Consider the following 54287-nt stretch of genomic DNA (forward strand, 5'->3'; position numbering starts at 1 on the left):
TATCAAGAGAATATGTACAAGGAAATTACTCTAGTGCTTTATCTAAATCTAATACTGCTAAAGTTTTAACCTATATTAATATAGGGATAACTGCATTATTTACAATAATTTATATTATTTATATAGTAGTATTAATTATTGAAGGTTTGAATAGGAGGTAATAGCTGGTATAAATGCTATTAAAAATTAGTATGTTTAACGAAATATTTTATAGAATTGTGTTTACAAAAATTCTGATTAATAAATATTTAATTTTATTTTTAACAGTGCTACTATTAGCATTTCAATATTATCTTATAAAGTAAGACTTGCTACTGAAAAAAGCAAATTATCATTTCCGTATTTATGTTCTTTTAGTACATAATCAAGGTAAAACTCAAAGCCAAGATTTGACAATCCATAGAATTTATACTTTCTAGTTGTAGATCTACATATCTTGGAGTTGAGTTACCTTCAGAGATATTATATATCTTTTAGCTATCCATATTCCTGATTAGAAATTTTTCTTATTTAATAATTCTTTTAAAATCATACATTCAATCCCGGAAGAATTCAATAAACAATAACTAAATTTTTTAGTTTCTAAAGATATCATTAATTTATTTTGCAAATATCTAAATATATAAGATGACAATAAAAAGGTAATTATTGTTTAGTATGAAAAAAAATGATGAATGTAATAAATCAACTTATGTTAAAGAAAAGTTGAAAATAGGATAAATTAAATTGGAGTTAATTTGACATTTAATTTTTTCTCTAAAATAAATTTTTAATTAAAATATAATATTTTCTTAAACAAGAATATTTGCGATACTTTTGTCACAGTAAAGATAATATTATGAATAAAGCGATTCTTTATATTTTTAATTTAAATTATTTAAAGTGTAATAAAATGTTAAATTTATATAAATAATTATTAATCAAATAAATTTTATGGCAGAACATGAAACTAACCAAATCTATGAAAATTTAGGTTATACTAATGAAAAAAACGATGTAAAACAAAATAATGTACTACCCAAAGATTATATGACATTAGCTATCATAACTACAATTCTTAGTTTTTTTTGCTGCAACCCGGTAGGATTGATTGTTGGTGGTATTGCCATTAATTTCGGCAATCAAGTATTTAGAGAATATGTACAAGGAAATTACTCTAGTGCTTTATCTAAATCTAATAAAGCTAAAATTTTAACCTATATTAATATAGGAATAGTTGCATTATTTTTAGTATGTTATATTATTTATATAGTAGTAATAATTATTAAAATTTTATCAACTCCGCTTTATAGTTCGCATGGTTTCTGGTTCCTTGATTAATGTTATTAAAAATTAGTATGTTTAAAGGAGTATTTTATAAATATTTTATAAAATTGTGTTTACTAAAATTCTAATTAATAAATATTTAATTTTATTTTTAACAGTGCTGATATTAGTATTTCAATATTATCTTCTAAAGTAAGAACTGTTACTGAAAAAAAATAAATTATCATTTTCGGATTTATGTTCTTTTAGTACATAATCAAGATAAAACTCAAAGTCAAGGTTGAGCAATTCCATAGAAAATTTATACATCCTGTTTATAAATCTACATATCTTGGAGATGAGTTACCTTCTCGAGGAGATATTGTACAACTTTTAGTTATCAATGCTTCAGATTAGGAATTTTTCATATTTAATAATTCTTTTAAAGTCATACATTCAACTCCGGAAGAATTCATCAAACAATTACTAAAATGTTTTATTGGAAATGATATCATTAATTTCTTTTTTGCAAATATCCAGATGATAATAAAAAGATATTTATCGTTTAGAAAAATAATGATGAATATGAAAAATCTACTTAGATGAAAGAGTCGCGGGAAATAGGATAAATTAAATGAGAGTTAATTTGAAGTTTAATTTTTTTTCTAAAATAAAATATAATATTTGATTAAACATAATATTATATTTGCAATGCTTTTGTTACAGTAAAGATAATGTTATGAATAAGCGATTGCTTTATAGATTTAATATAATTTACTTAAATTATTTAAAGTGTGATAAAATGTTAAATTTATATAAGTAATTAATAATCAAATAAATTTTATGGAAGAACAAACTAACCAAATATACGAAAATTCAGGTTATACTAATGAAAAAAATGATGTACAACAAAACAATGTACTACCCAAAGATTATAAGACATTAGCTATCATAACCACAATTCTTAGTTTTTTTTGCTTCAACCCGGTAGGATTCATTGTTGGTGGTATTGCCATTAATTTCGGCAATCAAGTATTTAGAGAATATGTACATGGAAATTACTCTAGAGCTTTATCTAAATCTAATAAAGCTAAAATTTTAACGTATATTAATTTAAGTATTAATTTAGGATTAGCAGTATTAATTTTATTATGTTATTGTCTGTTTATGGTATATTTAATTGTCTTTTTATGGTATATCGGTGCTTAATATTATTAAAAATTAGTATGTTTAACGAAGTATTTTATAAATATTTTATAGAATTGTGTTTACTAAAATTCTAATTGATAAATTTTATTTTTAACAGTGCTGTTATTAACATTTCAATATTATCTTCTAAAGTGAGAACTGTTACTGAAAAAAATAAATTATCATTTCCGGATTTATGTTCTTTTAGTGCATAATCAAGGTAAAACTCAAAGTCAAGGTTGGGCAATCCCATAGAAAATTTATACTTTCTGTTTATAAATCTACATATCTTAGAGTTGAGTTACCTTCTCAAGGAGATATTGAACAACTTTTAGTTATCAATGCTTCTGATTATGAATTTTTCATATTGATAATTCTTCTAAACTCATACATTGAACCCCGGAAGCATTCATTAAACAATTACAAAATGTTTTAGTTTCTAAAGATATCATTAATTTATTTTTTGCAAATATCTAAATATATAAGAAGACAATAAAAAGATATTTATTGTTTCGTATGAATAATAATGGTGAATATGAAAAATCTACTTAGATGAAAGAGTGGTAGAAAATAGGATAAATTAAATTGGAGTTAATTTGATGTTTAATTTTTTATCTAAAATAAAATTTTAATAAAAGTTTAATAAAGCTTTAATGTTTGTTTATAAATAATATTTATTTTACTTTTGCCACAGTAAAGATAATGTTATTAATAAGCGATTCTTTACAATTTTAATTTAAATATAAATAATTTACTTAAATTATTTAAAGTGTAATAAAATGTTAAATTTATATAAATTATTAATAATAAAATAAATTTTATGGAAGAACAAACTAACAAAATCTACGAAAATTCAGGTTATGCTAATGAAAAAAATGATGTACAACAAAACAATGAACCACCCAAAAATCATATGACATTAGCTATCATAACAACAGTCCTTAATTTTTTTGTCTGCAACCCGTTAGGATTGATTCTTGGTGGTGTAGCCATTTATTTTGCCAATCAAGTATCTAAAGAATATGTACAAGGAAATTACTCTAGTGCTTTATCTAAATCTAAAATGGCTAAAAATTTTTCCAATTTTAGTTTAGGATTATTTGGACTTACTGTAGGATTAACTATTTCATATCTTATAAAAGGTAAATAAAGATAATGGCTGGTACAAGATGTTATTAAAATTAGTATGTTTAACTAAATATTTTATAAAAATTTTATAAAATTGTGTTTACTAAAATTCTAATTAATAAATATTTAATTTTATTTTTAACGCTGTTGCTAATTGCACTTGTTTGTATCTATTATTATTATTATGATCCGGGTAAATCAAATTATGGACTACCTTGTTTTTTTAAATTAGTTACTGGCTTAAATTGTGCTGGATGTGGTGGACAAAGAGCTTTACATAATTTACTTCATGGCAACTTTTTATTAGCATTACGGTATAATTTTTTTATTTATTTAATACCTTTTTTTTTATATTTATTTTATGTTAACATTGAAGTATATATTTTTCGAGGGAAAAAATTTGTTTTAGATTTTATGTTTTCAAATAAATTGGGTATAATTGGTATTTTAATTATTCTTGTTTATATGGTTTTAAGAAATATACCCTATGTCCCATTTATTTACTTATCACCTCCTAACTAATATTAATAACTTTAGATAATTTGTTTCAACAAAATATAAAAATAATGTAATTCTTTTTTCATATATACTTACTTTGTACCTTTGTTAAATATTGCTACATAAAGCAGTTGTTTAAAAAAATAAATTATAAATGAGTAGATATACTATAACTACAGCACTACCTTATGCAAATGGACCTTTACATATCGGTCATTTAGCAGGAGTATATATACCTGCAGACGTATATGCCCGATTTTTACGAAGAAATAAGCATGATGTACTATTAATAGGTGGTTCAGATGAACATGGAATTCCGATAACTATAAGAGCAAAAAAAGAAGGAATTACCCCACAGGGTGTTGTGGATAGGTATCATGAATTAATGAAACAAACATTTATTGAATTAGGAATATCTTATGACAATTATTCTAGAACAACAGCTCCTATTCATATAAAAACAGCGCAAGACTTTTTTTTAAAATTATATCATGATGGAAAATTCATTGAGAAAGAAACTGAACAATATTTTGATGAAAAAGCAAAAGAATTCTTAGCAGATCGTTATATTGTAGGTATATGTCCAAAGTGTGGTAATAATAATGCCTATGGAGACCAATGCGAAAAATGTGGAACCACTTTAAGTCCTGATGAATTAATTAATCCACATTCTATGTTAAGCGGCGAAAAGCCAATTTTAAAAAAGACAAAGCATTGGTACTTATCCCTTAATGAATATCAAGATTTTATTTCAGAATGGATTTTAAAGGGACATAAAAAGGATTGGAAACCTAACGTTTATGGTCAGGTTAAATCTTGGTTAGAGGAGGGGTTAAAACCTCGAGCTATGACACGCGATTTAGATTGGGGGGTTCCGGTTCCTTTAAAAGATGAAAAAGGTAAAGTTTTATATGTATGGTTTGATGCTCCTATCGGATATATTTCATCTACAAAAGAATGGGCAGAACGAGAAGGAAAAGACTGGAAACCTTATTGGCAAGATAGTTCAACTAAGCTTGTTCACTTTATTGCAAAGGATAATATAGTTTTTCATTGTATAATTTTTCCTGCTATGTTAAAAGCTCATGGTGATTATATATTACCCGATAATGTTCCTGCAAACGAATTTTTAAATTTAGAAAATGAAAAAATTTCAACTTCAAGAAATTGGGCTGTTTGGGCACATGAATATCTTCATGATTTTCCCGGGAAGCAAGATTCATTGCGCTATACTTTATTAGCTAATGCACCTGAGTCTAAAGATAATAATTTTACATGGAAAGACTTTCAAACTAAAAATAATTCAGAGTTAGTAGGCATATTCGGCAATTTTATTAATAGAGTTTCCGTACTAATTAATAAGTATTATGAAGGAATAATTCCTGAAGTAAGTGAAAATTTTCATTCTCATGAATTGGATAGCTTATCTAAGATATCAGCTGAAATATCTCTTTATTTATCAAAATATGAATTTAGAAACGGTTTAAGTTCTTTAATGAATTTAGCACGTTTAGGTAATAAATTTTTACAAGAACAAGAACCTTGGAAAAAAGTAAAAGAAGATCCCGAAAAAGTAAAAGAAACTTTATACGTATCAGCTCAAATAGCAGCTTATCTTGGAGAATTATCAGAGCCATTCCTTCCTTTTACTTCAAAAAAAATTATGGAAGGTTTAAATTTAACATATAATTCTTGGAAAGAACTGGAAGCAAATAAAATATTATTACCTTCAGGATCTAAAATAAATCTTATTCCATTACTATTTGACAAAATTGATGATAAGGAAATTGATTATCAAATAGAGAAACTTGAAAATTCTAAAAAACAGAATGAAAATATAAATAATAATTATGAAGCGCCGAAAGAGAGTATCAATTTTGATGAATTTGAAAAAATTGATTTAAGAATCGGTACAATTTTAGAAGCTAAAAAAGTTGAAAAAGCGGATAAGTTATTACAATTCAAAGTGGATACCGGAGTAGACATACGAACTATAGTCTCAGGCATTGCGGAAAGTTTTTCTCCCGAAGAATTAGTAGGTAAACAAGTAACCGTACTTCTTAATCTTGCCCCAAGAAAAATTCGAGGTATTGAAAGTCAAGGTATGTTACTCTTAACCCAAAGAAAAGATGGAAAATTTTCTTTTATAACGCCCGATGATGACAAAATAGATAACGGATCAACAGTTAAATAAAAATTTTATAAACAAAAAATCCCTTTTAATTAAGGGATTTTTTGTTCATAAAAAATAATTGTAATATTTTATTATAAAAAATAAATTTATTTTATATTATAGCGCAAATGGTATATTTTTTGAAATTATATATAAAACATTAACGCTAAAGATTATTTATGGAATATTTATTTAATTCTATTTCAGAATTTATAACTCCTGAAATTGTAAAAAACACATCTAAAATTTTAAAAGAAGAAAACTCTAAAGTTTCCCAAGCATTTCAAACAACGATTGCTAGTATATTAGAATTGATTGTAGAAAAAGGAGAAAATAAAAAATTTGAATCCATTTTAAAGGGTATAGGGAATATGCATATATTATTTAGTGTTTCAAATCTATTTTTAGATAAAATGAATAGTAAAATGCAAAATGCCTGTACCAAATTTTTAAAATATATCCTTAATGATCGTTTAAAAGAATATTATTCCTTAATATCTGATATTTCACATATATCATTATTTAATTCAACCTATATTGTTAATAAAATAGCTTTATTGGTTTCTGCATTTCTCGGGGAAAAATTAATTTCGAATATAAGTTTTTCGGCTTTATTAGATCAACTAGAAGATGAGAAAAACGATTTTCAAATTTATATACCCTTTGAATTATCAAAATTATTAGAACAATCTCATTTAAAAAGTTTTCTTGCTCAGAAATTTTGGGTTTCATTCTTTTAAATTATAAATTGTTAATATTAATATTATCTAATGTATATACATGCAATTAAACTTACTTTAGCGTTATAATTTGTTAATGTTTTTTAGTTTTTGATCTTTATATATTTAAGGAATAATAATTAAAATTTACTTTTTATTACAATATGTGAATTATATAATTTTAAATTTAAAAAACTTTATTTTAAATAATAAAAACATAGGTATAAATGTTGTAATTTATTTGGGCTTAAAAAAATAATAACTGATTATAAAATTTCACTCTTTTACTTATAATTTTAATAATTTAGTTTTATAAATAATATATATGCATCACACTATTGCATTTTATAATGTAGAAAATCTGTATCAATCGCGAAATAATAGAAATTCATCTATACTTAAATTACCATTTCAGGGACATAGAACTTGGAGCTTTTCAAGATATAAAAATAAATTAGCAAAGATTGCAAAAGTTATTAGTAATATAGGAAAAGAAGAAACTCAGAAACTACCAACATTTTTTGGATTATGTGAGATTGAAAATAAAAATGTTATAGATGATTTGCTTGAAGAATTTCCATTTAAAGCAAATTATGGATATATACATAAAGATTCTTTAGATGAAAGAGGAATTGATACTGCTTTTTTTTATGATAAGGAATTTTTTACGGTTCATGACTCAGAATTTATTCGTATTCCAATTTTTAATAGTGATGGAAGCAGAGATTTTACTAGAGATATTACTTATGCGAAAGGTAATCTTGAAAGCAATCCAATTCATTTTTTTGTTTTGCATTTACCATCTCAAAGAGAGAATAATATAAATTTATCAAAGAGAATTTACATACTACATGCATTAAGAAAAAAGATAAATGAAGTTTTTGACAAAGATGAGAAAGCTAATATAGTGATTTTGGGAGATTTTAATGAGAATCCTGTCACTAACTATTTGTATCAAGAGCTTTGGTGTAAAAAAACAATCCAAGAATTAAAAACAAGAGAACTATATAATCCTTTTGAAGAATTATATAGGAATAATCAATACAGTACTTTCCATGAAGGAAAAGGAATGCTATTTGATCAAATTATTTTTTCTAAAACTTTTTATGATGAAAATAATTCATTGCGATTTAATCAATCCAAAATATTCAATATTCCAGTTCTACAAAATAAAGATAGGGGAAAATTAGGCACTCCTTGGCGAACCTATTCAGGAAGTAGATATTTGGGAGGATATAGCGATCATTTTCCCGTTTATGCAATTATTGAAGCCATACAATGAAGTCGCAATATTTATTTAAGAACCCTCAATTTTAAAATATTTTTTCTTTAGCATATATATAATATCTTTCTGAGTGGTAAATATTTCATCTATAAAAGTATCAGAATTTTTAATTAGTGGTATACTTTTGGGGATAACATTATCCTCTGTAGATAAAAGCATAGAACCATTTCCGGTTAATAGCCAAGTAGGATTTAATTCGGGAAAAGTATGTAATATTTTTTCAATAGTGTCGGTATGTAAGCCAGATTTATTTCTTCTTGCTCTTCCAATTAATCCGACTGATAAGTTAGCTAATTTAGTTAGCTTATTATCATTAAGGTTTTTATAATCCATAAAATCTATTAATCTATCAATAGTGGTTTTATGCTTATTTTCCATAATAATTAAATTATAATGATGAATATATAAAAAAATATGTATGATTATTAATAGTACAAAATTAAAAAAAAAGTTTTATATTGATAATTTTCAAGATTAAATATTTATATTTACGAACTAATTATTTATCTAACTGCTTTAGAATATGATACAAAAAGAATTTTTAGAGAATATTATTGAAATATTTAAACAGAACGATAAATTTGAATATATTGACTTTAAAGTTGATATAAATCAAAATTCGATAAAACTTCTATATTTAATAGAACCCAAATATTTTATAATATTTAAAGATGAAAATCATTTTATCGAGAAAAATAATAATGAAAAATTTAATATATCTGGAGAATCTGTACCTGGTAAATTTTCAATGTATGAAAATTTTATTTTAGATAATATAAATGATGTATATTCTAAAATAGAGCAATGGCTTGACATAATATGGAATGAGATATCTTTAGCTTCTCCCTTGGGACTATTAGTAGATGAACAGGAGCAGATTGATAAATTCTGTGAAAAGTTTGATGAATATGATGATTATTTCAATACTGAAGAAATTATAAAAGTTAAGCAAAAATTAAAGCTACTAAGAATAAAACTTGAGGAAGAAATTATTTCAATTGTAGATGATGATAAACTTAGTAAAATAGAAATTCAAAAAATGCATAAAAGCTTTGATACGCTTGAGCAAATATTACCATCTTTAAAAAAGAAAGGATGGGTAAGGAGTCTTACAGGAAGAGTTTTCCATAATATGAAAAGATTACTCAATCTTAGGCAGAAATTGATATTGGATTCATTTAATAAAAATAAAGAGGAGTGAACTTTTATAATTTGGCTATATTTCTTGATAATATATCAAAAAAAATCTATTATTTACAGTTTTTAGATATGTATTTAAAGTTAAAATTTGTCAATATAATTTTATAAAAAATTTAACATTTGTCAATATATATCTCATATTGATTTGTATCATATTTAATATCAGGTAAATATTTTTTTTGTAAACAGTTTGGAATATTGTTTTTTATCTATGATTATAGAAATAAATAATATCGTTTTTGGTTGTTAGAAAAAAATCTATAAATTTGCATTCAAATAAATGAGGCTAATTAAAATAAAGGATCTAAAAACGAAAATAAATATTGAAAATAAAACTCAAAAAAATATTAATTATTAATTTAATAAGAAAGCTTAAAATTCATTAACATTAAAAACTACTTTAAAAAGAATAATAATTATTAATTAACACTAAGGCTTAAAAACACACACACTTTAACACTAAAAGCTTAGAAGAATTATTAATTAATGTACTAGTAACTCAATTTCTTAATTGAAAGATCATAATTGATTGAGTATTTATTAGAAAAAGTCATCTTTTGCACTAAAGATGACTTTTTGCTTTGCAATATACATATAAATATTTTAATAGAGATTATATTTTATATAAAAAAAACAGACTATTTTTTAATAGCCTGTTTTTTAATATTTTATTGATAAAAATAAATAATTTATTATTTATCCTTTTTTTCTTCAGATTCTTTTTTTAATATTTCATCAAATTTTTCTAATGTTAAAGTCTTTTCTTTTTTCTGAATTTTAGTATCGAAAATTTTAAATAATTCTTGTTGTAATAAGTTTCCGGATGACTGGCGTACATGTTCTTCATTCTTCATAGCATTGGCAACGTATTTGTCTAATTCAGTGTCAGGAATATCTACGTAACCATACATTGCAAATTGTTGTTTCATTTGATTTTTTGTGAATTCTACTAAATCATTATATTGCACGCTCACATTATTATCAGATAAAATTTGGCCTTCAATTAATTGATAACGCAAAGCTTTAGCAGATTTTTCATATTCAGTAGTGGCTTTTTCATCACTAATCGGTTCTTTAGCTTTGCTTTTAATGAATTTTGTCAAAAATTCTGAAGGTAAATCAAACTTAATGTTATCCAGCAACCACTCTACAGAATCATTCATAAATTTAGTATCTGATTCTTTCTTATAGTAGTTTTCGATTTCTTCTTTAATTTTTGACCGTAACTCTTCTTCACTAGTTACTTTATCTTTACCATAAACTTTATCGAAAATATCTTGATTTAATTCGGCCTTAGTTTTTATAGATGTTTTTTCAATGGTTATTTTTAATTCAGCATTAAATTGGTGAGCTTCTTCATGTGATAATCCTAAGAAATGTTGAAGTTGATGAACATCATTAAATAAATCTTGAGCATTTATTTTTACGATATCACCAATTTTTTTACCTAAAAAATCTTCTTTATTTTTTAAATCGTCAACTAAAAAAGTAAAAGTAGTATTTTTTCCTCCTTCAACAATATTCCCTTCCATATCAATTTCATTAACTTCTCCAACAAAATTACCACCTTCTTCTATTTGATCCGCATCTTTAATCTCGCCGAATTGGGTTTGAATTCTGGCTACTGTATCATCAATCTCTTTGTTTGTAGCCTCAATTTTATAATAAGGTATTTTAGCTTTCGAAAGATCAACTTTAAATTCAGGTGCTAAGCCTAATTCAAATTCAAAAGTCATTTCTTTTGCATTTGCATCAAAATCATTATTCGTTTTAGGTAAAGGTTGCCCTAATATAGATAATTTATTTTCTGAAATGAAGTTACTTAAAGCATCATTTAAAACTTTGTTGATTTCTTCAAAAGTTACTGCACCTTCATATTGTTTTTTTACAATACTCATAGGTGCTTTTCCTTTTCTGAAGCCAGGCATATTAAGCTTTTTACGATAATCATTAAGTGACTTTTCAACATTTGGTTTATAGTCTTCTGGCTTAATGGTGATTTTAACAATAGTATTTAAATCATCTATTTTGTTTTGTGTAACGTTCATTTATATTCAAATTTATAAGCCGGCAAATTTACAAAAAGTATTTAAAAAAAGGAAATTTTTAACACTAAGGATAAAATCAAAAATACTTTTAAATAACAATAAATCTGTGAATTATCAAATTAAAAACCTCATTTTGCAAAGCAAAATAAAATTACTTATATATAAAAGCAATTGTATGGCTTTTTAAAGATAACCTCAATGAATAAATTATTGATTAACAAAATTAAATAATAGTTATAAAAATAGTTTTAAACTAAATTATATACAAAAATATAGAATATTAAATAGATACTATTCAATATATTAAATAGTTAGAAAGAAATATTGGTTCATATTTAAAATTGTGTATGATAATGATATGATTTATATTTGTCTTTTATAATAATCAAGCTTTGAAAAAAAGTAAAGGATTACATATCATTAATTATGCTTTATCTACCACAATAAATTTTTTATTTGAAGATAATAAAGCTTCGTATATTGAAAATAATGAAAAAAAAATTATTCATTATGAAAGCTTACTAACACCAGCAGATAAGGAAATAATTACTAATAAACTTAAAAAAAATAGTTTTTTTAATAAAGAATGTAATTTTTTAGATATAACTATTTTAAATGATAAGTTTACACTTATCCCGGCTGAATTTTTTGATGAAAAAACTGCTGAAAAGTTTTTAAATCTTAATGTACCTCAATTTGAAAACATGGGATTACGTTTTAATTTAATTCCCAATTTTAATTTAGTGTTGGTTTTTTATTACCCGGAAATAATTGAAGAAATTTTTACAGGATATTCTGATAAAATCAGAATATCTCATACGGGATTTAAATTTTTATCTAAAATAAAAAATGACCAGCATAAAAATGGTTTTTTTTTATATATTTATGATAATTATTTTGAGATATCAGTAGTAGAAGAAGAGAAATTAATTTTATATAATATATATCCCTATAAAATTGAAGAAGATATCGAATATTTTTTGAAAGTAATTTCAAAAACTTTATTCAAAGAACTATCCACATATCATTTATATTATTATAATAAACCTCATAGGTTAAAAGCAATAAAAAATATTGATAAACTTTTCCAAAAAGTTATTCCTGGTGAAGAAAATGAGTTTGAGAGAGAAAATTATACAATTTTAGATATATGATACGAATAATAGCAGGAAAATATAAAGGGAAAAAAATAACTGCACCTAAAAATTTTGAGGTTAGGCCCACTACTGATTTTGCCAAGGAAGCATTATTTAGTATTATTACTAACCGGTATAATATATCGGAAATATCGGTATTAGATTTATTTGCCGGAATTGGATCTATAGATTATGAATTTGCTTCGCGTGGTTGTAAAGATATTACTTCAGTTGAATTAAATGGAAAACACGTTAAATTTATTCAAGATACAAATAAATTACTAGGAATAAACGAGATACATATTATCAAACAAAATGTTTTCAATTTCATTGAAAAAGAAAGTTATAAAAGTTATGATATAATTTTTGCAGATCCACCTTTCGATATGGAGGATAAAGAATATGAAAATTTAATTCATTGTGTTTTAAATCATAATTTTTTATCAAAAAACGGAGAGTTTATTTTAGAGCATAATACAAGAAAAGATTTATCCGAACATCCTAATTTTCTAGAAACAAGAAAATATGGAAATGTACGTTTTTCTTTTTTTGGTTTAAATTCAGAAAAATAATTAGGTTTATATAAATTAGTTATCCTTTTTCGTCTTATCAATCTATTTTCAAACTAAAAGGTTTAGACATTTTTTAAATTTATTTTAAAAAGCTTTATTTTATATAAAATAACTTTGAGGATAAAGAATAAATTGAATTTATATAACCCGGAAGTTAACTACATAAAAAATAAATAGGTATTTAGTTGTATATAGGTAAACTTCCGGATTATTCATTTCTTAATTAAATTATTTTATATACCTTACTTAATTGGTATGACTAAATCTACAATGAATTTTTTTTCTGGATGTGTTTTATTATCATTATAATAAACTTCAAAAGATTCTTGAGTTCCGAATTCATAATTATTATCACGGATCCAATCCACAACTTTATTCCAGGATTGTTGAAATAAATCTTCAGTAATTTCAAAATGACCTACAGCATATTTCCCTTTTTGGATGAAAAGTGTTTTGATATATCCTTGTGGATCATAATTATTATCAATTGGAGTGCAAACGCTCCATCTTACTTCCGAGGGGGCAGTCATTTGGACATTATCATGATAAATTGTAATCAGTTTGAAGTTAGGTGATTGAGTGAGGTTATTTTCTTTAGCCCAATTAAGTAGTTTTTCATAATATGAATCACAATTTCCTAATTCACCTTTACAAGTAATACCCGCAAGTTTAATTTCCTCTAATTCCTTTACTGTAATTAATTCTTTAGTCATAGTATTATATTTATTGATTTAATTTTACAAATGTATTTTTCAGTTACGTAAACTTATAATATCAATCTTGCTAATTTCATATTTCAATTTTAAGATAATATCTTTCAACTTTATTTGATTTTGAAAATTGTAAAAAACAAGGTGTGTTTTAACTGTTTCTGAGTTAAAGATTTAACACAATATGTTTATTTTGATTTTAATTATATTAAAACAATATTTAAATAAATGTTAAGATAAAAAAGTATAAGTGTAAGAGACAAGATATATAATCTAATCATTTATCTTATAAATAGAAAGTTAATCTTATCACTATATTATAGTTAAAATAACAAATGGTTTTATAAAAACTGGAAATGGCCTTGATCTTCAAGAAAATGATAAATGTTTCTGCATCTTTTTATTTCTTCTTGAGAAATTATCTGTTTATAGATAAAATTATTAACTTTATTGACTTTCAAGAGTTTTCCCTCGGGTGTGAAAATTGAGGAATGTCCTAGATAGGAAAGTCCATTTCCATCAGTTCCTAGTCTATTAACTCCACAAACATAACATAAATTTTCAATTGAACGTGCTTTTAGTAAGGTATCCCAAGCTTCAATTCGTTTTTTAGGCCAATTAGCTACATTTAATAGCAAATCGTAATTTTCTGTATTTCGGTTCCAAACAGGGAAACGTAAATCATAACAAATCATTGGACAAATTTTCCATCCTAGATATATAAATGTAACCTTACTATTCCCTGGTTTGTAAAAAATATTTTCTCCGCTAAAAGAAAATAAATGACGCTTATCATAAGTAGCTACAATTTTTCCATCAGCTATGAATATGAAACGGTTGTAATGTTCATCATATTCGCTAATAGCTACGCTTCCACAAATAGCAACATGATTTTCCAAAGAAATATCAATCATCCACTGGACCGTTTTTCCATCCATTTTTTCAGCAATTTTAGAAACATTATTACTAAATCCAGTATTAAACATTTCAGGTAAAATAATAATATCAGAGTAATTTATATCTTTTATTATTTCAGATAGATATGTAAGGTTTTCGCGATTATTTTCCCATATAGGAGAATATTCAATTAAATGGAGAATTATTTCGTTTTTAAAATTCATAATAAAAAAATAATTAAGATAAAAATATTAAAATTATCCAAATACTATTTTGTTTTATGTAATGAATAATGAGAAAATTGTTAAACTAATTATATAGTTGTATGTTTAAAAAGGTACATATTTTATTATAAATAAATCAATTATTCATTTAATAATAGTCTATTACCTGATTTAATAATGATATATTAGCAATATACTAATATTAATAATTAATAAGCAGAGTAATTAATTTATGATATATCAATCCGTTAAACTACTATAGATAATATTTCTTAAAAACAAGAATAAAGTTGATATTTTATTTTTTTATAGTAATTATTTTAATTTTAATTAAACATTAAAGATAAATATATGTTGTAGGTTGTGATATAAATTAATAACTTTGAATAAATTTTATTAGTATGAGCACAAAAATAGATTATATCCCATACAAAGTTAAGGATATCTCACTGGCAAAGTGGGGCCGAATGGAAATAGAATTAGCTGAAGCTGAAATGCCTGGGTTAATGGCCCTTCGCAAAGAATATAAAGAGGAGCAGCCATTAAAAGGAGCAAGAATAGCAGGATGTCTCCATATGACTATTCAAACCGCTGTGCTAATTGAAACTTTGCAGGCATTAGGAGCTGAAGTTTCATGGAGCTCATGTAATATTTTTTCAACACAAGATCATGCTGCTGCTGCTATTGCGGCAAAAGGTACATCGGTCTATGCTTGGAAAGGAATGAATGAAGAAGAATTTAATTGGTGCATAGAGCAAACTTTATTCTTCGGAGATGAAAAAAAACCTTTAAATATGATTTTAGATGATGGAGGAGATTTAACTAATATGGTATTAGATAAATATCCGGAATTAGTTTCGGGAATTAAAGGATTATCAGAAGAAACAACAACGGGTGTACATAGATTACATGAAAGAGTGAAAAACGGCACATTAGTATTACCGGCTATCAATGTAAATGATTCTGTTACCAAATCTAAATTCGATAATAAATATGGATGTAAAGAGTCAGCAGTTGATGCCGTGCGTAGAGCTACCGATTTAATGATTGCAGGAAAAGTAGTAGTGGTAGCTGGTTATGGAGATGTAGGGAAAGGTTCTGCTGCTTCATTTAGAGGAGCCGGAGCCAGAGTAATTGTAACTGAAATAGATCCGATATGCGCATTACAAGCTGCTATGGATGGATATGAAGTTAAAAAGATGGATAATGCCATTACGAAAGCAGACATTATTATAACTTGTACGGGGAATTGCGATATAATACAAGGAAAGCATTTTGAAATGATGAAAGATAAAACCGTAGTTTGTAATATTGGTCATTTTGACAATGAAATTGATATGGCCTGGTTAAATGCAAACTATGATTCTACCAAAATAACTATCAAACCGCAGGTAGATAAGTACACAATTAACGGTAAAGATATAATAATTCTTGCAGAAGGTCGTTTAGTAAATCTAGGCTGTGCAACCGGACATCCAAGTTTTGTTATGAGTAATTCATTTTGTAATCAAACTTTAGCTCAGATAGAATTATGGCATAACTCTCATAACTATGAAAATAAAGTGTATACCTTGCCAAAGCATTTAGATGAAAAAGTTGCAAAATTACATTTAGCTAAAATAGGAGTAGAGCTTGATATATTATCTGAAAAACAAGCAAAATATATTGGCGTTTCAGTAGAAGGGCCCTTTAAGACGGATGAATATAGATATTAATAAATTCATTACTACACTAATTGGAATCCGGAAACTTTCCGGATTTTTTTATTTAATCTTATTTAAAATTCTTTTATATAGTTCGATATTTCCATGCATATACAAATTTTTTACCTTAGATTAAAATCAAGATCTCTTTTTGAAATAAATTTTTAAACTTATAAGGCGATCTAATTAAATAAAAATGCTAACTTTCTTACTAATATAGTATATCCATTGATTTATTAATAACCGGATATAATATGAAATATCCGATAATATCATCTCCAATAATTGCTACAAAGCTGGCTGTAACATTATTAAAATATCTATCAGATATGTAGCTAACTAATTCTTGCATTTTTAAACAATGATTTAAATAATGACATTCTAAACTTTTATCTTCGTTAGTTAGTTTTTCTCTGATATTTAATTGAGAATTATATAAAGGTTATTTCGGTAAGATATTGCTAACACCTTTTTTATTTTTATATTTCTTTGATCATAACATTTACAATCTTGAATATTAGATTTACGAATTTTAATTGTTAAATGCTCAATAAATTTAGATTGTTTTTTTCGGTAAAGTTTTAAAATGATTTATAAATTCCTTTAGGATAATTCTTAATTTTAGTTTGATCATTTAAAATTATATTAACCCTATAACTAATATAGATATAGAGATCTTGTTCATAGTAATTAACATTATTTTATTTTCAAATTCACAATTAAATTATTCTAATGGAACATAAATTTAATTTTTTCAAAATATTTAAAAGCCATACTTTTGCAGTAAAGTAAAAGTAAAAATTAAAGGATGTTAATATTAGTCATTAATGCTGGAAGTTCATCAATAAAATATCAATTACTTAATATGGATTCTGACTCCGTAATTGCTAAAGGATTGGTAGAAAGAATAGGTACTTCAGGAGGAAGTATAACTCATAAATATCTGAAAAACGGTGTTTCAGATAAAAAACAATTACATCAAGAATTTCCCACTCATGTAGAGGGAATGAAACTTATAGTAGAATTATTAACTGCCGATGATTTCGGAGTTATAAATGGGCCATCAGAAATTAAAGGAGTAGGGCATAGAATAGTACAAGGGGGAGGAAAGTTTAATGTTCCGGTCTTAATTACCGAAGAAGTTAAAAATGAAATTAAAGAAATGAGTGCTTTAGCCCCTTTACATAATCCTGCCAATTTATTAGGAATTGAAGTGGCACAAAAATTTTTTCCTGATATACCACAAATAGCTGTGTTTGATACAGCTTTTCATCTTACAATGCCGCCAAAAGCCTTCAGATATGCAATTCCCAACCATTTCTACACAGATTACAAGATAAGATCTTACGGAGCTCATGGTACTAGTCATAAATATGTGAGAAGACAAGCGGTAGAACATTTAAATAATCAAGAAGCAAAAATTATAACCATTCATTTAGGTAATGGATCAAGCATAACTGCAATAAATGAAAAAGGTGAAAGTATTGATACTTCAATGGGTTTTACTCCACTGAATGGATTAGTTATGGGAACAAGAAGTGGAGATATTGATCCTTCTGTTTTATTTTATATGGTAAGAGAATGTGGTGTGAAATTTGAAGAGTTGGATGATCTTTTAAATAAAAAATCAGGAATGTTAGGACTTACTGGAAGAAGTGATGCAAGAGATGTAGATGAAATGTATAAAAACGGTGACTCTAATGCCATTTTATGTTTAGATTTATATTCCTATCGAGTAAAAAAATATATAGGTGCCTATATAGCCGCTTTAAATGGGGTTGATGCGATCGTCTTTACCGCAGGAATTGGTGAAAATGATACTCAGCTTAGATCAATGATCTGTAAAGATCTGGAATATTTAGGTATAAAATTAGATGAAACTAAGAATATTGAATTTAGCGGACCGGATAAGGTTGAAGAAATTCAAACTAATGATTCAAAAGTAAAAATAATGATTATTCCTACTAATGAAGAATTAGAAATAGCTAATGATACAGTGAAAATTTTAAATGAAATAAAATAATTTAAAATCTATTAGTTTTGAAAAAAAAGCTGCTATATAGCAGCTTTTTTTATAATATATTTTTATTTCTTATAAACTACCTCTACATTCATTTGTTGAGGAAGTGTTTTTGACTTAACATTTTCGGGTAGAACGTTTGCATTTATTTTACCTTTATTCTCGGCTATTCCATAAGTTAACCAGTAGGGAAGAATACATACTAAGAAAGTAAGACACCAAAACCCAATAAAAGCTATTAATAAAAATAGAATAAAACCTATAAACTTGATAAACGGCCAGGTATCAATATAAAGCAATGTTACCATATTACAAATATTATATATTGTTTTGCTCAAATGTAATAATAAATTGTATTCAAAACAAAAAATATCTTAATAATTTATAGCTTGATTATTAAAAAACATTGAATAAATAAATAATGATTACAAAACATAATAATTTTATTGATATTATAGAAATTATTCCTTGGTTTTAAGCAGTAAAAAATTTAGAGAAATAACAAAACAACATTATACTAATTTTCTTTTCTTATTTATGAAAATAATCATTTACTATTCATAAAATTAACATACTATACAAGCGCTTTTTTATGAAAAATGTATAATTTTAATTATATAAAATAGAAGAAGAACACAAATTTGACCATGCCTTTTTCTCATAAAATTATCGTAATTTCGTTTTATAAAAATGTTCAAGAGTGCTCTAGTGAAATTAGCTGGTCTTTTAGCTAAAGATTGCAAGCTTATAAAAAAAACTAGGAGTTAGGTATTGCAAATAATGCCACCATTCAGGCATATACAACATTTCTCCATGAGATAAATGAGCTTTATCAAGGAGTAATATAATGTAATCCGGGCCATTTATCAAAATCAGGATTATCAAAATCTATATCTTATCGACAAATAGTGGCATAAGGGATTTTATACATATATTTAGTTTCTTGAGGCTTAATTAATATACATTGCTTTTCCCCTGCGAAATGAAAATGTAAAATGTTTGCTAAGTCAATATCAAAATACATAAATACATTAGATCCGGCACCTCAAAAAAATAACATAGGCAAACTTTTAAATAAATGTAAGCTCAGATCAGGAAATTGAAAATCGTCTTGCATGGTCGAAACTTGCTTTAAAATGTTAAATAAAAATATTCTTAAATTCGCAGGACCTTTTTGAAGCATATCGATATAGTCCTCCATTTTCATTCTTGCATCGGGTTTGTTTACTTTCTTATCTGCACTCACAGGATCGTTATTATATGATGGAACAATCTTATCTCCGGCGATCTTTTTTATATAATCAAAGTTCCATTTTTATAGGCAGGCCAATCTTCAGTTAATTTTTCAATTACAACCGGTTTTTGAGGTTTATAATAATAGTTGTAAAAATCATCATCTTTTGAAATTTTCTAAACACGATCGATTTTTTCATAATTAAACATAGGTTTTAGGTTTTTTAGGTTTGATTTAAATTCAACTATTATGAATTCATAAGATCTTCCAATTCTTCTATTTCAATTGGAATATTTCTCATTAAATTATGAGGATTTCCACTTGGCTGTATAACTACATTATCTTCAATTCTAATTCCAAACCCTTCTTCAGGAATGTATATACCCGGTTCTACTGTAAATACCATATTCGGAACGAAAGAATCAGTTAAAATTCCATAATCATGAGTATCTAGACCCAAGTGATGTGAATTTCCATGCATAAAATATTTTTTGTAGGCAGGCCATTTCGGATCTTGGTTTTTTACATCTTCGGAAGTTATAAGCTTTAATTTCAACAACTCTTCGGTCATTATATTTCCTACTTCCTCATGATAACTATACCAGTTGTTTCCAGTAATTAAAAGTTTAGTTGATTCGTTTTTAACATTCAAAACCGCCTGATAAACCTCTTTTTGTCTTTCTGTAAACCTTCCGTTAACCGGTAATGTACGAGTCATGTCCGATGAATAATTGGCATATTCAGCTCCTACATCTAATAAAACAACATCTCCATCTTTACATTCTTTATTATTTAAGATATAATGTAAAACATTACTATTATTACCCGAGGCGATAATAGGAGTGTAGGCCCAACCTTTTGAACGGTTTTTAATAAATTCATAGATTAATTCAGCTTCAATTTCATATTCCCAAACGCCAGGCTTAATAAATGGTAGTATTCTTCTAAATCCTTTTTCCGTAATATCACAAGCATGTTGAATAGCGTTAATCTCTTCTGGTTCTTTTATAGATCGTAAATGTTGTAATATGGGGTTACTTCTTAAATAACAATGTCCTCGATATTTATTTTGCAATTTTTTTATAAAACGATCCTCTCTTGTTTCAACTACTTTTTCAGCTCGATAATGTTCATTAATATTAATGTATATATTATCCATTTGAACCACCACCATTTCCATAATTCTTTCAAAATCTTGAAGCCAGTATACATTTTTAATTCCGGATACTTCCGTTGCTTGTTCTTTTGAATATTTTTCTCCTTCCCAAATAGCAATATGTTCATTTGTTTCACGTATAAACAACATTTCTCTATGTTCCTCTAAGTAAGCATATGGACATATTACTAATATAGATTCTTCTTGATCTATTCCTGATAGATAAAATAAATCTCTTTGTTGTTGGAAAGGTAAAGTACTATCTGCACTTATGGGATAAATGTCATTGCTATTAAATATTGCAACTGAATTTGGAGCCATTCTTTGGACAAATTTTTTTCTATTTTTTATGAATAAATTTTTGTCTAAAGTGATATATCTGGTATTCATTTAATTATATATTTTATTTTTCAAAAATACTAATAATACTTAAACTCTTTACATATTTCATAGACTTAAATGATGTTTTTTATAAATAAAATTTTGTTATAATAGACTATAAATTTTGATAGTACTCAATTGGAAGTTTTGTAAAATAGTAATATTTATTAAACTTTATTATGGTTAATTTTAAGAATCTAAGAGAACAAAAATCACATATCCATTAATTATTAGATTAAATTTTTGGTGTTTTTTTATAAAAAAAACGAAATTTGTTAATTAAAATTTATGTGTATTAAAATATGGATACCAACAATATCAGAAATTTAAAACCAGAAAGAATATGGAATCATTTTGCTGATTTAAATGAAATTCCAAGACCATCAAAAAAAGAAGATAAAATTATAAAATTTATAAAAAATTTTGGAGCTTCATTAAAACTTGAAACTATTGAAGATAAATGCGGCAATGTTATTATAAAGAAATCAGCAACTCCAGGTTTTGAAAATAGAAAGAAGGTTGTTTTACAGTCTCACTTAGATATGGTATGCCAAAAAAACAATGACGTAGAATTTGATTTTGAAACTCAAGGGATTAAAATGACATATGAGGGTGATTGGGTTCATGCATTGGGAACGACTTTAGGAGCAGATAATGGAATTGGAGTAGCTGCTATTATGAGTGTGTTATCTTCAAATGAAATTGAACATCCGGCTATTGAGGCTTTGTTCACTATTGATGAAGAAACTGGAATGACCGGCGCTTTTGAATTAGGTGAAGGACTTTTAACTGGTGATATTTTATTAAATTTAGATACAGAAGAAGATGATGAAATAGATATAGGTTGTGCTGGAGGAATTGATGTGACTGCACGGGCAAAATATGAAGAAAAAGAAATCGATAAAAACTTTTTAACTTATGAAATAAAGCTTTCCGGTTTACATGGAGGTCATTCAGGTATGGAAATTCATAAAGGTTTGGGTAATTCCAATAAATTATTAAATAGATTTTTATATGATTTCTTAGATTTGGATATCCGTTTAGTTTCATTTGATGGGGGAGGATTAAGAAATGCTATTCCCCGAGAAGCTCATGCAGTTTTTTCAATCTCTCAAGATAAGAAAGACCAGCTTGAAAATCGATTTGAAATCCTCTATAGTAAGATAAAATTAGAATTTAATTCTATAGACTCTAATTTGACATGTAATCTTACCTCAATAGATAAAGCTACTATAGGACTGAGTAATGAGGATAGTAAAAAGTTTATCTCTAGTTTACAAGCAGTTCATAATGGAGTTTTGCGAATGAGCCCGGATATAGAAGGATTGGTTGAAGCTTCGAATAATATAGCTAGAGTTCAAGTAGAAAATGGAAAAGCAGAAATACAATGTCTAACACGATCTTCCGTGGAGAGTTCAAAAATATGGGTTGCTTCTTCAGTTAAAGCAGCATTCGAATTAGCTGGGATGAAAGTTGAACTATCCGGCTCATATCCCGGCTGGAAACCTAATCCTTCTTCAGAAATTTTATCTATAGCTGAAAAAATTTATGAAAAAGAACATGGTGAAAAACCATCAGTTCAAGCTTGTCATGCAGGATTGGAATGTGGCATTATAGGTGAAAAATACCCTAATTTAGATATGATTTCATTCGGACCTACTATAAAAGGAGCACATTCTCCTAAAGAAAAGGTTAGCATTTCATCCGTGCAGAAATTTTGGAATTATTTATTACTAATTTTAAAAGATATTCCTGTAAAATGAATTTAAAATAATATTAATAATTAAATAGATTAAAGTTTAAATATTTTCGGTATTATAATTTATTTCCATTATAGATCGTAAAATTTTATCTATAAAAAAGTAAAAATAAAATTTTTATATTATTAATAAAAGCCAGTATTTTTTATAAAACATTATTTGTTTCTAATATTCAATTATTTTTGTAAAAAGAGTAAAATTTTTAATTATTTTTTTAAGTTAACTAAATAAAATTAAACTAAATATGTCAACATACGTGGTTGTCGGTCTACAATGGGGCGACGAAGGAAAAGGAAAAATTACGGACGTCTTAGCTGAAAAATCAGATTATGTCGTACGTTATCAAGGAGGAAATAATGCTGGACATACTGTATATGTCGGAGAAGATAAATTTGTTTTACATCTATTGCCATCAGGAGTACTTCAATGTAAAGGGAAATGTATTATAGGTAATGGAGTTGTAGTTAATCCTGAAGCATTTTTTAATGAAATTGAAGCTATTGAAAAAAGAGGATTAAGTACTGATCATGTATTCATAAGTAGTAGAGCACATATTATTATGCCTTATCATATATTACTAGATACTTATAGAGAAGAAATTGCAGGAAATTCACAGATTGGAACAACAAAAAGAGGTATAGGTCCCTGTTATGAAGATAAGGTAGCAAGAATAGGAATCAGAGCTATAGATTTGCTGAATCCAGAGGTTTTAAAAATAAAAATTAAAGAGAACCTTGCAGTCAAAAACGTTTTATTTGAAAAACTTTTTTCTAAAAAACCTCTTTTCTTTGAAGATATTTATGAAAAATATGTTGATTATGGTAAAAGACTTAAAAATCGAATTATAGATTCGGAATACGATATTAATCACGCAATAAAGGATCAAAAAAATGTTCTTTTTGAAGGAGCTCAAGCTCTCATGTTGGATATTGATTTCGGAACCTATCCGTATGTAACTTCTTCATCACCGACAACAGGAGGAACAACTGTTGGAGCCGGAGTTCCACCAACTAGTTTAAAAAATTTAATAGGTGTATCCAAAGCCTATTGTACGCGAGTAGGAAATGGGGCTTTTCCTACTGAATTGGAAAATAAAACTGGAGAACTTATTCGTAAAATAGGAAATGAATATGGCGCATCCACAGGACGTCCACGCCGTTGTGGATGGTTGGATTTGGTTGCTCTGCGATATTCTTGTATGATTAATGGTATTACCCATTTAGTTATAACAAAGTTGGATGTATTAAGCAATTTTGAAAAAATCAAAGTAGGTATAGCTTATCAAACTCCTGAGGGAAATAGTACTGAAGTTTTTCCTTCAACAATTGAAGAATTATCGACTTATGAAGTAATATATAAAGAATTGGAAGGTTGGAATGAAAACATTTCAGATGTTAAATCTTTCGAAAATCTACCCGATTCCGCTAAAAAGTATTTACAATTTATCGAAGAATATTTAGGTGTTGATATTTATTTAGTATCTGTAGGCCCTGAAAGGTCTCAAAATATTATTAAATCGACATTGAATTAGTCATTAATACTTCCAATTTTAGAATATTTATCAATTATACTCTATTTAAATTGATAAGATATATGAATGAGAAAATTAATTAGAATTATTTAAATTAAAGAACTAAATAATAAAAATAAATGGGGAATTGTGTAATAGGAATATTTACTTTTTCCCTTTTTTATTTAATATAAATAGTTATAGGATATATTAAAATTGTATAAGAACAAAGTTATTTTTATAAATTAATATCTTATTATAATAAATATTTGAATTTATATGTGTTAATTTAATTGTTTTTGTGTGTTAAGTGTCTAATAATGACATATAAATAAAGTAATTTATATAAATAATATATTTATATTTAATTGTGTTATTCCCATTTTTTTATTTAAAAATAATAAAATTATAACAATTATTATTTAATTCAGTGTAAATACCTTAGGATTTATTATAAATTATTGTTTATATTGCAAATGATTTGCTCGAATAATTTTATAAATTATTATTTTTATTATTAACATATAAATTTTATTTTTAAAGTTTTGTAGTATGATTTTATGTATAAATTATAAAGTGACTACACCTACACATTTATCTAATTTATCAACATAATATGCAAAGTTTAAGTTTATAAATTTTTAAATAGCTAAAAATACCTAAAATTTAAAATTAATTCGATCATCTAATAATTATTTAGATAAAATAATATTGGAAATAAATTTTTTGATCTTTTCTTAGAATGAATTCCGATTATTACAATCATAGAATTTGATATTTTGTCTTATAAAAAACTAATTATTATATACATATACGCTTATGAAAGAAAGATATTTACTTATTGTTCTGTTGATGTTTAATGTTAATATTGCACAAGAAGCAGAAAATGCTAAGCCAGTTGATTCTCTATTTACAAACAGTTCCTTATATAATCATCGTACAGAAAACTCAAAACCTTCTTATAGTCTTGTTAAACTCGAAAAGCTAATAGCAAAATCGAGAATGAAAAACAATCTTGATGAGGTAGAGGAGACACCAAATGAAGAAATTTATTTATCAGAAAAAGATTTCAATAAACTCTCTGTAAAAGAAAAATTTACTTATACAATGGTTTATCCTGAAATTAAATCTTCAAATTTTATCCTTGATTCATTAAATTTTAATTTAGAAAATAAAATTTTTGGAATGTTGCCTCTAACTGCTAATTATCCAAAATGGAGTTTAAGACAACAAAAATTTTTAAAAGAGAATAGAAAAATTGTGCAGGAACTAATACAAGAAACATCTGTAAAGAATCAAAAAATGGGACTAAATTTAAAAAAAGCATTGATTGATATCAATGCCATTGAATCCATTCCATTTATTATAGATTTCTATAAATCCACTGATAAAAACGATAAAGATTTACTAACGGTATTAATGTTACTAGTAAAGAAAAGTAACTATTATCCTTTTGTTAGGTCAAATATTTATCGTAAACTTTATAATGATACAACATCTTATCAGAAATCAAGCATTGAATATTCGGAAACGAATGAGGAATACATTTTAAAAACAGCCAAAAATTTTTATTTACAATCTCCTAAAATAAAATAACAATTTAACTATCATAAAAAAACAGGATTGAGTATCCTGTTTTTTTATTTCGAATATTATTCTACGATCAATTTACCTTTCATCGTTGCACTATGTGCAGGAAAGGTACATAAAAAATCGTAAGTACCTTTATCATCTATAGTAAAAGTAATAGTATCTTGTTCACCTCCTCCTAATAACTTTGTATGTGCTATTATGGAAGGATCGTTTTTAGGAATATAATTATCATTAACGTCGTTTGCTGCTCTGCTTGCAAATTCATTTAAATTTGTTCCGGGCTTTAAAATTACAATATTATGTCCCATATCTTTAATACTTGCCTTACCAACGTGCTTAAGAGTTAACGTTATGGGTTTTCCAGCTTTAGCCTTTAATTCATGTAAATTGAATTGCATAGCATCATTTCCTTCGATAATAAAAATATTTTCGGGTAAGTTTGCTATTTCCTCTTCTTTAGCCTTTTGAATATCTTCGGAACTCATGGAAGCCGCTGCTGCTAATGGGTCTGTTGTTTTAGAATTATTCTTATTATCAGAACACGAAATGAAATGATTTAATGACATTATAACTAAAGAAGAAAGGAATATTATCTTGTTTTTCATGTATTTATTTTTTATATGATTAAAAAAATTAGTGGTATTAGAATATTTAAATATAGTAAGAATAACCATTACCTAATTAAAAAATGATTTTTTTTTATTTAAAAAAAAAAATTGGTGTATATATTGCAGAATGTGATAGTATTACAAATACAAAATAAAATATACGTATAGAGAATTTTATTATTTATCTTAAAAATTTGTAAGAGATTCTTAAAAGATAATTTAACTAAAATAATATCGTAAGTATTTTTATGAAGTAAGAAAATTTAATTTATTATTTTAAACAATAATATAAAATAAATTAATTAATAAAAACACATAAAAATGGATTTGCAACATATGATAAAGCATCTTCCTGTAAAAATCAAAAAATATAGACCGATTTCAGGAGGAGATACGAATAAATCTTTTCTGTTAGAGAGTGACGAAGGTAATTTTTTTATGAAGACTAATAATGTCAAAGAATTTCCAGGAATGTTCAAAGATGAAGTTAAAGGGTTGAAAACCATTGCTGAAACTCATAAGTTGAAAACTCCTAAAATTATTAAAGTTGAAGAAAGCGCTAATGAGCAATATTTAATTCTGGAGTTGATTAAGAAAGGAGAGCCCACTAAGCAAATATGGGAAAACTTTGGAGAATCTCTTGCTTCTATGCATAAAATCCGCCAACCATATTTTGGGTTTGATAGTGATAACTATATTGGACGTTTACCACAAAAAAATACGCAAGCTTCAACTTGGGGAAAATTTTATGCTCAATATCATTTAGAACCCTTGATTAAAAAGCTTGTTGATATGAATGCTCTACATTCTGAAGAAGTACAGGCTGCGGAAAATTTTTATAAAAAAATAGATGATATTTTTCCTCATGAAATACCCTCTTTAGTTCATGGTGACTTATGGGGAGGAAATTTTTTAATTTCCGACAGGGGGGAACCCGTAGTAATAGATCCTGCGGTTTATTACGGACATAGAGAGATGGATTTAGGAATGACCCGATTATTCGGAGGATTTTCCACCTATTTTTATGAAGCTTATGATAAGGCCTATCCATTAACTAAAGGATGGGAAGAACGTATATCCTATACCCAATTGTATCCGTTATTAGTGCACTCAATTTTATTTGGTAGTTACTATTTAGAAGAAGTTAAAAATATTTTAAGTGAATTTAAATAATAATTATTTCCTAAGAATTTACTTTTGAACCATCCAATTTATTTCTTTTGTAAACTAAACTGGAAACTATTATGCTTGCTTCATATAATAGGTATAAGGGACAGGAAGCAACAAGCATGGAAGGAATATCACCCGGAGTTATAAAGCCTGCAAGAATTAAGATAACAACCAATGCGTGTCTGCGGTATTTTTTCAAAAATTTAGGTGTTAGTATACCAATGCTTGTCAAAATGTAAACGATGATAGGAAGAAGGAAAATTATTCCCATACCTAAAACTGTCTGTAATAAAATTCTTATATAGCTGGAAAGATCTATATTTACTTTAATTGTTTCGGAGATATTGAAAAAATAACCAAAATGCATGGTTAGCGGAGTCACAAAAAAATATCCGAAACAACAACCGATAATGAAAAGAAAATAGGTGCTTAAATAAAATAGCAACGAATTTTTCTTCTCGTTAGGTTTTAATCCGGGAGAAATAAATTTCCACATTTCATAAATAACATATGGAAACACTAAAATAAATCCTCCCACCACAGAAACATAAAAGGCAGTATTTAGTTGTTCGAATATTTTACGAACTTGTATAGGAAATTCATCAGGCATTTCGAATACATCTGAAGAACTAAATAGCCGACCTATCGCATTCATCAACTTAAAGGTAATAAAATCTTTATGAATCGGACCAAAAATAATATGATCCATAACAAAATGAATTTTATATCCGACTAAGCATGCTCCCAAACATATAGCTACTAATGAACGTAAAATGTGTTTTCTTAATACGCCAACATGAGCTAGAAACGGCATGCTTGCATTATCATTTGCTTTCTTTTTAGCCATTCAGTTCTTTCAGTTAATAAAGATACTAATTTATTTAATTTTATTTAAAACCATTATCCAAAAGGGTATGCAGATCAATAATGCCGACATAATTTTCTCCATCTAACACTACTAACTGGCCAATTTGATTGTTCTTTAGCTGTTCAAAAGCATGACTGGCTAATTCATTTTTCTGAATGGTTTTAGGGCTTACCGACATTATATCTTTAGCGATGATTTGATTATAGTCTACATCTTTGGCTAAAGTTCTTCTTACATCTCCATCAGTAATAACTCCTCTCACTTTATTATGTTCGGTTACAACAGTAATTCCATAAGAGGAATATGTTAAAGAATTTATTATTTCTTTAAGATGAGCAGATTGTGGTATTTCCGGTCTTCGATCAGGCTTTACTAGCTGTTCGACTTTTAATAAAAGTTTTTTACCTAGAGCTCCTCCCGGATGATATTTGGCAAAATCTGAAGATTTGAAATTTTTAGCTTGAAGTAGGGCAACGGCCAAGGCATCTCCCAATGCTAGTTGAACAATAGTAGAAGTAGTAGGTGCCAGATTATTAGGATCTGCTTCTTTTTCAACATAGGTATCAAGAACCACGTTGGCGAGTTCTGCCAATAAGCAATTTTTGTTCGAAGTCATTGCTATTAAAACGGACGAATAATCTTTAAGAAAAGGGACAATTTCCTGAATCTCAGATGAGGTTCCACTGTTAGAAATGCAGATTATTACATCATTTTTATCTATAATTCCTAAATCACCATGTTTAGCTTCAGCCGCATGTAGAAATTGAGAGGGAGTACCGGTTGAATTAAAAGTTGCTACTAATTTATTAGCTATATGAGCACTTTTTCCAACGCCGCATAAAATCAGTTTACCTTTACAATCAAGAATATAGCGAACTGCTTTGATAAAATTATTGTCCAAACGGCTGTATAATGATTGTAATTCAGTTATCTCAAATAATATAGTATCTTTGCCTGCTTTTAGTATCTTTTGATCATCCAAAATAAATAATTTTTTTTGTTTAAAAAATTTGTTGTATTTTTAATTTAATAAACAGCAAATTTAAAAAAAAACTAAAGTTTAAGAATGAAATCTTTGGAAAAAGACTTGCCTAAATTATTAAAAAAATATTTTGGTTTTAATTCATTTAAGGGGCCGCAAGAAGAAGTAATTACTAATTTGTTGGGCGGCAATGATGTATTTGTATTAATGCCTACAGGTGGAGGAAAGTCCTTATGTTACCAGTTACCTGCCTTATTATTGGAAGGAACTGCAATTGTAGTTTCTCCTTTAATAGCGTTAATGAAAAATCAAGTTGACGCTGTGAGAGGAATCTCATCTTGTGAAGGAATAGCACATGTGCTTAATTCCTCATTAAATAAAACTGAAATTAAAAAAGTAAAAGATGATATACTATCCGGTACGACAAAATTGCTTTATGTTGCGCCCGAATCTCTTACTAAAGAAGAATATATAGAATTTTTAAAAACTATAAAATTATCATTTTTTGCTATTGATGAAGCTCATTGTATTTCAGAATGGGGACATGATTTTAGACCTGAATATAGAAATTTAAGATATATAATTGAAAAAATCGGTAAAACGCCTATTATTGCCTTAACCGCTACGGCAACTCCTAAAGTACAAGATGATATTCAAAAAACCTTAGGAATGACAGGAGCTAAGATTTTCAAATCTTCTTTTAATAGGCCTAACCTATATTACGAAATAAGATCAAAAATCAATCCTGAAAAGCAGATTATAAAATATATTAAAGAAAATCCGGGTAAATCCGGTATAATTTATTGTTTGAGTAGGAAAAAGGTTGAAGAATTGGCTGAATTATTAAAGGTTAATGGCATAAACGCTTTACCTTACCATGCAGGGTTAGATAGCAAATCCAGAGCAGCTCATCAGGATAAATTTTTAATGGAAGAAACAGATGTGATATGTGCAACCATTGCCTTTGGAATGGGTATTGATAAGCCCGACGTACGTTTTGTTATTCATTATGATATTCCTAAAAGTTTAGAGAGTTATTATCAAGAAACGGGGCGTGCAGGTAGAGATGGTGGTGAAGGTTATTGCCTAGCATTTTATGATTATAAAGACATTGAAAAACTTGAAAAATTCCTTGCATCCAAACCCGTTTCAGAAAGAGAAGTCGGCTTACAATTGTTGCAAGAAGTGGTAGGCTATGCAGAAACCTCTATGTCCAGACGTAAATATTTACTTCATTATTTCGGTGAAGAATTTGATGAAAAAAACGGTTTAGGAGCTAAAATGGATGATAATTCCATGAATCCTAAAATTTTAGTAGATGTATCTGATGATATGAAGCAAATGCTTTCTGTCGTGGAAAAAACGAAAGAAAAATTAAAATTAAAAGATTTAGTGAATGTAGCCGTTGGAAAAGAATCAGCCATAACCAAATCGTATAAACTTAGCTTAGAAGATTATTTCGGATTTGGAAAAAATAAATCCGATAATTTTTGGAAATCTATTATACGCCAAGCTATTGTAAATAATTTTCTTTTAAAAGATATTGAAACTTATGGCATTCTTAAATTATCTTCTTTCGGTAAAGATTTTATAAAAAATCCTAAAGAGATTCAAATTGCAGAGGATATTGACTTTGAAAAAGAAATGGAAACATCAGTTGCTACGCCTATAGCCGCAGTAAGTAATGCATTAGATAAGAAGTTATTTGATGATTTAAAAGAAATACGAAAAAGAGTAGCGAAAAAGAATGCTATTCCTCCATTTGCAGTTTTTCAAGACCCTAGTTTGGAAGATATGGCCTTACACTATCCTACAACTATTTCAGAGTTATCTAACGTTTTTGGAGTAGGAGAGGGGAAAGCAAAAAAATTCGGAAAAGAATTTGTAGAATATATAGCCAAATATGTTGAAGAAAATGATATTGAAAGACCAAATGATTTAATAATAAAACAAGTAGCTAATAAATCATCTCATAAAGTTTTTATAATTCAAAGTACGGATAGGAAATTAGACTTTGAAGATATTGCCAAGGCAAAAGATTTAACAATAAATGATTTGCTAGGCGAAATGGAAAGTATTGTTTATCAGGGAACTAAATTAAATATTGGCTATTATGTTGATGAACTATTAGATGAAGAACAGCAAGAAGAAATAATTGATTTTTTAATGGAGTCTGATAGCGATAAAATGTCTGTTTTACTCGAGGAATTTGGTGATGATTATTCTGAAGATGAATTAAGAATCATGAGAATTAAATTTATAAGTGAAGTGGCAAACTAGCATCAATGAAAAAATTGTTACTAGTTTTTCTCTTCATTTCATATTTAAAAATACCAAATAATTTTTTATTTAGTTATTTAGTATTTTTTTGATATTAAATAATTTTAAAATAAACCGTGGATATTGGCCTCTACCTTGTCTATAATTATTCCTAAATCTTCCTTATTATCAACAAAGTCCATATTATCTACATCAATGATTAATAATTTTCCTTCCTTATAATTGGAAATCCATTCTTCATATTTTTCGTTCAATCGTAGAAGATATTCAATGCTTATGGACGTTTCGTACTCTCTACCTCTTTTTTGAATTTGATTAACTAATGTCGGAACGGATGCACGAAGATAGATAAGCAGATCCGGTGGTTGGATATAATCTTTCATTAAATTAAAAAGATTCAGATAATTATTATAATCTCTGGTTTGCATAAGTCCCATTTCATGAAGATTGGAAGCAAAAATATACACATCTTCGTATATGGTTCTGTCTTGAATTATATTTTTTTTATTTTCTCGAATTTCTTTTATTTGCTTAAATCGTGAACTTAAAAAATAGATTTGAAGGTTAAAAGACCATTTAGCCATATCATAATAAAAATCATCTAAATAGGGATTTTGATCTGCATCTTCAAATTGAGCAATCCAGTGATAATTATTAGCTAATAATTTGGTTAAAGTAGTTTTTCCTGCTCCTATATTTCCGGTGATGGCAATATGCATTATAAATAAATTTATTATTCTGTTTCTATTTTGTAAAGGTACATAACCTTAGATTTCCATAGAAATAAATATTTATTTAAAATATAATATTTTCCCCCGACCATCGGTAAACGTATTTGTATTGGGGCATTTTCAAAATCATAATAATATAGAAAATCTTTATTGATCCAATAAAAATTCTGTTCATTCCAACCGTAGATATCGAGATGCGGAATGTCATAAGTATACACATGTTTATTGTTTTGCTTAACTATTTTATAATTATTTGATTCATTAGAAAACTCTTTTGATTTTAAAAGTATAAATTTCGATTGTTTGGAACTATAGATATCTTTTTTTATATAATTTTCAAGTAATTCATGGGGTAATGCATTCGAAGAAATTATATCTTTTTGAACTCTATAATCATATTGAATAAAACTCTCAGATTTTAATTCATCAAAGTAGAGTAGGGACCTATTATTTTTTACATATATAAGTTCGGGGTTTATAATTTGATTTGAGAAAATTGATATTCTATCTTGAGTACTGATTAACTTATCATCGTAGAAATCAAGAATATTGTTGAATTTATCCAGAACAACCAAAAATAGGGGATTTACTATGAAAAGTTTTTTTAAAGAATCAAAATTTTGCAGAATATATTTATTGTTAGAATTCTTATCGTATTTTAATAAGGAGTTATCTTTTTGTGAAACAAAGTAAAAAGAGTTGAAAATATCTGCTTGATAAAAAGTGTATGAATCAGAAACATCCAGAGTAATACTGTCTGTTAAAACCAATTGTTGTCCGTAAACTATGGGCATGAAAGTAAATAAGGTAAATAATTTAATTAATCTATACATATAACCGTAAAAGTAATGAAATAAATTTAGTTAACTAAATTCAATTATTACATTGATATTTTTCCAATAATAAGGTATGAATAAAGGATCTTTGTTAATTTTTTATTTGATGAAAGCTTTTAGATCGTCTCAAATTAATAGTATCTGTGAAAGTATAAACTGTTTTTAATTTTTTAAATTTGCCATATTTAAAAAATTAAATGAAATACACAGAATACCATTTTCATATAAGCCCATTAGAACCATGGAGAGATATTTTATTAGCCTATCTCTCAGAATTACCCTTTGAAAGTTTTGTTGAAACTGAAACAGGATTTTTGACCTATATAAAAGTTGAAGAAGAAGAGGAACAATTAATTAAAGAGTTGCCAATCATGTCTTCATCAGATGTATCTATTACTTATGAAAAAAAATTATCTCCGGATATAAATTGGAATGAAGAGTGGGAAAAGAATTTTCCGCCTGTAATCATTGAAAATCAGATTTATTTATATGCAGATTTTCATCCTATCCGTAATGAATTTCCTTTTCCGATAAAAATAGAGCCGAAAATGTCTTTTGGAACCGGTCATCACGAAACGACATATAATATGCTTCATACCATGTTGTCCATGAATTTTGAAGGAAAAGAGGTGTTGGATATGGGAAGCGGAACTGGTGTATTGGCTATTTTTGCTAAAATGAGAGGTGCTCATTATGTCGAAGCTATTGATATTGATGAATGGTCTTATGGTAATGCTTTGGAAAACTCAAAAAAAAATGGGGTTGATATAGACATAAAATTAGGTGATGCTAATTTATTGGGAAATCATGCATTTGATATAATTTTAGCGAATATTAATAAAAATATTTTATTAAAAGATATGTCAAAATATGCCGAAAATTTACTTCCGAATGGACAATTACTAGTTAGTGGGATTTTTGAGCATGATTTTGATGACATTATTGCAGAATCATCTAAATATGGCTTAAAATTTGATCAAAAATTAAACAGAAACAATTGGATTTCAATTTTATTATATAAAGATGATATACAATAATCTACCCAAATGGAAAGAACAGGAAAGTGTTGATACAGTTGTTGAAGAAGCTGTTCCACATGTGATTGTTTTGCATAATGACGATCATAATACTTTCGATTATGTAATTGATTGTTTAATAGAAATATGTGAGCATACCTTGGAACAAGCTCAGCAATGTACATTCTTAGTACACTATAAAGGAAAATGTGAAGTGAAAAAAGGTTCTTTAGAAAAGCTCATACCTATAAACCGAGCTTTACTACAAAAAGGCCTTACTTCACAAATTGTATAAAGAATTTACTCTAAATAAATAAGTGTTCTAATATAACTCTTTACAATTAAATTATCATATTAAATAATTCTCTTTATATATATGATTTTTTATTGAAATTTATCCGTATATAGAAAAGGGAATTATATTTTTTTAATTACTCCATACTTTTAACATATTCTAGTTTTTTTTAAATTTAAATTTTTGAGAAAAAAGATAAATTTTACCATATAGCGTTAGTAAATAGAGTTCTAAAATCTTTTTAAATTAATTCTAATTAAAAAAGGAAATTAGTTAGGAATAGATCATTTTTTTAAGTAAATTAGTTGCTAGAAAAAATACGTTATGAAAATATTAGTAGCCATTAGTAGCGTACCGGATACGACATCTAAAATAAATTTTACAAACGATAGTAAGGAATTCGATAAAAATGGAATTCAATATATAATAAATCCTCAAGATGAATATTGTTTAAGTAAAGCTTTGCACTTACAAGAAAAGCTTGGGGCAGAAATAACTATTATATCAGTAGGAGATGCTTCGGTAGAACCGGTAATGCGAAAAGCATTAGCTATTGGAGCCAATAATGCCATACGTATAAATGAGGAACCTAAGGATAGTGAATTAGTAGCTAAAGAAATAGCTTCTGTTGCAAAAGAGGGTGAATATGACTTAATTCTTTTAGGAAAAGAATCGATAGATTATAATGGGGGAGTAGTTCCCGGATTAGTGGCTGCTGAATTAAATTATCCTTTCGTAAATGCTGTTACAGGCTTGGAAATCGAAGGAAAAACAATTCAGGTTACTCGCGAAATAGATAATGGAAAAGAAACAATTTCCATAGAATTACCCGCTGTTTTAGCCGGGCAGGAGGGGTTCGTTCCGGAAAATCAATTAAAAATTCCTAATATTAGAGGCATTATGTCAGCGAAATCTAAACCATTCCAGGTAATTGAACCTAAATTTTCCGGAAATAAGGTTTCCATTATTGAATTTGAAAAACCTGCTTCAAGAGCTAATGTCGTTTTAATTGATAAAGATAACTTGGATGAATTAGTTCGTCTTCTTCATGAGGAAGCTAAAGTTATTTAAATATTTCTATTTACTAATTTTTAACCGATATTTAAAAAATGATTTACGTATATATAGAGAATTCTCAAGGAAAATTTAAAAAAGTTAGTTATGAAGTTATATCTTATGCAAAAAATTTAGCCGATTCATTAGGTGATTCTGTTACAGCAATCACTATTAATGCTGAGGATTCTTCAGAACTATTATTTACATATGGAGCATCTAAAGTTTTAAATGTTAAAGATGAGTCTTTGAAGTCATTTAATCCAAGAACCTATGCTTCGGTAATTTCTAACTTAATAGATGGTAATTATATATTATTTTCTCATACTAATGAGAGTGTTTCTATAGCTCCTTACATAGTAAAAGAAAAATCGGCAGCTTATATAACTCAAACTATTTCAGCTCCTCTTTCAACTTCTCCTTTTAGAGTAAAAAGATCTGTTTTTTCAGGAAAAGGAATTGCTGTTGTAGAAACGGATCAACCAACTATAGTGCTTACCCTTTCCGTAAATTCTGTAGGTGCTAAAGAAAGTCCTGTTTCGGGTATAGAAGAAAAAATTGTTTTAAATACACCTATAGATTCTAATTATATTGTTAAAAATGAAGAAGTTAGCTCAGATAAACTAGATGTAAAAGAAGCTGAATTAGTTGTAGGTGCAGGAAGAGGCATGAAAGGTCCCGAAAATTGGGGAATTATTGAAGATTTAGCGAAAGTATTGGGTGCTGCAACGGCATGTTCAAAGCCAGTTGCCGATTTAGGTTGGAGGCCTCATTCTGAACATGTTGGTCAAACAGGTAAAATTATTTCTCCAAAATTATATATAGCCATTGGCATATCGGGGGCTATTCAGCATTTAGCAGGAGTTACTAAAAGTAAAACTATTGTTGTAATTAACAATGATCCTCAATCTCCTTTTTTCAAATCTGCTAATTACGGAGTAGTTGGAGATTTATTTGAAATCGTTCCAGAATTGACAAAAAAATTAAAGGATTTTAAAGGATTGCATTGATTTAACTTAGTTTATTGTTCTGTAGAACAATTATTAATATATCTTGATATCTAATATTATTAAACTTAAGTTAGAATAAAAAAGATATTTGGTGAATTTATATGTTATAAAATGGATACAGTGTCCTTTACTTTATGAATTGTAATATTTTTATTTCTAACTTTTTCTTTGTAATAATTTTTATCTGCTATATATATTATTTTTTCCATATAACAAAAAACATTACCCAGTTTATTGGTTATGTGCAATTTCTTATTTAAAGTGATTTCATTATTTTTTTTAACAGATTCTTTAATTTGTTCTATTTCTTCTCTTTGGAATTCAAATATTGCTATTGCTTTTTGATTTATCGGCTTAATATATTCAGCTGAAACCGATTTATCCCAGATAATATATTCACTTCCTAATATATGTATAAGTTGTAGCATATATATGGGATCTGTTGCTGATAGGATACTACCTCCAAACATAGTACCTGCATAATTCCTATTTTTATAAGATAAGGGAATTTCTACAATTATTTTATATACATCTTCAGAGACATATTTGATATTTCCAGTTGTTCTTATATATAACGGTGAAATATTAAAAAAATATTTATATATAATTGATGGTTTAAAAACAATTGAAAGGAACTTGTTTATTTTCTTATACATCAGAATTAATGTCTTTAAATGTATAAAAATAAAGTTTAAAAATTAATAAACCAAATGGACTATAAGAATAAAAAACAATGAAAGGAAATTATTGAGGAAAATAAGGTTTTCCAACTTTTGGAATTGTAGTATTAGTTTTATTTTTTCTGGATTTATAAATTAAAATATTTTTATCGAAAATAGATAGGATTTGAAAATAATTATTGTGATCGTAATAAAATTTTAAATTGTGATTAAGATAGATATATAGTATAAAATCATTGATCTCATTTTTTTTAAGACCTAATTCTTCAAAGTAATTATCTCCAAAATATTCTCTTATATTTTTTATGTTATTGGATTGTTCTTCAAAAATTGATAGTCGCTCTTTTCGCTTAGCATCTCCGGAAATAAAGTCTAAAATTCCTTCAATACCAAATTTCATGGATGATACTTTTGCTAATTCAGAATCAATATCCGTACTTCCATCCAATTTTTGCGTAGGGTTTAAATTTCCTAATTTCTTTAATATTTTATTGGTTTTATTCATCATTGGAATTCTTTTTACATCCAATTCAATGCTTCCATATGTTTTAAAGGGACTGATATAAATATCTTCTAATTGCTTTTCTTTAATATCTAATTGGATTTTCATTTCCAGTTTGGTAAACATTTCTTGAGTAACTAAAACAGTTCTTTTTTCAATATTATAAGATTGAAACATTATAGGATCGCCGATTTGCGCAGGAATGGTAAAATTTCCGGTAATATCGGTTAAGATTGTATAATTAGTAGAAATATTTTTTACATAAATACCCGAAACTGTTTCATAATGTTGATCTAATATATACACTTTACCTTTAATTTGTTTTCTATCTTGAGAAAATATTGTAATTGTAAATATTAGTAAAAAATAAGTATAGAAAAGTTTCATATATATATTTTACTTAACAAAAATACATTAAAATCAATAAATATTTAACACATATGAAAAATATAATTGATTATATTGAGAAAAATTATAGTTTTATTTTTTTCCGGTTAAAAAGTTTTTATAATTTGTTGATAGGAGTTCTTTTATTGGGATAAATTGAAACCAACTGTTAGCTAGCAAAAATAAAATTAAAATTATTCCCGGTTTAGTGAATAAATTAATAAGATTATTAGAGAAATCAGGTAAATAATATACAACTATCACACTTATAATTCCTGTTAGAAAAATATAGATATTATCTTTAGAAAAGGGATGTATACCAAACTTTCGATAGTTGAATTCTAACTTAATTAAATTAAATAAGGTCAAAGATATTGCTGTGGCTAATGCTATTCCTTCAATACCCAATTTAAAATATGTGATAAAAATGATATTCGATATAATAGTAAATACGGCGAGAAATAACATAGCATAAATATTGAATCTGAAATATTTAGAATAGGAAATTATATTACTATTAAAACCTGTAGCCAAATCAAATAAGGTGGCTGCTCCTAGAATGTAAATAATAATTTTTGCATCTGCCAATTCTTTACCATTTTTCATAAAAATAAATAAATAATCGATTCCTGCTAAGATACAAGCTAATAAGATAGTACCGAAAAGAAACAAAAATTTAGATACCTTTTTATAAAATTCATTTAATTCATCCAACTTATTATTTTCAAGTTTCTCTACTATAATAGGTCCCGAAATGGTAAATATTCCCATTAAAGGAACGGTAAGAAAACCTACAATAGAAGTTAATATTGAATAGATACCGTTTTGTTTAAAATCGAGTAGTTCAGGTATCATTAAATTATCAATTTGTAGTGCCAGTCTATTTCCGATACTTCCAAGAACTGAAAATAAACAGAAATTAAACATGTTTGATCGTAGGGTTTTATCTCGAAGAATGCTCAATGACCCGCTTTTTTTATCTTTATTCAGTTTTATGAAGTAATAAAACATTCCTACCATTGCTAAAGTAAAAAAAGAAGTAAATAAGTAAAGAGCTTTTTTTTGAGATATACCTAAATAAACACAAGAAATAAAAGCAGTTAAAGCTCCTAGCTTTGGAAAAAAATTTTCAAAAATTCCCGGTACAGTAATTCGTTTTAAATTCGATATATATTTAGATAAAAGCTGGGTTAATGCAAGCGATAAAGCTACCGGTATTATATATTGCTTCATATTCCAAGAATCGGAAACTTTAATGTTTGGAAATATTTGTGCAAATAGCCAATAAATAAATGTTATAAAAATAAAATTAATTAAAACAAATTGGATCGAAACCCAAAGAAAATCTAAATGTTGATTTTTAGTTTTTAATTTTTGATGATATTTTATATTCGCATAGCTAAGACCAAAGAGAACAAATGGACATATAATTTCTGCTGATGGTTGTATAAATCTAAGTTTACCTAGGAATTCCGGATTAGAAGGATATATGAATATTGTTGAAAATGTACCTAATAAAAAGCTAAGATAACTGATAATACTATATTTTATTCCTTGACGTGCTACAATGCCCATTTAATTTATGCTAAATACGTTTTCAATTTGTTCTTTTCGGTTTACTCTGATTTTTTCTGAGAAAAGTAATTTTATATAGTGACCTATTAATGTATTAAATAATAAGATAGAATTTTTTATAGATAATGTTTTACTATAATATTTAGGAATGCCCCAAACGTTTATCAGCGCTCTGGCATATGCTTTCCATAGATTATTATTCGGATTTAAAAATATACTATCTAACTTTATCATAGACAATTTTTGAATTTTTTTGAAATCTGTTGTTTTCTGTCTATCATGATTGGCTTTAGCATTTTTTAATATGCCTATTTTCTTTCCGTAATAAACGACGCGATTACAATAATTTTTATCCTCACCGTAATGTATAAAATACGGATTAAATAATCCCACCTTTTCAATACAATCTTTGCTTATTAACCAAAAAGCCGCATTAACAAAATCAGTTTCATAAATTTCGTCTGATATTTCTCTGCTTTTAGCTAGATATTCTTTAAAATTAAAATCAATAACAGAGAAATTATTCGTGTAATGTATAGGACTTACAATACCATAAGTTGGATTTTTTACGGAAAATTCAACCAATAATTGTAAGCAGCTTTTATCTACCCAAGCATCTTGATTAATTAAAAAGTAATAAGAGTATTTTTTTTCTTTATATAATTTTTTTAATAAAAAATTATTCGCTTTTCCAAATCCTAAATTACAATCGCTTTTGATTACAGAAACATTCGGATAAGATTTAATAATATTTAAAGTATTATCCGTAGAATTATTATCAATTATATAAATATCTGTAAGTATGCTAGATGCAAGTAAAGAATCCAAACATTTTTTTATCCATTTTTCACCATTATAGGTAACAATTATACTTACAATGTTGTACATTTACATGATATAAAAACTTATACAAATATATAAATAAAAAAATATTGAAAACCTTATGATAACAAGAGTTCAAGTTTTAAATTACATTATTAAAAATTATGACGTTGAAAATTATTTGGAAATTGGTGTAAATAGAGGAAAGTGCTTTTTTAATATAATAGGGGCAAAAAATAGATATGCTGTAGATCCTTATTTCAATTTTAGTTTTATAAAAAAAATTAGATATTTATATAAGAATCCGCATAATTTTAAAAATAAATTCTTTGAGATGACTAGCGATCAATTTTTTGAAGATCATCATACACTTCTCAAAAAAAATCCTATAAATCTTACGTTTATTGATGGATTGCATACTTATCAACAATCGCTTAAAGATACATTAAATGCTTTAAAATATTCCTCCGAAAAGGGTGTTATTATTTTACACGATTGCAATCCACTTGATAAAATAGCTGCTTATCCTGCTGCAAATATAGAAGAAGCTAGAATAAAATTATCCTCAGATAAAAATTGGAAAAATATTTGGAATGGAGATGTTTGGAAAACAATCGTTTTTTTAAGAAAAAACCATCCTGAGTTAACCGTTTCAGTTTTAGATACCGATCATGGCCTTGGAGTTGTTCAAAATAAACCTTCCAATGAGGTTTTACCTTCCGTTTTTAATTCTATTATTACTGAAGATATACCCAATTTGGATTATACTTTTTTAGACACCTATAGAAACGATCTTTTAAATCTTTGCTCAATTGATGATTTTTTAAAAAATTAAATATTTTACAATCAACAAATTTTAAAGATATCAATACTTAAATTTTTTCATGATTTGATTCCAACGAAATTTTTGTATAAATTTTATTTCTTGATCGTTTATAGCTCGTTCCTTTTTTAATTTTTCAAAAGAAAGAAAAGTTTTAAATGAAATAAAAAAATGGTATATTGATTTATCTTTCCATGAGGCTTTTGCGCAGGATATAAAAGCTAACCTCTTATTAAGACCGATATTATAAAAATATTCACCCAACTTTTTTGCTTTAGTAGACTTATATACATGCGCCGTTGGCTTTACATGTTTTACGCATAGATCATTAATAACTTTCACTTCCCAATGATGCATATGGGCTAATAAAATATCCAGATTATCCCATCCTAATGTCATCCGAATACCGCCAATGTCAATGAAACATTCTTTTCTATAAGTTTTTATAGGCCCTCTAACATGTTTTTTATTAGAAATATTTTCATAAACCCAATTATTCCCTTTTTTAATGTATACTAAACCACCAATAATACCTACATTTGGATTATTCTGTAATTCTTTGACAATAATTTCAAAATAGTTATCAGGAATAATAATATCTGCATCCAATTTAACTATACTGTCGTATTCTTTCCAAGAAAGAGAATTTAATCCTTCATAAAAAGTTTTTACTACTTTGGCTCCCGGTCTATGCTCTGATTTATTTACTAAATTAATGAGATGGAACGCTGGCTTATCTTTGATAAATTCTTCTATAATTTCTTTGGAATTATCTGTAGAAGAATCATTGACTAAAATCCACTTAATGTTTTTATAGGTTTGTTTATGAAATGAAATTAAGCACTCCAATATATGTTTAGATTCATTAAATACCGGGATAACAACTAAAATTTTCAAAGGAAGTAATTTAGGTCTAAATAATATATTACTTTACAATGTTTTTAAAACATATTTTTCAAGCCTATCCACGATAGCTCTATCATTAGATAAACGCGGAAGCTTATTTTGTCCTCCTAGTTTACCTATTTCTTTCATATAATCGTTGAATCCATTTTTTTTAATCATAGAAACCTTTAAAGGTCTTAAAATCGCACCGGAAATAAGATCGTTATAATAAGTATTTCTTTTTCGTAAAGCATTATCAAGTATAAATTCAAATTCTGAAATGGAAACCGGTGGTTTTTCAAATTCTATAAACCATTCATGGTATGGTAGGCCTTCCAAAGGATTTACCTGAGGAGCCAGAGTAAATTCTTGAACAATACATCCGGTCGATTCCATCGTCTCTTTAATGGATTCTTCTACCTCGAAAGAAATTACATGTTCTCCAAAAGCAGAGGTAAAATGTTTTGTTCTACCTGTAACTATGATTTTATAAGGATTCTTACTAATAAAACGTACCGTGTCTCCTATTTCATAAGCCCATAATCCGGCATTAGTAGTAAGAATAATGGCGTAATCCGTATCTAGTTCTACTTGTTCTAAGGTAAGTCTTTTAGGATTGGATTTACCTAATTCCTCGGTAGGAATAAACTCATAGAAAATCCCATGATTAAGCATCAGTAATAATCCATCTCTATCTACATCTTCTTGAAAAGCAATAAACCCTTCAGAAGCAGGATATGTTTGTATGATATCAAGCTTTCTTCCAATTAATTCATAGATTTTCTCTTCATAAGGTTTATAACTGACCCCTCCGGTAACAAGTACTTGCAAGTTTGGAAATATATCACCTACAGATTTTCCTGATTTAACTATTAATTTCTCAAAATACATTACTAACCAAGGAGGAATACCACTAATTAAGGTCATATTTTGAGAAATTGTTTCTTCTACAATTTTATCTACTTTCGTCTCCCAATCTTCAATGCAATTAGTTTTCCAAGAAGGCATACGGTTATACTGAAGATATTTAGGTACGAAATGAGCTGATATTCCTGAAAGTCTCCCTGTCATAATACCATGGTTATTTTCCAAAACAGGGCTTCCTTGTAAAAATATCATTTTTCCATTTATAAAATTCGGATTCCTTTTCCTGTAAATATAATGCAGTAAAGCACTTTTTGCACCTTCAATATGAAAAGGCATTGATTCTTTTGAAATCGGAATGTATTTAGTACCCGATGTAGTGCCCGAGGTTTTAGCAAAATAAAGCGGCTTTTTAGGCCATAGAATGTTAGTATGGCCGGATTTAATTTTTTCAATATAGGGCTTTAAACTTTCATAATTTTGTACAGGCACCTGATTTTGAAAGTCGGAAATAGATTGTATTTGAGCAAATGAAAAATCATTGCCGAAATTTGTATGTTGTGATTCTCTGATAAGTTTTTGAAACCAATAATTTTGCACTTTTACAGGATTATTAATCCATTTATTTTCATTTTTTATATGCATGGATGCCCATCCTTGGGCAATTTTTTTCTTTAAAAACCCCATAGTAAATTGAATGAATTTTTCACTTAACAAATATCGTAATTTAATTTTATTACATTCAAATAATGGGAAAAGATATATAGATAAACTATACTGACACAACACTATATTTTTATATAAAAATTGAATAAAATATTTTATTGAAACTTTTAAAAATAATATTATTAGTATATTCGCAAACAAGAATCAAGGTAAAATGAAGTTAAGTTATAATAAATTAAACAATCTAACCGGTTGGGGAGTTTTTTTAATTGCTGCCCTAACGTATTTACTCACTATAGAACCGAATTTTAGTTTTTGGGATTGTGGAGAATACATATCTTCAGCGGTGAAGCTAGAAGTAACCCATTCTCCAGGTGCTGTATTTTTTCAGATATTAGGAGCAGTTTGGGCTATATTTGCTTTTGGCGATCATAGCAAATATTCCATTGTTATTAATGCTATGTCTGCTATTATGAGCGCCTTTACCATACTCTTTTTATTTTGGACCATTACCCATATGGTTAGAAAAACATTATTTTTAAATTCCGAACCTAAAGAATTTACCATCTATCAAAAGGCTATTATCTTATTAAGTGGAGCTGTAGGAGCTTTAACTTTCACATTTACGGATACATTTTGGTTTTCTGCGGTAGAAGGAGAGGTGTATGCAGCTGCCTCTTGTTTTACAGCTCTATTACTATGGCTTATGTGCAAATGGGAGAATAACTTATCTGATTCTCGTTCTGATAAATGGCTTATTTTAATATCGCTTCTTATCGGATTATCAGTTGGTATTCACTTAATGGTAATATTGGTAGTACCAACCTTAGGCTATATTTATTATGTTAAAAAATATACCTTTACCTGGAAGAATTTTATCATAGCGAATATTGCTATTGGAGGCGTATTCTTAGCTGTTTTCAAAATTATATTTCCTTTTACCATGTCTTTTTTTGGGAAATGCGAAATTTTCTTTGTGAATAATCTACAAATGCCATTTAATACGGGTTCCGTATTTGCATTTTTAGTTTTAATAATAGCTTTCTATCTAGCATTGAGATATACTTCAAAACATAGATATAGAACTTTAAATACTATTATTTTATCTATTCTTTTTATGCTGATCGGTTTTTCGAGTTGGATTGTTTTACCTATAAGGGCTAAGGCAAATCCCCCGATCAATTTAAATGATCCTGATAATGCCATAGGTATGTTAGATTATTATAACAGAGCTCAATACGGAGATTGGCCGGTATTTTACGGAGCCAATTACACTGCATATTTAGATCCGAATGGAATCATCGGGACAGATGATAATGGGCCTATATATGAAAAGGATGAAAATTCAGGACGATATATTGAAACAGGAAGAAGAATAAATTATAAATTCAATCCGGAACAAATTAGTATTTTTCCGCGAATGTATAATCCTGATCCTAGCGTCATAGATAATTACGGATTAATGGAAGGCTATCCTAATTTTACCTTAAATTCTAAATATATAGGGAACCCCGACGCTCAAAAAGTTTTCGATGAATTAGTTAGGAAAAAAAATTCGGGAGAAATATCCGTGCGCGATTATCAAATAGCTAAACAAAATGAGCTGTTGAATGTAAAAAAACCTACATTAGGTCAAAATCTTGATTTTATGATGACCTACCAAATGGGGTATATGTTTGTACGCTATTTTTTATGGAATTTTGCCGGTCGTCAAAATGATTTACAAGGAAATTACGAATCCACTAAAGGAAACTGGATTAGTGGAATTAAATTTCTAGATAATTTACGATTAGGAGATCAAAGTAAATTACCGGATGCATATGTAAATAAGGCAACTAATAAATATTATATGTTACCATTACTATTAGGATTAATAGGTTTTTTCTTTCAGTTAAACAGAGATCCGGGAAGAAATTTTTCCTTAATTGCATTATTCTTGCTGGCGAGTGTTGGAATCATATTGTACACCAGTATTAAAGCGTTCGAACCAAGGGAAAGAGATTATGCTTTGGTAACTTCTTTTTACACATTTGCGATATGGATAGGTATGGGAGTAACTGCAATTATGTATTTGTTAAATAAAATTAAGCAAAAACAAATAGGATTAATTATCGGATTAATTACTTTAGGAGTGCCAGTTTTAGTAGGTTTTCAAAATTGGGATGATCATGACAGAAGTAGAAGATATACAGCATATGACTTCTCTAAAAGTTATTTACAAGGTTTAGATAACAATAATCCTATACTTTTTGTATATGGAGATAATGATACGTATCCTCTGTGGGCATTACAAGAAACGGAAGAATTCAGATCAGATGCAAAAGTAGTAAACTTTACTTTGTTGGGAACTGCTTGGTACATTGATCAAGTTCAGAGAAGAACCTATAAAGCACCGGGTATCCCTTCTTCATTAAATCATGATGAATATAGAGACGGAGTTAATGATCAAGTAATTTTATTAAGTCGAGATTTTTGGAAGCAAATTTTTGATAATATTCCGGCTGATAGTATACCTCCCAATATTGCAGAATTTAAGAAATTTGCCGTTAAAGACAGCTTAACTGCAAAAGAAGCTATTAATTTCCTTAAGAATAAAAAAGATCAGGCGGCTATAAAAGAATTATATACATATTTTACAGAAAGAGATTATAGAGATACGGATGTTGGATTTATTCCCGTAAATAAGATTTGCTTGCCTGTAAACAAAGATAATGCATTGAAATATGGAATTGTAAAGCCTGAAGATTCCTCATTGATGGTAAATACTGTTGTTTTAAAGATAAATAAACAAGCTTTATATAAAGATGGTTTAGCCATGCTAGATTTATTAGCAAACTATAACTGGGATCGATCTATTTATTTTAGTTCTGGAGGAACTTATTCACAATCCAATATCATGTTTGCACAAAATTATTTGGAATATCAAGGGGTGGTTTCAAAGCTAGTACCTATTTATACTCCGGAAAATAGTTCAGGAGAACAAGGTAGGATAAATCCAAATACTCTATATCAGTTAGTAATGAACTATAAATTCGGTAATTTAAAAGATCCTAAAGCTTATTTCGATGAAACATGTAGAAGTAATGTTTTAAATTATAGAATGTCTTGCGGAAGAGCCGCTATAGCTTTAGCAAAAAGTGGTGATAAAAAACGAGCCAATGATATTTTGGAATTAGTTAATAAAGAAATACCTTTAAACATGTATCCGGCTACGCCTTCCTATAATTCAATCATTTCCGGTTATTTCCTTATAGGTAAAGAGAATGAAGGGTTGAAGTTAGCAAATGCATATAAAGATCAAATTGCTAAAGAATTAAATTATTATCTTTCTTTATCTCCACATGATCAAGTATTTGCTAGTGATGATATGAATAAATTATCTAGCTACTATACATTAATTGTAGATAATATTGTCAATACGTATTTAGAATTAAATCAAAAAGATAAAGCTTTAGCCTATATAACAGAATCTTTAAAACCTTTAGATAAAAGATTAAAAATATTTGAAATGCTAGGAAAAAATAATGCTAAAGATCAAAAATTATCCTTACAAAATCTAATGTATTCATACGGACAAATATTACAAGTGCTTCATCCCATTGATTCTATGTATGAAAAAGAAAAAGCTGAAGAAATTTCAAATATTATGATGAAGTTAGAATAAATTATTAGTATAATTGCAAAAATATTTGCAGGGCTACGTAGTTCAACTGGATAGAATATCAGATTTCGGCTCTGAGGGTTGGGGGTTCGAATCCCTCCGTGGTCACTAAGCTATAAACCTTTCCTAAAAGGTTTATAGCTTTTTTTATTAAATATCGAGCATGTAATTACAAACAATAATGTAAACAGCAATGTAATTACTATGACAAAGAAAACAAAATTCGAGTACTCATACCCTGAAATTTGGGTAAGCTCAAAAACCGGAAAACTTCAAAAAGGAAAAACTTAATCAAGATTGGTATATTCAATGCAAATTCAACGACCCTACAGCATTTAAGAAAAAATTTTTTTTAAACAATTTTTATATGACTGTAAAAGATAGGCCTAAAGAATACTTACAATATTAAAAAATATCGAAAAGTGAATTTGGTAGAACCATTGGTGTATCAAACGCTTATGTATCATCGATGAGAAAATTAATACAGTCTGATAAAATTGAAAGAATTTATGAACTTAATACTGACTGGCTTTTGGCGGGTAAAGTGAGTATTTTAAAATTAGTCAAATAATTTTACAAGCCGATTTGTTTTATTCTTCTAATCCCGTCTTCAATATTACAATATACTTATCTATATGAAGAAGCAAAAAGACAAAATCCAAACAAATATGCTCAATAAGCACTAAAGCCTAAAAAAAATATAAAATTTAGATAAAGAAACCAAAAGGAAAATGGTTTTATAGCCACTTTAAAAAAAGACGTAAAAAAAGAACATTTCAATAAAAGAGTACGAAAATAAGAAAGAATAATATCTATTTAGTACCTATTTATTTTGTATATGAATATAAAATTTAAGATCTTAGATAAAAATAATTTTATTTCTTCAACAACTTTTCTAATAATTCATCTTTTTCTTTTAGCATTCTTTCGTATAATTCTTGTTTTTCATTATAGAGTTCTATAATTTTTTCAATAGGATTAAATGTACAGTCGGTATAAGTTGAGTACATAAAACCATGAGTATTGTTAAAAGTATTAGATATAAAACTAACAGTAGTTTCATCATTAAAATTCTTGATAGCATCTACTGGCAATTTTAAAAACTTAGCTATTTTTTCTAAAGTATCTTCTTCAATTTCTTCCTTATTCTCTAGTTTTGATACAGCAGCTTGTGTTATATTTAGTTCAATTGCTAAAGAATCTTGTTTAATTCCTAACATTTCACAAAGTCTTTTTATGTTTCTTCCGTGATGTACTTTCTTGGGTGCTGTATCTATATTCATATTTCTTATTTTCTTATCTACAAAAATATAAAATAATCCGCTAAAAATAACTTATTCTTTTTCGGTTATCTTATTTTAACCAAAGTTATGAATTATTATATGGCTGTACATTTTCTTTACAAAAAATGTATTCGAAATGAATGAAGAAACAACTATAAATATATTATATCTAGTAAAAGATTATGAATATTTGGGATATACAAAAAAATTTATTATAGGAGTATTGTAAACTGCTTTAGTTACAGAAATTGTAAACCTCGAAATTATAGAACATGATAAAAGAATTTTATTTTTTAATTCAATTTTAATAAAAATCCTGAGTTTTCACTCAGGACTAATTTTAAAGACATATCAGGTATTCAACAAGACCTTTCATTCACTAAGTTAGATTAAGTATTAAATTAATACTTTACTTACTAATAAATATAAATTAATTTTTAACGAAATAGATTTTAGTAATTAATTCAAATAAAAATGGTACTTTATATTTTGTGAACATGAAATTATAAATATTTCAAAAAGATTTATTACGGAATTCCATAAAAATATAAGATTTTACTATTTGAAATAATTTTTTTATAAAACAAATAGTTATAAATAATGTATATATTTATTTTTATAATTTATGTTATTTCTGAATAATTATTTTTATTATAATATAAAAAAATATTATTATAATATTATAATAATAGTAAAAAACTTCAATTTTTTTTTTAAAATTAGTTAATAATTTTATAATTGAATCTTAATTAGCTCTTTTAGTAATTAATAGTCAAATAATTACTATATAAATTAATTCATAAAATAAAGTAGCATATAAAATAATAAATATAGATTTTAAACTTCTTATAAATAATTTTTGTTTAAAATTATTCTTTTTCTTATTAGCATTTATATAGATCATTTGTTTCAATAGTAATATTGAATCTATGCGGTATATTGATTGTTTTTTTATAAATTATAAAGTATTATTTTATAATATTTATATATGACAAATATTATATTTATATAAATAAAATAATGTCATATATTTGTATTATTAAAATACTAAATATTTCATTTAATTGTTACATCATATACATTAGTTTAACCTTTAAACACTAAACTTTATGAAGCATGTTAGACTTTCTATTTCATTACTCACATTAATTTATTTTATAGCAATGATTTGTGCAGTATATATAAGCATCGCTATATTAATTAAATAATAGAATATATGTAGATTAATTTTATTTTTTGAGTTTTGTATTATAGCCTCCTTTTATAGGAGGCTTTTTGTTTACTATTTATCTTTAGATCGTCTAAAAAAATTCTAAACCCCATATTAGGTTTATACCTATTAATTAATGGTTTATATTTCTAAGAGGTTTTGATCACTTAATTTCTAAATTTCAAAAGAAGACTGTTACTTACTACACTAACGCTACTTAAAGCCATAGCTGCACCGGCAATCATAGGATTTAATAAAAACCCGTTAATAGGATATAAAATTCCTGCGGCAATTGGAATACCGATAATATTATAGATGAATGCCCAAAATAAATTTTGTTTAATAGTTTTTACTGTTTGTTTAGATAATTTGATTGCTTCAGGTACTTTTAGTAAATCTCCGGAAATTATTGTCATTTTAGCAACTTCTATGGCAATATCAGAACCTCTTCCCATAGCTATACTTACATCAGCTTGAGCTAGAGCGGCACTATCATTTATTCCATCCCCAACCATGGCTACAATTTTAGATTTACGTTGAAGCTCTTTAATATATTCTATTTTATCTTGGGGTGAGACTTCTGCTTTATAAAAATTAATACCGGTATCTTTTGCAACATAACTAGCCGTTGCATTATTATCTCCGGTAAGCATATGAACTTCTATTCCTAAATTTTTTATTTCTTTAATAGCCTTTTGGGATGTTGATTTGATTTTATCTGATATAGAAATTGCCGCAAGTACATTTTTTTCATCGGCAAATAGTATAACCGTTGTTGATAACTCTAGTTTTGTATTTATCCAACTTTTGACCTCATCAGATAGATATATATTATTATTTTTTAATAAAGAATAATTTCCAATAAAATACTTTTGATTTTTATAAATGCCAATAATTCCTTTTCCTGATAAATTATGAATTTCCATATCAGATATAAAAGGAATATTTTCTTTATCAAAAAAATGTATAATTGCACCCGCTAAAGGATGCTCAGAAGATCTTTCAATGCTATATAATAATTGTTTCTTCTCTTCATGATCAGATGAAAACCATTTAATCTCTTCTACAAGAGGTTTTCCCTCTGTTATCGTACCCGTTTTATCCAATACCACGGCAGTGATATTTTTAGTAACTTCAAGACTTTCTGCATCTTTTATTAGAATACCTTTTTCTGCGCCTTTACCGATACCTACCATTATAGCTGTAGGAGTAGCTAATCCTAAAGCACACGGACAAGCTATAACTAATACTGTAACAAAACTTTGAAATCCAAAAATAAATCCTTGATTTCCTCCAAAAAGTATCCATAGTAAAAAAGAAAATACAGCAATAATAAAGACAGCAGGTACAAATATACCGGCTATTTTATCTACCAATTTCTGAACGGGAGCTTTACTTCCTTGAGCTTCTTGTACTGTAGTTATAATTTGAGATAAAAGGGTGTCTTTTCCAACCTTATCGGCGCAAAATTGAAAGCTTCCCTTTTGGTTAATGGTTCCGGCATATACATTAGCACCTTTTTCTTTTTCAACAGGTATTGGTTCTCCGCTGATCATACTTTCATCGACAAAGGAATTTCCAGAAATAACCGTTCCGTCTACGGCAATTTTTTCTCCGGGCTTAACCAAAATTATCATTCCGGGAGTAACAGATTTAATGGGAATTTCTTCTTGATTAGTGCCATTAATTATAACCACGGTTTTAGGTTGTAGCCCCATTAATTTTTTAATAGCCGAAGACGTATTACCTTTGGCTTTTTCCTCTAATATTTTACCTAATAAAACAAAAGTTATGACCACTGCTGAAGCTTCAAAATAGACATGAGGCTTTAATCCGTGACTTAACCAAAAAGAAGGAAATAAAGTATTAAAAATACTAAAAATATAGGCCGTTCCTGTACTTACTGCAACCAAAGTATCCATATTAGCAGTATGATGTTTAGCTTGATTATAAGCACCTTTAAAAAATTGTTTTCCAAATATAAAAACAACTGGAGTTGCTAATAACCACATAACATAATTTGACCAAGATTTATACATTAGTGAAGGAATCATTCCTATAATTAGTAAAGGAATAGAAAAAATCATTGCTCCAATAGTTTTCTTTTTTAGCGACTCATAATGACTTTTTTGTATGGCTTCTACCGAATTTTGAGAATCTTCATTTTGGTCGATAATAAGATTATATCCTGCTTCATTCAAAGATTCTTTCAAACTTTGCGGAGTTATTAGAGAAGGAATATATTCAATATATGCTGTTTCATTTGCAAAGTTTACATTAGCCGATAAAACTCCCGGTTGCATTTTTAAAATGTTTTGGCTGCTATTGGCACAAGAAGCACAACTCATGTTCATGAGCGGAAAATTATTTTTAACAATAGGAAATTTGTAACCTAGCTCTGTAAGATCAGACACAGCCTTAGAGATTGCTACATCTGGATATTTACTAGATAACTTGATTTTTTGCGAATTTAATTCCAAGTTATAAGAATCAATTTCTTTGATTGAATCTAAAACATTTTCAATTTTAGATAGATCAGATTTTTTAGTTAAATTTTCTAAAGGAATGTAATATATACTTTTATTTTTTGTAGAAGAATTCATAATTTTGCTTATATATAATAATAAAATTTATCATCTATTTACCTATACAAATGTAAGTTGAATAACTTAGGAGGGTGTTATACAATTCTGGAATAAATTTATAGTTCAAAATTTCCTTAGTTTTTCATACTTTTGCAAATAAATTTTAAAAATTGGCCTCATAGTTCAATGGATAGAACAAAAGTTTCCTAAACTTTAGATGTGAGTTCGATCCTCGCTGGGGCTACAATTTAAAAGGCTTAAATAATTTATAATTAAATATTTAAGCCTTTTGTTATTTTATAAATGCGGAAAAAAATAACGAAAAATTTTGATAAAGTATTTTAATTCAGAAATTTTTATCAGTCGTTAACCAGTGTTTTACTACCTCAACTTATGCTGAAAATTTTTATTATTCAGCTTTCTTTTTATTATGTACTTAATTTATGAGTACAAAAAAATGTCTTTAATATTTCAAAAGACGTATTCATTTTAAGTAATAACTTTTTTTAACAGAGTTTAAATATTGTTTAAAAACGAAATTCTATTTAATAAACTTTGCCAATAACTCATCTTTCTCTTTTAGCATCCGTTCATAAAGAGCCTCTTTCTCTGTATAAAGCTCTATTATTTTATCTATTGGATTGAATGTTGGATAATAATTGTTTCCAACTGCCGAATCGTGAAAAGTATTAGCTACAAAATTTAAAGCACCTTCATCATTAAAATTTTTGATAGCATCTACAGGTAATTTTAAAAATTCAGCTACTTTTTTTAATGTTTCTTCTTCTATTTCTTCTTTGCTTTCCAGTTTAGACACCCCTGCTTGAGTAATATTTAATTCAGTAGCTAAAGATTCCTGTTTAATTCCTAGCATTTCACGGAGTCTTTTTATATTCCTTCCCTGATGTACTTTTTTAGGCGCTATATCTGTATTCATTTTTTTATAATTTTTTCTTATTTACAAAGGTATAAAATAACTAACTAAAAATAATTTATTCCTTTTTTGTTGTTTTATATTCCTTTGTGTTATGGGTTATTCTATTGATATTCATTTATTTTGCATCTTATAAAGATAGCTGAAATATGATTATGACAATTCAAGAGATAAAAGAAAA

46 protein-coding genes and 2 tRNA genes are annotated in these 54287 nt (G+C 27.0%); 25 read left to right on the forward strand and 23 right to left on the reverse strand.

The genetic code is table 11. The annotated features are described in order from the left end of the window. Nucleotides 1-933 precede the first annotated feature (933 nt). Nucleotides 934-1320 carry a CD225/dispanin family protein gene (locus Q0T35_RS09425; RefSeq protein ID WP_295842779.1) on the forward strand — a complete coding sequence of 129 codons (387 nt, stop codon included), beginning with the start codon at nt 934-936 and terminating at the stop codon, nt 1318-1320. A 768-nt stretch (nt 1321-2088) separates the two neighbouring features. Beyond that, nucleotides 2089-2454, forward strand: coding sequence for a CD225/dispanin family protein (locus tag Q0T35_RS09430; protein ID WP_295812630.1), 366 nt, complete (start codon nt 2089-2091; stop codon nt 2452-2454). A gap of 70 nt (nt 2455-2524) precedes the next feature. Here the strand turns inward: Q0T35_RS09430 and Q0T35_RS09435 are convergent, their stop codons facing one another. Next, the gene (locus Q0T35_RS09435) at nt 2525-2686 is read right to left on the reverse strand and encodes a hypothetical protein (protein ID WP_295812633.1); all 162 of its coding nucleotides are present in this window, start codon (nt 2684-2686) and stop codon (nt 2525-2527) included. 567 nt (nt 2687-3253) lie between these two features. On the opposite strand from Q0T35_RS09435, the gene Q0T35_RS09440 reads away from it, so the two are divergent. The 5 genes from Q0T35_RS09440 to Q0T35_RS09455 all read left to right on the forward strand — a co-directional run bounded on the left by Q0T35_RS09440 (nt 3254) and on the right by Q0T35_RS09455 (nt 8233). Then, a complete protein-coding gene (locus Q0T35_RS09440) occupies nt 3254-3583 on the forward strand; it encodes a CD225/dispanin family protein (protein ID WP_295842780.1) in 330 nt (109 codons plus the stop codon). A 74-nt stretch (nt 3584-3657) separates the two neighbouring features. Continuing rightward, nucleotides 3658-4083: a DUF2752 domain-containing protein gene (locus Q0T35_RS11185; RefSeq protein ID WP_366937736.1), complete on the forward strand. Its 426-nt coding sequence runs from the start codon at nt 3658-3660 to the stop codon at nt 4081-4083. A gap of 130 nt (nt 4084-4213) precedes the next feature. Then, a complete protein-coding gene (metG, locus tag Q0T35_RS09445; RefSeq protein ID WP_295842781.1) occupies nt 4214-6253 on the forward strand; it encodes a methionine--tRNA ligase in 2040 nt (679 codons plus the stop codon). A gap of 158 nt (nt 6254-6411) precedes the next feature. Then, nucleotides 6412-6972: a hypothetical protein gene (locus Q0T35_RS09450; RefSeq protein WP_295842782.1), complete on the forward strand. Its 561-nt coding sequence runs from the start codon at nt 6412-6414 to the stop codon at nt 6970-6972. 304 nt (nt 6973-7276) lie between these two features. Beyond that, nucleotides 7277-8233, forward strand: a complete 957-nt coding sequence (locus Q0T35_RS09455) for a hypothetical protein (protein WP_295842786.1) — start codon at nt 7277-7279, stop codon at nt 8231-8233. A gap of 15 nt (nt 8234-8248) precedes the next feature. On the opposite strand, the gene Q0T35_RS09460 is transcribed toward Q0T35_RS09455, so the two are convergent. Beyond that, on the reverse strand, nt 8249-8614 hold the full coding sequence (locus tag Q0T35_RS09460) for a hypothetical protein (RefSeq protein WP_295812648.1): 366 nt from the start codon (nt 8612-8614) through the stop codon (nt 8249-8251). A gap of 145 nt (nt 8615-8759) precedes the next feature. Here Q0T35_RS09460 and Q0T35_RS09465 point away from each other — a divergent pair, with 145 nt between their 5' ends. Beyond that, nucleotides 8760-9437, forward strand: coding sequence for a hypothetical protein (locus tag Q0T35_RS09465; protein ID WP_293917910.1), 678 nt, complete (start codon nt 8760-8762; stop codon nt 9435-9437). A gap of 691 nt (nt 9438-10128) precedes the next feature. Here the strand turns inward: Q0T35_RS09465 and tig are convergent. Continuing rightward, entirely contained in the window at nt 10129-11484 is a 1356-nt protein-coding gene (tig, locus tag Q0T35_RS09470) for a trigger factor (protein ID WP_295842788.1), read from the reverse strand. A gap of 392 nt (nt 11485-11876) precedes the next feature. Between tig and Q0T35_RS09475 the strand changes: the two genes are divergently transcribed. Both Q0T35_RS09475 and Q0T35_RS09480 read left to right on the forward strand, forming a co-directional pair. Beyond that, complete coding sequence (locus Q0T35_RS09475) at nt 11877-12638, forward strand: DUF3822 family protein (protein ID WP_293917914.1); 762 nt, start codon at nt 11877-11879, stop codon at nt 12636-12638. Beyond that, on the forward strand, nt 12635-13192 hold the full coding sequence (locus Q0T35_RS09480; protein ID WP_295842789.1) for an RsmD family RNA methyltransferase: 558 nt from the start codon (nt 12635-12637) through the stop codon (nt 13190-13192). The genes Q0T35_RS09475 and Q0T35_RS09480 overlap by 4 nt, the downstream gene beginning before the upstream one ends. Nucleotides 13193-13434: 242 nt before the next feature. Here the strand turns inward: Q0T35_RS09480 and Q0T35_RS09485 are convergent, their stop codons facing one another. Then, nucleotides 13435-13905, reverse strand: coding sequence for a GyrI-like domain-containing protein (locus Q0T35_RS09485; protein ID WP_295812659.1), 471 nt, complete (start codon nt 13903-13905; stop codon nt 13435-13437). Between the two features lie 338 nt (nt 13906-14243). After that, nucleotides 14244-15023 carry a nitrilase-related carbon-nitrogen hydrolase gene (locus Q0T35_RS09490; protein WP_295842791.1) on the reverse strand — a complete coding sequence of 260 codons (780 nt, stop codon included), beginning with the start codon at nt 15021-15023 and terminating at the stop codon, nt 14244-14246. A gap of 401 nt (nt 15024-15424) precedes the next feature. Between Q0T35_RS09490 and ahcY the strand changes: the two genes are divergently transcribed. Then, nucleotides 15425-16738: an adenosylhomocysteinase gene (ahcY, locus tag Q0T35_RS09495; protein WP_295842793.1), complete on the forward strand. Its 1314-nt coding sequence runs from the start codon at nt 15425-15427 to the stop codon at nt 16736-16738. 199 nt (nt 16739-16937) lie between these two features. On the opposite strand, the gene Q0T35_RS09500 is transcribed toward ahcY, so the two are convergent. Continuing rightward, complete coding sequence (locus tag Q0T35_RS09500) at nt 16938-17078, reverse strand: hypothetical protein (RefSeq protein ID WP_295842796.1); 141 nt, start codon at nt 17076-17078, stop codon at nt 16938-16940. A 456-nt stretch (nt 17079-17534) separates the two neighbouring features. On the opposite strand from Q0T35_RS09500, the gene Q0T35_RS09505 reads away from it, so the two are divergent. Then, entirely contained in the window at nt 17535-18749 is a 1215-nt protein-coding gene (locus Q0T35_RS09505) for an acetate kinase (RefSeq protein WP_293917925.1), read from the forward strand. Between the two features lie 62 nt (nt 18750-18811). On the opposite strand, the gene Q0T35_RS09510 is transcribed toward Q0T35_RS09505, so the two are convergent. The 3 genes from Q0T35_RS09510 to Q0T35_RS09520 form a co-directional block, all read right to left on the reverse strand. After that, a complete protein-coding gene (locus Q0T35_RS09510) occupies nt 18812-19054 on the reverse strand; it encodes a hypothetical protein (protein ID WP_295842800.1) in 243 nt (80 codons plus the stop codon). Between the two features lie 737 nt (nt 19055-19791). Beyond that, on the reverse strand, nt 19792-19992 hold the full coding sequence (locus tag Q0T35_RS11190; protein ID WP_366937737.1) for a hypothetical protein: 201 nt from the start codon (nt 19990-19992) through the stop codon (nt 19792-19794). A 235-nt stretch (nt 19993-20227) separates the two neighbouring features. Next, nucleotides 20228-21526 carry an aminopeptidase P family protein gene (locus tag Q0T35_RS09520; RefSeq protein WP_293917929.1) on the reverse strand — a complete coding sequence of 433 codons (1299 nt, stop codon included), beginning with the start codon at nt 21524-21526 and terminating at the stop codon, nt 20228-20230. Nucleotides 21527-21819: 293 nt separating this feature from the next. Between Q0T35_RS09520 and Q0T35_RS09525 the strand changes: the two genes are divergently transcribed. From Q0T35_RS09525 to Q0T35_RS09535, 3 genes are all read left to right on the forward strand, one after another. Further along, nucleotides 21820-23280, forward strand: coding sequence for an aminoacyl-histidine dipeptidase (locus Q0T35_RS09525; RefSeq protein ID WP_295842803.1), 1461 nt, complete (start codon nt 21820-21822; stop codon nt 23278-23280). Nucleotides 23281-23521: 241 nt separating this feature from the next. Continuing rightward, complete coding sequence (locus Q0T35_RS09530) at nt 23522-24808, forward strand: adenylosuccinate synthase (RefSeq protein WP_295842805.1); 1287 nt, start codon at nt 23522-23524, stop codon at nt 24806-24808. A 798-nt stretch (nt 24809-25606) separates the two neighbouring features. Then, on the forward strand, nt 25607-26383 hold the full coding sequence (locus tag Q0T35_RS09535) for a hypothetical protein (protein WP_295842807.1): 777 nt from the start codon (nt 25607-25609) through the stop codon (nt 26381-26383). Between the two features lie 56 nt (nt 26384-26439). On the opposite strand, the gene Q0T35_RS09540 is transcribed toward Q0T35_RS09535, so the two are convergent. Next, on the reverse strand, nt 26440-26985 hold the full coding sequence (locus Q0T35_RS09540) for an azurin (protein WP_293917937.1): 546 nt from the start codon (nt 26983-26985) through the stop codon (nt 26440-26442). Between the two features lie 324 nt (nt 26986-27309). On the opposite strand from Q0T35_RS09540, the gene Q0T35_RS09545 reads away from it, so the two are divergent. Continuing rightward, nucleotides 27310-28161, forward strand: coding sequence for a fructosamine kinase family protein (locus Q0T35_RS09545; protein ID WP_295812685.1), 852 nt, complete (start codon nt 27310-27312; stop codon nt 28159-28161). A 10-nt stretch (nt 28162-28171) separates the two neighbouring features. Here Q0T35_RS09545 and Q0T35_RS09550 read toward each other — a convergent pair whose 3' ends face one another. Both Q0T35_RS09550 and Q0T35_RS09555 read right to left on the reverse strand, forming a co-directional pair. Then, nucleotides 28172-29005 (reverse strand): twin-arginine translocase subunit TatC, encoded by an 834-nt coding sequence (locus tag Q0T35_RS09550; RefSeq protein WP_293918434.1) that lies wholly within the window; start codon nt 29003-29005, stop codon nt 28172-28174. Between the two features lie 40 nt (nt 29006-29045). Then, a complete protein-coding gene (locus Q0T35_RS09555) occupies nt 29046-30008 on the reverse strand; it encodes a KpsF/GutQ family sugar-phosphate isomerase (protein ID WP_293918432.1) in 963 nt (320 codons plus the stop codon). Nucleotides 30009-30092: 84 nt separating this feature from the next. On the opposite strand from Q0T35_RS09555, the gene recQ reads away from it, so the two are divergent. Continuing rightward, nucleotides 30093-32288, forward strand: a complete 2196-nt coding sequence (recQ, locus tag Q0T35_RS09560; RefSeq protein ID WP_293918430.1) for a DNA helicase RecQ — start codon at nt 30093-30095, stop codon at nt 32286-32288. A gap of 104 nt (nt 32289-32392) precedes the next feature. Here recQ and Q0T35_RS09565 read toward each other — a convergent pair whose 3' ends face one another. Together Q0T35_RS09565 and Q0T35_RS09570 are read right to left on the reverse strand one after the other, a co-directional pair. Next, on the reverse strand, nt 32393-33007 hold the full coding sequence (locus Q0T35_RS09565) for a deoxynucleoside kinase (protein WP_293918428.1): 615 nt from the start codon (nt 33005-33007) through the stop codon (nt 32393-32395). Between the two features lie 14 nt (nt 33008-33021). Continuing rightward, nucleotides 33022-33852, reverse strand: a complete 831-nt coding sequence (locus Q0T35_RS09570) for a hypothetical protein (protein WP_295812693.1) — start codon at nt 33850-33852, stop codon at nt 33022-33024. A gap of 200 nt (nt 33853-34052) precedes the next feature. Between Q0T35_RS09570 and prmA the strand changes: the two genes are divergently transcribed. From prmA to Q0T35_RS09590, 4 genes are all read left to right on the forward strand, one after another. Continuing rightward, nucleotides 34053-34892, forward strand: a complete 840-nt coding sequence (gene prmA, locus Q0T35_RS09575) for a 50S ribosomal protein L11 methyltransferase (RefSeq protein ID WP_293918424.1) — start codon at nt 34053-34055, stop codon at nt 34890-34892. After that, nucleotides 34879-35166, forward strand: a complete 288-nt coding sequence (locus Q0T35_RS09580) for an ATP-dependent Clp protease adaptor ClpS (protein ID WP_293918422.1) — start codon at nt 34879-34881, stop codon at nt 35164-35166. The genes prmA and Q0T35_RS09580 overlap by 14 nt, the downstream gene beginning before the upstream one ends. Nucleotides 35167-35490: 324 nt before the next feature. Next, complete coding sequence (locus tag Q0T35_RS09585; protein ID WP_295812697.1) at nt 35491-36237, forward strand: electron transfer flavoprotein subunit beta/FixA family protein; 747 nt, start codon at nt 35491-35493, stop codon at nt 36235-36237. A gap of 38 nt (nt 36238-36275) precedes the next feature. Further along, entirely contained in the window at nt 36276-37229 is a 954-nt protein-coding gene (locus Q0T35_RS09590; protein WP_295812701.1) for an electron transfer flavoprotein subunit alpha/FixB family protein, read from the forward strand. 104 nt (nt 37230-37333) lie between these two features. Here the strand turns inward: Q0T35_RS09590 and Q0T35_RS09595 are convergent, their stop codons facing one another. The 4 genes from Q0T35_RS09595 to Q0T35_RS09610 all read right to left on the reverse strand — a co-directional run bounded on the left by Q0T35_RS09595 (nt 37334) and on the right by Q0T35_RS09610 (nt 41261). Further along, entirely contained in the window at nt 37334-37885 is a 552-nt protein-coding gene (locus Q0T35_RS09595; RefSeq protein WP_293918416.1) for a DUF4442 domain-containing protein, read from the reverse strand. 88 nt (nt 37886-37973) lie between these two features. Further along, the gene (locus tag Q0T35_RS09600) at nt 37974-38798 is read right to left on the reverse strand and encodes a hypothetical protein (protein ID WP_295842810.1); all 825 of its coding nucleotides are present in this window, start codon (nt 38796-38798) and stop codon (nt 37974-37976) included. A gap of 93 nt (nt 38799-38891) precedes the next feature. Next, complete coding sequence (locus tag Q0T35_RS09605) at nt 38892-40373, reverse strand: lipopolysaccharide biosynthesis protein (RefSeq protein ID WP_293918412.1); 1482 nt, start codon at nt 40371-40373, stop codon at nt 38892-38894. Beyond that, nucleotides 40374-41261 (reverse strand): glycosyltransferase, encoded by an 888-nt coding sequence (locus Q0T35_RS09610; RefSeq protein WP_293918410.1) that lies wholly within the window; start codon nt 41259-41261, stop codon nt 40374-40376. It abuts the gene before it with no gap. A gap of 55 nt (nt 41262-41316) precedes the next feature. On the opposite strand from Q0T35_RS09610, the gene Q0T35_RS09615 reads away from it, so the two are divergent. Beyond that, nucleotides 41317-42030, forward strand: a complete 714-nt coding sequence (locus Q0T35_RS09615) for a class I SAM-dependent methyltransferase (protein ID WP_293918408.1) — start codon at nt 41317-41319, stop codon at nt 42028-42030. A 30-nt stretch (nt 42031-42060) separates the two neighbouring features. Here the strand turns inward: Q0T35_RS09615 and Q0T35_RS09620 are convergent, their stop codons facing one another. Together Q0T35_RS09620 and Q0T35_RS09625 are read right to left on the reverse strand one after the other, a co-directional pair. Next, nucleotides 42061-42915 (reverse strand): glycosyltransferase family A protein, encoded by an 855-nt coding sequence (locus Q0T35_RS09620; RefSeq protein WP_293918406.1) that lies wholly within the window; start codon nt 42913-42915, stop codon nt 42061-42063. A gap of 33 nt (nt 42916-42948) precedes the next feature. Beyond that, nucleotides 42949-44454: a GH3 auxin-responsive promoter family protein gene (locus Q0T35_RS09625; protein ID WP_295842815.1), complete on the reverse strand. Its 1506-nt coding sequence runs from the start codon at nt 44452-44454 to the stop codon at nt 42949-42951. 193 nt (nt 44455-44647) lie between these two features. On the opposite strand from Q0T35_RS09625, the gene Q0T35_RS09630 reads away from it, so the two are divergent. Continuing rightward, on the forward strand, nt 44648-48097 hold the full coding sequence (locus Q0T35_RS09630; RefSeq protein ID WP_295842819.1) for a DUF2723 domain-containing protein: 3450 nt from the start codon (nt 44648-44650) through the stop codon (nt 48095-48097). A 31-nt stretch (nt 48098-48128) separates the two neighbouring features. Continuing rightward, nucleotides 48129-48202: transfer RNA gene (locus Q0T35_RS09635), tRNA-Arg, on the forward strand. Between the two features lie 767 nt (nt 48203-48969). On the opposite strand, the gene Q0T35_RS09640 is transcribed toward Q0T35_RS09635, so the two are convergent. Both Q0T35_RS09640 and Q0T35_RS09645 read right to left on the reverse strand, forming a co-directional pair. Then, nucleotides 48970-49377: a helix-turn-helix domain-containing protein gene (locus tag Q0T35_RS09640; RefSeq protein ID WP_293919320.1), complete on the reverse strand. Its 408-nt coding sequence runs from the start codon at nt 49375-49377 to the stop codon at nt 48970-48972. A gap of 1377 nt (nt 49378-50754) precedes the next feature. After that, a complete protein-coding gene (locus Q0T35_RS09645) occupies nt 50755-53190 on the reverse strand; it encodes a heavy metal translocating P-type ATPase (protein WP_295842821.1) in 2436 nt (811 codons plus the stop codon). A 154-nt stretch (nt 53191-53344) separates the two neighbouring features. On the opposite strand from Q0T35_RS09645, the gene Q0T35_RS09650 reads away from it, so the two are divergent. Next, nucleotides 53345-53416, forward strand: a tRNA-Arg gene (locus Q0T35_RS09650). A 297-nt stretch (nt 53417-53713) separates the two neighbouring features. Here Q0T35_RS09650 and Q0T35_RS09655 read toward each other — a convergent pair. Continuing rightward, nucleotides 53714-54109, reverse strand: a complete 396-nt coding sequence (locus Q0T35_RS09655; protein ID WP_295812724.1) for a helix-turn-helix domain-containing protein — start codon at nt 54107-54109, stop codon at nt 53714-53716. Nucleotides 54110-54287: the final 178 nt, after the last annotated feature.

It is taken from the genome of uncultured Apibacter sp. (assembly GCF_946479295.1).
GTDB lineage: Bacteria > Bacteroidota > Bacteroidia > Flavobacteriales > Weeksellaceae > Apibacter.

Coding starts and splice junctions, on each gene's coding strand:
- Q0T35_RS09480 (WP_295842789.1), top strand. CDS start 12,635: ATGATACGAATAATAGCAGGAAAATATAAAGGGAAAAAAATAACTGCA.
- Q0T35_RS09430 (WP_295812630.1), top strand. CDS start 2,089: ATGGAAGAACAAACTAACCAAATATACGAAAATTCAGGTTATACTAAT.
- recQ (WP_293918430.1), top strand. CDS start 30,093: ATGAAATCTTTGGAAAAAGACTTGCCTAAATTATTAAAAAAATATTTT.
- Q0T35_RS09525 (WP_295842803.1), top strand. CDS start 21,820: ATGGATACCAACAATATCAGAAATTTAAAACCAGAAAGAATATGGAAT.
- prmA (WP_293918424.1), top strand. CDS start 34,053: ATGAAATACACAGAATACCATTTTCATATAAGCCCATTAGAACCATGG.
- Q0T35_RS09570 (WP_295812693.1), bottom strand. CDS start 33,852: ATGTATAGATTAATTAAATTATTTACCTTATTTACTTTCATGCCCATA.
- Q0T35_RS09605 (WP_293918412.1), bottom strand. CDS start 40,373: ATGGGCATTGTAGCACGTCAAGGAATAAAATATAGTATTATCAGTTAT.
- Q0T35_RS09545 (WP_295812685.1), top strand. CDS start 27,310: ATGGATTTGCAACATATGATAAAGCATCTTCCTGTAAAAATCAAAAAA.
- Q0T35_RS09630 (WP_295842819.1), top strand. CDS start 44,648: ATGAAGTTAAGTTATAATAAATTAAACAATCTAACCGGTTGGGGAGTT.
- Q0T35_RS09640 (WP_293919320.1), bottom strand. CDS start 49,377: ATGAATATAGATACAGCACCCAAGAAAGTACATCACGGAAGAAACATA.
- Q0T35_RS09610 (WP_293918410.1), bottom strand. CDS start 41,261: ATGTACAACATTGTAAGTATAATTGTTACCTATAATGGTGAAAAATGG.
- Q0T35_RS09550 (WP_293918434.1), bottom strand. CDS start 29,005: ATGGCTAAAAAGAAAGCAAATGATAATGCAAGCATGCCGTTTCTAGCT.
- Q0T35_RS09535 (WP_295842807.1), top strand. CDS start 25,607: ATGAAAGAAAGATATTTACTTATTGTTCTGTTGATGTTTAATGTTAAT.
- Q0T35_RS09450 (WP_295842782.1), top strand. CDS start 6,412: ATGGAATATTTATTTAATTCTATTTCAGAATTTATAACTCCTGAAATT.
- Q0T35_RS09585 (WP_295812697.1), top strand. CDS start 35,491: ATGAAAATATTAGTAGCCATTAGTAGCGTACCGGATACGACATCTAAA.
- Q0T35_RS09505 (WP_293917925.1), top strand. CDS start 17,535: ATGTTAATATTAGTCATTAATGCTGGAAGTTCATCAATAAAATATCAA.
- Q0T35_RS09645 (WP_295842821.1), bottom strand. CDS start 53,190: ATGAATTCTTCTACAAAAAATAAAAGTATATATTACATTCCTTTAGAA.
- Q0T35_RS09595 (WP_293918416.1), bottom strand. CDS start 37,885: ATGTATAAGAAAATAAACAAGTTCCTTTCAATTGTTTTTAAACCATCA.
- Q0T35_RS09615 (WP_293918408.1), top strand. CDS start 41,317: ATGATAACAAGAGTTCAAGTTTTAAATTACATTATTAAAAATTATGAC.
- Q0T35_RS09485 (WP_295812659.1), bottom strand. CDS start 13,905: ATGACTAAAGAATTAATTACAGTAAAGGAATTAGAGGAAATTAAACTT.
- tig (WP_295842788.1), bottom strand. CDS start 11,484: ATGAACGTTACACAAAACAAAATAGATGATTTAAATACTATTGTTAAA.
- Q0T35_RS09520 (WP_293917929.1), bottom strand. CDS start 21,526: ATGAATACCAGATATATCACTTTAGACAAAAATTTATTCATAAAAAAT.
- Q0T35_RS09625 (WP_295842815.1), bottom strand. CDS start 44,454: ATGGGGTTTTTAAAGAAAAAAATTGCCCAAGGATGGGCATCCATGCAT.
- Q0T35_RS09510 (WP_295842800.1), bottom strand. CDS start 19,054: ATGGTAACATTGCTTTATATTGATACCTGGCCGTTTATCAAGTTTATA.
- Q0T35_RS09460 (WP_295812648.1), bottom strand. CDS start 8,614: ATGGAAAATAAGCATAAAACCACTATTGATAGATTAATAGATTTTATG.
- Q0T35_RS09530 (WP_295842805.1), top strand. CDS start 23,522: ATGTCAACATACGTGGTTGTCGGTCTACAATGGGGCGACGAAGGAAAA.
- ahcY (WP_295842793.1), top strand. CDS start 15,425: ATGAGCACAAAAATAGATTATATCCCATACAAAGTTAAGGATATCTCA.
- Q0T35_RS09440 (WP_295842780.1), top strand. CDS start 3,254: ATGGAAGAACAAACTAACAAAATCTACGAAAATTCAGGTTATGCTAAT.
- Q0T35_RS09500 (WP_295842796.1), bottom strand. CDS start 17,078: ATGCAAGAATTAGTTAGCTACATATCTGATAGATATTTTAATAATGTT.
- Q0T35_RS09540 (WP_293917937.1), bottom strand. CDS start 26,985: ATGAAAAACAAGATAATATTCCTTTCTTCTTTAGTTATAATGTCATTA.
- Q0T35_RS09465 (WP_293917910.1), top strand. CDS start 8,760: ATGATACAAAAAGAATTTTTAGAGAATATTATTGAAATATTTAAACAG.
- Q0T35_RS09490 (WP_295842791.1), bottom strand. CDS start 15,023: ATGAATTTTAAAAACGAAATAATTCTCCATTTAATTGAATATTCTCCT.
- Q0T35_RS09425 (WP_295842779.1), top strand. CDS start 934: ATGGCAGAACATGAAACTAACCAAATCTATGAAAATTTAGGTTATACT.
- Q0T35_RS09565 (WP_293918428.1), bottom strand. CDS start 33,007: ATGCATATTGCCATCACCGGAAATATAGGAGCAGGAAAAACTACTTTA.
- Q0T35_RS09655 (WP_295812724.1), bottom strand. CDS start 54,109: ATGAATACAGATATAGCGCCTAAAAAAGTACATCAGGGAAGGAATATA.
- Q0T35_RS09600 (WP_295842810.1), bottom strand. CDS start 38,798: ATGAAACTTTTCTATACTTATTTTTTACTAATATTTACAATTACAATA.
- Q0T35_RS09455 (WP_295842786.1), top strand. CDS start 7,277: ATGCATCACACTATTGCATTTTATAATGTAGAAAATCTGTATCAATCG.
- Q0T35_RS09590 (WP_295812701.1), top strand. CDS start 36,276: ATGATTTACGTATATATAGAGAATTCTCAAGGAAAATTTAAAAAAGTT.
- Q0T35_RS09580 (WP_293918422.1), top strand. CDS start 34,879: ATGATATACAATAATCTACCCAAATGGAAAGAACAGGAAAGTGTTGAT.
- Q0T35_RS09435 (WP_295812633.1), bottom strand. CDS start 2,686: ATGGGATTGCCCAACCTTGACTTTGAGTTTTACCTTGATTATGCACTA.
- metG (WP_295842781.1), top strand. CDS start 4,214: ATGAGTAGATATACTATAACTACAGCACTACCTTATGCAAATGGACCT.